Origin of the sequence: Brevundimonas sp. (genome assembly GCF_004210735.1) — a bacterium.
Taxonomy (GTDB): Bacteria; Pseudomonadota; Alphaproteobacteria; order Caulobacterales; family Caulobacteraceae; genus Brevundimonas.
Genome location: NZ_SDZL01000015.1, coordinates 1 through 52,460 on the forward strand (window position 1 = coordinate 1; position 52,460 = coordinate 52,460).

Annotated in this window: 55 protein-coding genes and 1 tRNA gene; 41 read left to right on the top strand and 15 right to left on the bottom strand. The window is 65.1% G+C overall.

The window, feature by feature from the left end:
• Positions 1–17: 17 nt before the first annotated feature.
• Complete coding sequence (gene rpsF / locus EON91_RS04755; protein ID WP_292091979.1) at positions 18–404, bottom strand: 30S ribosomal protein S6; 387 nt, start codon at positions 402–404, stop codon at positions 18–20.
• A 215-nt stretch (positions 405–619) separates the two neighbouring features.
• Between rpsF and EON91_RS04760 the strand changes: the two genes are divergently transcribed.
• From EON91_RS04760 to EON91_RS04805, 10 genes are all read left to right on the top strand, one after another.
• On the top strand, positions 620–1,891 hold the full coding sequence (locus EON91_RS04760; protein ID WP_292091981.1) for an Nramp family divalent metal transporter: 1,272 nt from the start codon (positions 620–622) through the stop codon (positions 1,889–1,891).
• 95 nt (positions 1,892–1,986) lie between these two features.
• Positions 1,987–3,420, top strand: coding sequence for a metallophosphoesterase family protein (locus tag EON91_RS04765; RefSeq protein WP_292091985.1), 1,434 nt, complete (start codon positions 1,987–1,989; stop codon positions 3,418–3,420).
• A gap of 86 nt (positions 3,421–3,506) precedes the next feature.
• The gene (gene fabD / locus EON91_RS04770; RefSeq protein ID WP_292091986.1) at positions 3,507–4,451 is read left to right on the top strand and encodes an ACP S-malonyltransferase; all 945 of its coding nucleotides are present in this window, start codon (positions 3,507–3,509) and stop codon (positions 4,449–4,451) included.
• Positions 4,452–4,469: 18 nt separating this feature from the next.
• Entirely contained in the window at positions 4,470–5,210 is a 741-nt protein-coding gene (gene fabG / locus EON91_RS04775; RefSeq protein WP_292091988.1) for a 3-oxoacyl-[acyl-carrier-protein] reductase, read from the top strand.
• A 185-nt stretch (positions 5,211–5,395) separates the two neighbouring features.
• Complete coding sequence (locus EON91_RS04780; protein WP_092312098.1) at positions 5,396–5,635, top strand: acyl carrier protein; 240 nt, start codon at positions 5,396–5,398, stop codon at positions 5,633–5,635.
• Between the two features lie 122 nt (positions 5,636–5,757).
• A complete protein-coding gene (gene fabF, locus EON91_RS04785; RefSeq protein WP_292091990.1) occupies positions 5,758–7,038 on the top strand; it encodes a beta-ketoacyl-ACP synthase II in 1,281 nt (426 codons plus the stop codon).
• 1 nt (position 7,039) lies between these two features.
• Entirely contained in the window at positions 7,040–8,164 is a 1,125-nt protein-coding gene (gene mltG, locus EON91_RS04790; protein ID WP_292091993.1) for an endolytic transglycosylase MltG, read from the top strand.
• Positions 8,161–9,045 carry a YicC/YloC family endoribonuclease gene (locus EON91_RS04795; RefSeq protein ID WP_292091996.1) on the top strand — a complete coding sequence of 295 codons (885 nt, stop codon included), beginning with the start codon at positions 8,161–8,163 and terminating at the stop codon, positions 9,043–9,045. Before mltG ends, EON91_RS04795 begins: the two co-directional genes overlap by 4 nt.
• Positions 9,035–9,676, top strand: a complete 642-nt coding sequence (gmk, locus tag EON91_RS04800) for a guanylate kinase (RefSeq protein WP_292091998.1) — start codon at positions 9,035–9,037, stop codon at positions 9,674–9,676. The genes EON91_RS04795 and gmk overlap by 11 nt, the downstream gene beginning before the upstream one ends.
• 58 nt (positions 9,677–9,734) lie before the next feature.
• The gene (locus EON91_RS04805) at positions 9,735–11,480 is read left to right on the top strand and encodes an ATP-binding protein (protein WP_292092000.1); all 1,746 of its coding nucleotides are present in this window, start codon (positions 9,735–9,737) and stop codon (positions 11,478–11,480) included.
• Between the two features lies 1 nt (position 11,481).
• Here the strand turns inward: EON91_RS04805 and rsmA are convergent, their stop codons facing one another.
• The 6 genes from rsmA to EON91_RS04835 form a co-directional block, all read right to left on the bottom strand.
• Positions 11,482–12,291 carry a 16S rRNA (adenine(1518)-N(6)/adenine(1519)-N(6))-dimethyltransferase RsmA gene (gene rsmA, locus EON91_RS04810; protein WP_292092001.1) on the bottom strand — a complete coding sequence of 270 codons (810 nt, stop codon included), beginning with the start codon at positions 12,289–12,291 and terminating at the stop codon, positions 11,482–11,484.
• Positions 12,292–12,300: 9 nt separating this feature from the next.
• Complete coding sequence (gene pdxA, locus EON91_RS04815) at positions 12,301–13,314, bottom strand: 4-hydroxythreonine-4-phosphate dehydrogenase PdxA (RefSeq protein WP_292092002.1); 1,014 nt, start codon at positions 13,312–13,314, stop codon at positions 12,301–12,303.
• Positions 13,311–14,630 (bottom strand): peptidylprolyl isomerase, encoded by a 1,320-nt coding sequence (locus EON91_RS04820; protein WP_292092003.1) that lies wholly within the window; start codon positions 14,628–14,630, stop codon positions 13,311–13,313. The genes pdxA and EON91_RS04820 overlap by 4 nt, the downstream gene beginning before the upstream one ends.
• 97 nt (positions 14,631–14,727) lie before the next feature.
• Positions 14,728–17,193 (bottom strand): LPS assembly protein LptD, encoded by a 2,466-nt coding sequence (gene lptD / locus EON91_RS04825; protein ID WP_292092005.1) that lies wholly within the window; start codon positions 17,191–17,193, stop codon positions 14,728–14,730.
• Positions 17,194–17,226: 33 nt separating this feature from the next.
• On the bottom strand, positions 17,227–18,348 hold the full coding sequence (gene lptG, locus EON91_RS04830; protein ID WP_292092006.1) for an LPS export ABC transporter permease LptG: 1,122 nt from the start codon (positions 18,346–18,348) through the stop codon (positions 17,227–17,229).
• Positions 18,345–19,469 (bottom strand): LptF/LptG family permease, encoded by a 1,125-nt coding sequence (locus EON91_RS04835; RefSeq protein ID WP_292092008.1) that lies wholly within the window; start codon positions 19,467–19,469, stop codon positions 18,345–18,347. The genes lptG and EON91_RS04835 overlap by 4 nt, the downstream gene beginning before the upstream one ends.
• A 129-nt stretch (positions 19,470–19,598) precedes the next feature.
• Between EON91_RS04835 and EON91_RS04840 the strand changes: the two genes are divergently transcribed.
• The 4 genes from EON91_RS04840 to EON91_RS04855 are packed head-to-tail and all read left to right on the top strand — an operon-like array spanning position 19,599 to position 22,208.
• Positions 19,599–21,089 carry a leucyl aminopeptidase gene (locus tag EON91_RS04840; RefSeq protein ID WP_292092010.1) on the top strand — a complete coding sequence of 497 codons (1,491 nt, stop codon included), beginning with the start codon at positions 19,599–19,601 and terminating at the stop codon, positions 21,087–21,089.
• A 24-nt stretch (positions 21,090–21,113) separates the two neighbouring features.
• Positions 21,114–21,575 (top strand): DNA polymerase III subunit chi, encoded by a 462-nt coding sequence (locus EON91_RS04845; RefSeq protein WP_292092012.1) that lies wholly within the window; start codon positions 21,114–21,116, stop codon positions 21,573–21,575.
• A 5-nt stretch (positions 21,576–21,580) separates the two neighbouring features.
• Positions 21,581–21,889 (top strand): hypothetical protein, encoded by a 309-nt coding sequence (locus tag EON91_RS04850; protein ID WP_292092014.1) that lies wholly within the window; start codon positions 21,581–21,583, stop codon positions 21,887–21,889.
• A gap of 19 nt (positions 21,890–21,908) precedes the next feature.
• Positions 21,909–22,208 (top strand): hemolysin, encoded by a 300-nt coding sequence (locus EON91_RS04855; protein WP_292092015.1) that lies wholly within the window; start codon positions 21,909–21,911, stop codon positions 22,206–22,208.
• Between the two features lie 4 nt (positions 22,209–22,212).
• Here EON91_RS04855 and EON91_RS04860 read toward each other — a convergent pair whose 3' ends face one another.
• Positions 22,213–22,470 (bottom strand): DUF2164 domain-containing protein, encoded by a 258-nt coding sequence (locus EON91_RS04860; RefSeq protein ID WP_292092017.1) that lies wholly within the window; start codon positions 22,468–22,470, stop codon positions 22,213–22,215.
• Positions 22,470–24,353 (bottom strand): ABC-F family ATP-binding cassette domain-containing protein, encoded by a 1,884-nt coding sequence (locus tag EON91_RS04865; RefSeq protein WP_292092019.1) that lies wholly within the window; start codon positions 24,351–24,353, stop codon positions 22,470–22,472. Before EON91_RS04865 ends, EON91_RS04860 begins: the two co-directional genes overlap by 1 nt.
• 93 nt (positions 24,354–24,446) lie before the next feature.
• Here EON91_RS04865 and ndk point away from each other — a divergent pair, with 93 nt between their 5' ends.
• Together ndk and EON91_RS04875 are read left to right on the top strand one after the other, a co-directional pair.
• A complete protein-coding gene (gene ndk, locus EON91_RS04870) occupies positions 24,447–24,866 on the top strand; it encodes a nucleoside-diphosphate kinase (RefSeq protein WP_292092020.1) in 420 nt (139 codons plus the stop codon).
• A 120-nt stretch (positions 24,867–24,986) separates the two neighbouring features.
• Positions 24,987–25,187: a glycine zipper 2TM domain-containing protein gene (locus tag EON91_RS04875; RefSeq protein WP_292092021.1), complete on the top strand. Its 201-nt coding sequence runs from the start codon at positions 24,987–24,989 to the stop codon at positions 25,185–25,187.
• Between the two features lie 53 nt (positions 25,188–25,240).
• Here EON91_RS04875 and purN read toward each other — a convergent pair whose 3' ends face one another.
• Entirely contained in the window at positions 25,241–25,843 is a 603-nt protein-coding gene (gene purN, locus EON91_RS04880; protein WP_292092022.1) for a phosphoribosylglycinamide formyltransferase, read from the bottom strand.
• Positions 25,819–26,856 carry a phosphoribosylformylglycinamidine cyclo-ligase gene (gene purM, locus EON91_RS04885; RefSeq protein WP_292092024.1) on the bottom strand — a complete coding sequence of 346 codons (1,038 nt, stop codon included), beginning with the start codon at positions 26,854–26,856 and terminating at the stop codon, positions 25,819–25,821. Before purM ends, purN begins: the two co-directional genes overlap by 25 nt.
• Before the next feature lie 81 nt (positions 26,857–26,937).
• Between purM and rnd the strand changes: the two genes are divergently transcribed.
• The gene (gene rnd, locus EON91_RS04890; RefSeq protein WP_292092026.1) at positions 26,938–28,089 is read left to right on the top strand and encodes a ribonuclease D; all 1,152 of its coding nucleotides are present in this window, start codon (positions 26,938–26,940) and stop codon (positions 28,087–28,089) included.
• 164 nt (positions 28,090–28,253) lie between these two features.
• On the opposite strand, the gene EON91_RS04895 is transcribed toward rnd, so the two are convergent.
• A tRNA-Asp gene (locus tag EON91_RS04895) sits at positions 28,254–28,330 on the bottom strand.
• An 89-nt stretch (positions 28,331–28,419) separates the two neighbouring features.
• Positions 28,420–30,000 (bottom strand): AbgT family transporter, encoded by a 1,581-nt coding sequence (locus EON91_RS04900; protein WP_292092027.1) that lies wholly within the window; start codon positions 29,998–30,000, stop codon positions 28,420–28,422.
• 209 nt (positions 30,001–30,209) lie between these two features.
• Here EON91_RS04900 and EON91_RS04905 point away from each other — a divergent pair, with 209 nt between their 5' ends.
• From EON91_RS04905 to EON91_RS05010, 22 genes are all read left to right on the top strand, one after another.
• Positions 30,210–30,587: an NADH-quinone oxidoreductase subunit A gene (locus EON91_RS04905; protein ID WP_292092028.1), complete on the top strand. Its 378-nt coding sequence runs from the start codon at positions 30,210–30,212 to the stop codon at positions 30,585–30,587.
• Positions 30,557–31,159, top strand: a complete 603-nt coding sequence (locus tag EON91_RS04910; protein ID WP_292092030.1) for an NADH-quinone oxidoreductase subunit B — start codon at positions 30,557–30,559, stop codon at positions 31,157–31,159. The genes EON91_RS04905 and EON91_RS04910 overlap by 31 nt, the downstream gene beginning before the upstream one ends.
• On the top strand, positions 31,156–31,800 hold the full coding sequence (locus tag EON91_RS04915) for an NADH-quinone oxidoreductase subunit C (RefSeq protein ID WP_292092032.1): 645 nt from the start codon (positions 31,156–31,158) through the stop codon (positions 31,798–31,800). The genes EON91_RS04910 and EON91_RS04915 overlap by 4 nt, the downstream gene beginning before the upstream one ends.
• A 71-nt stretch (positions 31,801–31,871) precedes the next feature.
• Positions 31,872–33,071, top strand: coding sequence for an NADH-quinone oxidoreductase subunit D (locus EON91_RS04920; protein ID WP_292092071.1), 1,200 nt, complete (start codon positions 31,872–31,874; stop codon positions 33,069–33,071).
• Entirely contained in the window at positions 33,068–33,736 is a 669-nt protein-coding gene (gene nuoE, locus EON91_RS04925) for an NADH-quinone oxidoreductase subunit NuoE (RefSeq protein ID WP_292092034.1), read from the top strand. Before EON91_RS04920 ends, nuoE begins: the two co-directional genes overlap by 4 nt.
• Entirely contained in the window at positions 33,736–34,005 is a 270-nt protein-coding gene (locus tag EON91_RS04930) for a hypothetical protein (protein ID WP_292092035.1), read from the top strand. The genes nuoE and EON91_RS04930 overlap by 1 nt, the downstream gene beginning before the upstream one ends.
• Positions 34,006–34,010: 5 nt before the next feature.
• Positions 34,011–35,324: an NADH-quinone oxidoreductase subunit NuoF gene (gene nuoF, locus EON91_RS04935; protein WP_292092038.1), complete on the top strand. Its 1,314-nt coding sequence runs from the start codon at positions 34,011–34,013 to the stop codon at positions 35,322–35,324.
• On the top strand, positions 35,321–35,824 hold the full coding sequence (locus EON91_RS04940) for a hypothetical protein (protein WP_292092040.1): 504 nt from the start codon (positions 35,321–35,323) through the stop codon (positions 35,822–35,824). Before nuoF ends, EON91_RS04940 begins: the two co-directional genes overlap by 4 nt.
• The gene (gene nuoG / locus EON91_RS04945; protein WP_292092041.1) at positions 35,824–37,869 is read left to right on the top strand and encodes an NADH-quinone oxidoreductase subunit NuoG; all 2,046 of its coding nucleotides are present in this window, start codon (positions 35,824–35,826) and stop codon (positions 37,867–37,869) included. The genes EON91_RS04940 and nuoG overlap by 1 nt, the downstream gene beginning before the upstream one ends.
• Before the next feature lie 12 nt (positions 37,870–37,881).
• A complete protein-coding gene (gene nuoH / locus EON91_RS04950; protein ID WP_292092072.1) occupies positions 37,882–38,952 on the top strand; it encodes an NADH-quinone oxidoreductase subunit NuoH in 1,071 nt (356 codons plus the stop codon).
• 14 nt (positions 38,953–38,966) lie between these two features.
• Positions 38,967–39,176, top strand: a complete 210-nt coding sequence (locus EON91_RS04955) for a hypothetical protein (protein ID WP_292092044.1) — start codon at positions 38,967–38,969, stop codon at positions 39,174–39,176.
• Positions 39,176–39,667 (top strand): NADH-quinone oxidoreductase subunit NuoI, encoded by a 492-nt coding sequence (nuoI, locus tag EON91_RS04960; protein ID WP_292092045.1) that lies wholly within the window; start codon positions 39,176–39,178, stop codon positions 39,665–39,667. Before EON91_RS04955 ends, nuoI begins: the two co-directional genes overlap by 1 nt.
• A 109-nt stretch (positions 39,668–39,776) precedes the next feature.
• Positions 39,777–40,403: an NADH-quinone oxidoreductase subunit J gene (locus tag EON91_RS04965; RefSeq protein ID WP_292092046.1), complete on the top strand. Its 627-nt coding sequence runs from the start codon at positions 39,777–39,779 to the stop codon at positions 40,401–40,403.
• Positions 40,403–40,711, top strand: coding sequence for an NADH-quinone oxidoreductase subunit NuoK (gene nuoK, locus EON91_RS04970; RefSeq protein WP_292092048.1), 309 nt, complete (start codon positions 40,403–40,405; stop codon positions 40,709–40,711). The genes EON91_RS04965 and nuoK overlap by 1 nt, the downstream gene beginning before the upstream one ends.
• 8 nt (positions 40,712–40,719) lie before the next feature.
• Positions 40,720–42,792, top strand: coding sequence for an NADH-quinone oxidoreductase subunit L (nuoL, locus tag EON91_RS04975; protein WP_292092073.1), 2,073 nt, complete (start codon positions 40,720–40,722; stop codon positions 42,790–42,792).
• A gap of 5 nt (positions 42,793–42,797) precedes the next feature.
• Positions 42,798–44,285 (top strand): NADH-quinone oxidoreductase subunit M, encoded by a 1,488-nt coding sequence (locus EON91_RS04980; protein ID WP_292092051.1) that lies wholly within the window; start codon positions 42,798–42,800, stop codon positions 44,283–44,285.
• Positions 44,286–44,292: 7 nt separating this feature from the next.
• A complete protein-coding gene (gene nuoN, locus EON91_RS04985; RefSeq protein ID WP_292092055.1) occupies positions 44,293–45,735 on the top strand; it encodes an NADH-quinone oxidoreductase subunit NuoN in 1,443 nt (480 codons plus the stop codon).
• 6 nt (positions 45,736–45,741) lie between these two features.
• Positions 45,742–46,491 (top strand): biotin--[acetyl-CoA-carboxylase] ligase, encoded by a 750-nt coding sequence (locus tag EON91_RS04990; protein ID WP_292092057.1) that lies wholly within the window; start codon positions 45,742–45,744, stop codon positions 46,489–46,491.
• Positions 46,488–47,261, top strand: coding sequence for a type III pantothenate kinase (locus EON91_RS04995; protein ID WP_292092076.1), 774 nt, complete (start codon positions 46,488–46,490; stop codon positions 47,259–47,261). The genes EON91_RS04990 and EON91_RS04995 overlap by 4 nt, the downstream gene beginning before the upstream one ends.
• A gap of 6 nt (positions 47,262–47,267) precedes the next feature.
• Positions 47,268–48,941, top strand: a complete 1,674-nt coding sequence (locus tag EON91_RS05000; RefSeq protein WP_292092058.1) for a ribonuclease J — start codon at positions 47,268–47,270, stop codon at positions 48,939–48,941.
• Positions 48,941–49,279: a DUF3088 family protein gene (locus EON91_RS05005; RefSeq protein WP_292092059.1), complete on the top strand. Its 339-nt coding sequence runs from the start codon at positions 48,941–48,943 to the stop codon at positions 49,277–49,279. The genes EON91_RS05000 and EON91_RS05005 overlap by 1 nt, the downstream gene beginning before the upstream one ends.
• A gap of 76 nt (positions 49,280–49,355) precedes the next feature.
• The gene (locus EON91_RS05010; protein ID WP_292092061.1) at positions 49,356–50,972 is read left to right on the top strand and encodes a M20/M25/M40 family metallo-hydrolase; all 1,617 of its coding nucleotides are present in this window, start codon (positions 49,356–49,358) and stop codon (positions 50,970–50,972) included.
• 12 nt (positions 50,973–50,984) lie between these two features.
• Here the strand turns inward: EON91_RS05010 and EON91_RS05015 are convergent, their stop codons facing one another.
• Together EON91_RS05015 and EON91_RS05020 are read right to left on the bottom strand one after the other, a co-directional pair.
• A complete protein-coding gene (locus EON91_RS05015) occupies positions 50,985–51,404 on the bottom strand; it encodes a GFA family protein (RefSeq protein ID WP_292092063.1) in 420 nt (139 codons plus the stop codon).
• Positions 51,401–51,754, bottom strand: coding sequence for an isomerase (locus tag EON91_RS05020; RefSeq protein ID WP_292092065.1), 354 nt, complete (start codon positions 51,752–51,754; stop codon positions 51,401–51,403). The genes EON91_RS05015 and EON91_RS05020 overlap by 4 nt, the downstream gene beginning before the upstream one ends.
• A 60-nt stretch (positions 51,755–51,814) precedes the next feature.
• Between EON91_RS05020 and mce the strand changes: the two genes are divergently transcribed.
• Positions 51,815–52,240: a methylmalonyl-CoA epimerase gene (gene mce / locus EON91_RS05025; protein ID WP_292092067.1), complete on the top strand. Its 426-nt coding sequence runs from the start codon at positions 51,815–51,817 to the stop codon at positions 52,238–52,240.
• The coding region (locus EON91_RS05030; RefSeq protein ID WP_292092069.1) for a DUF1467 family protein at positions 52,240–52,460 on the top strand (221 nt) is incomplete at its 3' end. The genes mce and EON91_RS05030, both read left to right, overlap by 1 nt.

Here is a 52,460-nt window from a genome sequence, read left to right on the forward strand (position 1 = left end):
GTCATGTTCCGGTCTCCTTAGGCTGCGGCTTCGTCGAAGCCGGGGCGCGGACCGCGTTCGCGTTCGCGCTCGCGTTCACGCTCGCGACGGGCCAGCAGCGGCGACAGCTCCAGGTCGAGCTCCTCGACGCGGACGGTCAGCCAGCGCAGCACGTCTTCGTTGATCGACAGCTGACGCTCGACCTCGGCCATGGCGGCCGGGGGCGTGTCGACGGCGAGCAGCGAATAGTGAGCCTTGCGGTTCTTCTTGACCCGATAGGTCAGGTTGCGCAGACCCCAGTACTCAATCTTGGCGACGGTGCCGCCGCCTTCTTCGATCAGAGCCTTGATGGCGTCGTTCAGCGCTTCGGCCTGTTGCGCCGAGATATCCTGGCGCGTCATGACCGTGTGCTCGTAAAGAGCCATGCGGTAATCTCCCTTGTGGGCATCGGCGCGGGACGGACCGGGTAGTCCATGCCACGATGGCTCCTGAAGCGGCGGCCGGGACGATTTCCCAAACCCTTTGGCGTTCCGCATCAGGACCGAAACCCTGGAAAGGCGGGGCCTATAGGCGAAAAGGGCCGCAGGAGCAAGCGCCGTGGGCGTTTGGCGTCATCGGCGAACCGGGGCAGGGTGGCGTCATGACCGATGAAGCCGCCCCCATCAAGAAGAACCGCTGGTCTCTGGTCGGGCCCGGCATCGTCGTGGCGGCCACCGGGGTGGGGGCGGGCGATCTGGTGGCGACGCTGATCGCCGGATCGCGCTTCGGCTACGCCCTGCTGTGGGCGGCCATCTTCGGGACCCTGCTGAAGATCGCCCTGGCCGAGGCGGTGGGCCGATGGACGCTGGCCAGCGAGCGGACGATGTTTGACGGGTGGTCCAGTCTGGGCGGCGCCGGCCTGTTCGGCGGGCGGTTAAACTGGGCGGGCGCCTACTTCGGCGTCTATGTCGTGATCTGGGGCTTTGTCTACGGCGCGGCGGCGATGACGGCGACCGCCCTGCCGCTGGCGACCCTCTTTCCGGCGCTGGATTTGAAGGTCTGGGGCATGCTGAGCGGGATCGCCGGCCTGCTGTTCGTCTGGTTCGGCGGCTACGGCTTGTTCGAAAAGGTGATGACGGCCTGCGTCGGCGTCATGTTCGTCACTGTGGTCGGCCTGGCGGTGATCGTCGCGCCGGATATCCCGGCCTTGCTGACCGGCCTGTGGCCGACACTGCCGGAAGGATCGGTCTTCTATACCCTGGGTCTGATCGGCGGGGTCGGTGGCACCATCACCATGGCCGCTTACGGCTACTGGATGAACGCCAAGGGCTGGCGTGGGCCGGGCTGGATGGCCGTGATGCGGCTGGACAACCGGGTCGCCTATATCGTCACCGGCGTCTTTGTCGTGGCCATGCTGATCGTGGGTGCGGAACTGCTGCATGCGGCGGGCATCGCGCTCCAAGGCGGCGACCGGGGCCTGCTGGATCTGGATCAGGTCCTGCGCGAACGGTTCGGGCGGCCGATTTCGATCCTGTTCCTGATCGGCTTCTGGGCGACCAGCTTCTCCAGCCTGCTGGGCGTCTGGCAGGGCGTCAGCCTGATGTTCGCGGACTTCGTCGCCCATGTGCGTGCCCGTGCCGCCGACAGCGCCGCGCGCGGAGACAAGAGCCGAGCCTTTAGGGGCTATGCCCTGTGGCTGACCTTTCCGCCGATGGCCCTGCTGTTCATGGATCGGCCGTTCGGGCTGATTGTCGCATACGGGGTGCTGGGCAGCCTGTTCATGCCCTTCCTGGCCGGGACATTGCTGTGGCTGCTGAACTCGTCGCGGGTTCCACCGGAGTGGCGCAGCGGCTGGCTTTCGAACCTGACGCTGGCCGCCGCTGCGGCCCTGTTCGCGGCGCTGGCGGGGCGCGAGCTGCTTAATCTGATGTGACCGCGTTCCGCGGTCTTCTCGCAGGACTTTCATAAAAGCCCACAGGAACCGTCGCATTGGCCAACTAGCCATCCCTCAGCTTCACGGGGGATGACATGAAGGTCTCGATCGCCGCTCTTGCCGGTGTCTGCGCTCTGGCACTGGCCGCGCCGTCCATGGCCCAGATCGTGGCGCCGCCCGATCCCGATCCGGTTCCGCCGCCCGCCCACGCGCCCAGCGGACGGTGGGCCGCCAAGGGCTGGGCCGACCGCATCGTCCTGACGCCCGGCGCGGACGCCGCGCGCGGCGCAGCCGTCGCCTGGCGCACCGATGTCCGTCAGACCGTCGCCGAGGCCCAGATCGCGGTCGAGATCGACGGCCCGTTGCTGGGTCAAGCGGCCCGCACCGTCGCCGGGACCACCGCGCCGATCGAGAACGAGAACGGCCGCGCCCACTATCATCAGGCCCGCTTCGACGGGCTGGAGCCAGGCACGCGCTATGTTTACCGGGTCCGCGCCGCCGACGGCTGGAGCGAGTGGCTGCCGTTCACCACGGCCCAGTCCGGGTTCGCGCCCTTCCGCTTCATCTATCTGGGCGACACCCAGAACGACATTCTGGAGATCGGCTCGCGGGTGATCCGTTCGGCCTTCAAGGAGGCCGGACCGGCCGCGCTGGTCGTTCACGCCGGTGATCTGGTCGCCCAGCGCGAGACCAAGGTCCACGACGACGAATGGGGCGAATGGACCGAGGCCGGCGGCCGCGCCTTCGCCATGGCGCCGCAGATCCCGGCGGCGGGCAATCACGAGTACGTCGATCACATCCTGCCGAACGGCGAGGAGGCCCGCCTGCTGGGCCCGCACTGGCCGCTGCAGTTCGCCCTGCCGGACAACGGCGCCGAGGGAGCCAGGGCGACCAGCTATTTCGTCGACTATCAGGGCGTGCGCTTCATCGTGCTGGACGGCACGGCCGCTCTGGACCTGGGGGCGTCGGAAAGCCAGACGCGGTGGCTGGACCAGACACTGGCCAGCAGCCCGGCCCGCTGGAACGTCGCCCTGTTCCACCAGCCGCTCTATACCTGCGCCCGGCCCAAGGACACGGAGGCGCTGAAGGCCGCTTGGAAGCCGATCTTCGATGCGCGTCGCATCGACCTGGTGCTGCAAGGACATGACCACTGCTACGGCCGTGTCTCGAACCCCGCCGGGGCCGAGGCGTCGCGTGCCGACAGCGACGCGGGCCGTCCGCAAGGGCCGGTCTATGTGGTCTCGGTCACGGGTTCCAAGATGTACGGCCTCAATCACCGGGCCGACAGCCAGCCGGTTCGCGCCGCCGAAAACACCGAGCTTTACCAGCTGATCGACGTCGAGGCTGACCACCTGAGCTTCCGCGCTTTCACCGCGACGGGCCGGCTGTACGACGCCTTCACCCTGACCCGGGGCGCGGATGGGTTGAACCGGCTGACGGAGACCGATGACACCCTGCTGGCCTTGCGCCGCTGCGACGGCGCGGCGGGGCCGGACGACCGTCCCTGCACGGCCGAGATCAAGGACTGACGAGGCGCGATCGGTCCTTCGGCTTGCCGTAGGGTAGGGTTTCGCCTACCCCTCCCGGTCCTGAATCAACGGATCACGGATCGATCATGACCCTCGCGCTTCTGTTCCCCGGCCAGGGTAGCCAGGCTGTCGGCATGGGCGCGGCGTTGGCCGACGCCTTCGCCAGCGCCCGCGACGTCTTCGCCGAAGTGGACGAAGCGCTGGGCCAGAAGTTGTCTGTCCTGATGCGGGAAGGTCCCGAAGACCAGCTGACGCTGACCGAGAACGCCCAGCCGGCCCTGATGGCCGTCTCGGTCGCCGCGATCCGGGCGCTGAAGGTCGAGTTCGGTTTCGACGTATCGCAAGCCGCCTTCGTCGCCGGTCACTCGCTGGGCGAGTATTCGGCCCTGGCGGGCGCGGGTTCGATCTCGCTGGCCGACACCGCGCGCCTGCTGAAGCTGCGCGGCCAGGCGATGCAGCGCGCCGTGCCGGTGGGCAAGGGCGCCATGGCGTCGCTGATCGGACCCAAGACGGACCTGGCCTTGGCCGAAGAAGCGGCCAGGGCCGGTTCGGAAGTCGGTGTCTGCGTGGTCGCCAACGACAACAACAACGGCAACGTCGTCATCTCGGGCGACAAGTCCGCTGTGGACCGCGCCATCGAAAAAGCCAAGGAGCTGGGCGCGCGGGCGATCCCGCTGAACGTCTCGGCGCCGTTCCACTGCCCGCTGATGCAGCCGGCCGCCGACGAAATGGCGACCGCACTGGCGTCGGCGAGCATCCTGGCGCCGGCCACGAAGCTGGTCGCCAATGTCACCGCCCGGCCTGAGGTCGATCCGGAGGTCATCCGACGCCTGCTGGTCGAACAGGTCACCGGCCGCGTCCGCTGGCGCGAGAGCATGGAGTGGATGGCCACCGAGGGCGGCGTGACCCGCTTCGCCGAGATCGGCTCGGGCAAGGTGCTGACCGGCATGGCCAAGCGCATCGCGCCGGACGCGGAGAGCCTGGCGCTGAATACGCCGGAAGAGCTGGAAGCGTTCGCCAAGTCGCTCTGAGATCATAGGGAAGAAACGATGTTCAATCTTTCAGGCAAGACCGCGCTGGTCACCGGCGCGACGGGCGGTATCGGCGGGGCGGTGGCGCGGGCGCTGCACGCCCAGGGTGCGACCGTGGTGCTTTCGGGTACGCGCGAGGCGGTGCTGGCCGATCTGGCCAAGGAACTGGGCGAGCGCTCCCATTTCGCCACCGCCAACCTGTCGGACCCGGAATCGGTCGACAATCTGGTCGCCGCCGCTGAAGAGGCCGCCGGCGCCCCGCTGGACATCCTGGTCGCCAACGCCGGCATCACCAAGGACGGCCTGCTGATGCGGATGAAGGATGAGGACTTCCAGTCCGTCATCCAGATCAACCTCGAGAGCTATTTCCGCCTGACCCGCGCCGCGGTGAAGGGGATGATGAAGCGCCGGGCGGGCCGCATCATCGGCGTGACCTCGGTCGTCGGCGTCACCGGCAACCCGGGCCAGACCAACTATTCGGCGTCCAAGGCCGGAATGATCGGCTTCTCCAAGTCGCTGGCCCAGGAAGTTGGTTCGCGCGGGATCACGGTCAACTGCATCGCGCCGGGCTTCATCGCCAGCCCGATGACGGACGTTCTGAACGACCAGCAACGCGAGACCATCCTGACGAAAATTCCGGCCGGTCGCCTGGGCTCGGGCGACGAAATCGCCGCCGCTGCTGTCTATCTGTCATCGGATGAAGCGGCCTATGTCACGGGCCAAACCCTGCACGTTAATGGTGGCATGGCGATGATCTGAGGCGTTGCGCGATGGATCACGTCGCGCAACAGACTATTTCCCGCCCTGACGGCTGTGCTAAAGGGCGGGAACGCAACCGATGGCGTTGAGTCTCGTTAGAGGCCTTGCGTCGCGGGGGCTGCCGTGAGACGGCGACTACTGAACACAGCCGCTTCGGCGACATCAAACTAGGCAGAGAGACACTCATGTCCGACACCCTCGAGCGCGTCCGCAAGATCGTTATCGACCATCTGGACGCCGATCCGGACAAGGTCACCGAAAAGGCCAGCTTCATCGACGACCTGGGCGCCGACTCGCTCGACAACGTCGAACTGGTCATGGCCTTCGAAGAAGAATTCGACATCGAGATCCCGGATGACGCCGCAGAGCACATCCAGACGGTTGGCGATGCCGTGAAATTCATCGACGAGAAGCTGGCGGGCTGATTTCCGCCTGTCCCTTCGGACGGCTTTGATGGCCGCCGTGGCGTGTCCCTAGCGGGGCCGTCCGGCGGCCATTATGGTTTCTGGCCGCAAGATTCTGATTTGGTAAGCAAGGAGCGCGAACCATGCGCCGTGTCGTCGTTACAGGCCTTGGCCTTCTGACTCCCCTGGGCTGGGGAGTGGATCACAACTGGAAGGGCATCGTCGAAGGGCGTTCGGGCATCGGTCCGATCACCTCGTTCGACACCGAGGGCTATGGCTGCACCATCGCGGGCGAGATTCCCTCCGTGAACGGACGCGGCGGCGGCGTGGCCGGTCAACCCGGCGTCTTTGACCCGGACCTGATCATGTCCGCCAAGGACCGCAAGCGGGTCGACGATTTCATTCTGTACGCTGTGGCCGCCGCCGACGAGGCCTTGGCCGACGCGAACTGGAAGCCCGAGACCGAAGAAGACAAGGAACGCACCGGTGTCATGGTGGGGTCGGGGATCGGGGGCCTGGGCCCCATCGCCGACACCGCCATCATCCTGAAAGAGCAGGGCCCCCGCCGGGTCAGCCCCTTCTTCATTCCCTCGGCCCTGATCAATCTGGCCTCGGGTCAGATCTCGATCCGCCACGGGCTGAAAGGGCCGAACCATTCGGTCGTCACGGCCTGCGCCACCGGCGCCCACGCCATCGGTGACGCAGCCCGGATGATATCCTTCGGCGACGCCGACGTGATGGTTGCGGGCGGCGCCGAAAGCTCGGTCGTCCCTATCGGTATCGCCGGCTTCCTGGCCTGCCGCGCCCTGTGCACCAGCTTCAACGACACGCCTGAAAAGGCCAGCCGCCCCTACGACAAGGACCATGACGGATTCATCATGGGTGAGGGCGCGGGCATCATGGTGCTGGAGGAGTACGAGCACGCCAGGGCGCGTGGCGCGAAAATCTATGCAGAAGTCGTCGGTTACGGGATGAGCGGCGACGCCTACCACATCACCGCACCCAGCGAGGACGGCGACGGGGGCTTCCGCGCCATGAAGGCCGCGCTCAAGCGGGCCGGAATGGAGCCGACCGACATCGACTACGTCAACGCCCACGGCACCTCGACCATGGCCGACTGGATCGAGGCCAAGGCCGTCGAGCGGCTGATGGGGGATCACGCGCCGAACGTGGCCCTGTCCTCGACCAAGTCGATGATCGGGCATCTGCTGGGCGCCGCCGGGGCGGTGGAATCGGTCTTCTGCGTTCTGGCCATCCGTGATCAGATCGCGCCGCCGACCATCAACCTCGACAATCCGGAGCAGGAGACGGCCCTGAAGATGATCAAGGACAAGGGTGAACCGATGAAGATCGACGTGGCGATGTCCAACAGCTTCGGTTTCGGAGGCACCAACGCCTCGGTTATCTTCCGGAAAGTCGACTGAGATGCTGCGCCGGGGGGCGGCGGCGCCCAAGCCGAGAAAATCCAGCCTGACGGTCGCCCTTCTGGCGGCCTCGGCGACGATCAGCCTGTTCGTCATCGCCGCGCTGGCGATTGTGTGGAGCGTCTATCTGGGACCGGGCCCGGCGGCGCGACAGGGTGAGACGACCGTTGTCTCCCTGCCAAGCGGATCGGGCGTCTCGACCATTGCAGCCACGCTGAAGCAGGCGGGCGTTATCCGCTCGACTGACATGTTCAAGGCGGCCGCCAGTCTGACCGGGGCTGATCGCAAGCTGCGGGCCGGCGAATACGAGGTGCCGACCCGCGCCTCGCTGCGCAAGGTCCTGAGCCTGCTGGTCAGCGGCAAGGTGGTTCGTCACTACGTCACCCTGCCCGAAGGTTGGTCCTCGGCGCAGGCGGTCGACATTCTGATGAGACAGCCGATCCTGACCGGCACGGTCGAAGTCCCGGCCGAGGGCGCCCTGTGGCCTGAAACCTATGAGGTCATGCGCGGCGAAACCCGCGCCTCGGTCGTCGCCCGGATGAAGCGCGCGCGCGACGAGCAACTGGCCCGGCTGTGGGCCGAACGCTCGCCCGCCACCATCGTCCGTACGCCGGAGGAGGCCATGATCCTGGCTTCCATCGTCGAGAAGGAAACCGGTATCGCGGCGGAACGGCCCCGCGTCGCCGCCGTCTTCACCAACCGCCTGCGCATCGGCATGCGGCTGGAGAGCGATCCGACCATCGTCTATGGCGTGACCAAGGGGCGGCCCTTGGGACGCGGCATCCGGCGCTCGGAACTGCAGCGCGAGACCCCGTGGAACACCTATCTGATTGACGGCCTGCCGCCGACACCGATCGCCAACCCGGGCAAGGATGCCGTGGCCGCAGTGCTTAATCCTCCGCGCACGGACGACCTGTTCTTTGTGGCGGACGGTACGGGCGGTCATGTGTTCGCCCGGACCTATGACGAACACCTTCAGAACGTCGCCCGGTGGCGCGAGATTGAGCGACGCAAGGCGGGATTGCCGCCCGCACCGGTGACTCAGGCGGCCCCGCTCGAGGGCGAAGCCGCGCCCGGGGCTGCAGCAGCGGCGGTCATCACCATGAACCCGGGGGCGGCTCAATGAGCACTCTGTCGGGCATGACCGGCTTCGGGCGCGCCGACGGCGCGCTGGACGGCTGGACCTGGACGGTCGAGGCGCGCTCGGTCAACGGTCGCGCGCTGGAGGTCCGCTATCGCGGCCCGGGCGGATTCGACACTCTGGAGCGGCTGGCCAAGACAGCGGCCCAAGCGCGGTTGAACCGGGGACAGGTGACGCTGGGCGTTCAGGCCAAGCGCGCCGAGGGAAGCGAAACCGCACCCCGGGTCAATCAGGGGGTTCTGGCGACATACCTGAAGCTGGCTAACGCACTGGCGGAAGAGGGCGCGACCCCGCCGTCCGCCGATGGCCTGCTGTCCCTGCGTGGTGTGCTGGAAGCGCCCGAGGAAGATGACGATCCCGAGACTCACTCTGCCGTCGAGGCCGCCATGGCCGCCTCCATAGAACAGGCGCTGGATGCGTTGAAACTTTCGCGAGAGCGGGAAGGGGCGCAGCTCCTGCCCGTCATCACCGACTTCATCGGTGGGATCGAGGCGCTGGTGGACCGTGCCGAGGCCGAGGCGCAGACCCAGGTCGAGGTCATTCGCGACCGCTTCACGCGTCGCATCACTGAACTGGCGCCCGACGCCCCGGGGCTCGAGGATCGCGTATTCCTTGAAGCCGCCGCCCTGGCGACCAAGGCCGACGTGCGGGAAGAACTGGATCGACTGACCGCCCACGTCGCCTCGGCTCGCACCCTGTTGCAGCAGCCCCCCGCCGGTCGAAAACTCGACTTCCTGATGCAGGAATTCATGAGGGAGGCGAACACCCTCTGCTCGAAATCGGCTACGACCGCGCTCACCGGAATCGGTCTCGAGCTCAAGGCCGTGATCGAGCAGTTGCGTGAACAGGTTCAGAATGTCGAATAACCGCACCCCCCGTCGTGGCGTCCTGCTGATCGTCGCCAGCCCTTCGGGCGCTGGCAAGACCAGCCTGTGCCGTCGCCTGATGGCCGATCACGGCGGGCTGGAGCTGTCGGTGTCCATGACGACGCGCGATATCCGACCCGGCGAGGTGGACGGCCGCGACTATCATTTCGTCAGCCACGAGGAATTCCAGCGCTTCATCGACGCCGACGCCTTCCTGGAATGGGCCGATGTGCACGGCAATCGCTACGGCAGCCCGCGCGCGCCCGTCGACCGCGCCCTGGCCGAAGGGCGTGACGTCCTGTTCGATATCGACTGGCAGGGCGCCCGCGACGTGGCCGAGAAATGCCCAGGCGACGCGGTGCGTGTCTTCGTCCTGCCGCCCAGCCTTGAGGAACTGCGCCGCCGTCTGGTGACGCGCTCGCAGGACGCCGAGGACGTAATCGAACGCCGCGTCGCCAACGCCAAGGGTGAGATCGAACACTGCGACGAGTTCGACTACATCCTGGTCAACGAGGATTTCGACCGCTCGTATGCGGAACTGGCGCACATCTATCACGCCGAGCGCAGCTGCCGGGCCCGCAATCTCTGGGTCGAGGCGTACAAGGACGCCCTGCTGCACGAGGTCGTATAGCGGCGTTCATAAGCTGTTCGCCATCTTGCCGTAACGGAATCTCGGAAACGGGGATTTCATGGGCAATCTGGACGTCATCGCACCGATCCTGACAGCCAGCGGCGACGAGCGCCTGAAGCAAGCGCCGGTTCGTTTGCTGCTTGCCGCGGTCATGGCCTGGGCCCTGCACACGACTGGCCTAGGGGACTGGATCACTCCGTGGCTGATCACAGCGGTCGCGGTCCAGACATTCGAGTTCGCGGCCATGACGCCGTTCCGCCGCGGGCTGTCGGCGGGGCGGACAGCGGTCATCATGGCCATGGCCTCGACCACGGTGATGGCGACCACCTATTCCGGTATCGCCCTGGTCATCTGGGCAACCGGAGACGCCGTGCTGGCCACGGTGGCGGCCCTGACGATCGCCGGCGGACTTCTGACCAATGTGGCGTCCGGCATCGGTTCGCGACTGATCTTTTTCGTCGGCGCCACGCCCTATCTGGTCGCGCTGGCGCTGATGCCGCTTATCAAGATCGCCGGCGGCGATGTGAACAGCCTGATCCTGATGATGCTGGCCAGTGGCCTGTTTGCGGGCGCGATCCTCAATGTGTACGGGCGTGTCCATGCGGCGCGCCGCGCCGAGATCGAGGCGTTGGCCGAGGCCGAGCGTCGGCTGGAGCAGGCCCAGGCGGCCATGGCGGATCGCGCCGCCATGGCCGCGATCGTCAGCCACGAACTGCGCACGCCGGTCAGCGCCATCCTAGCCGGCGCGCACGTCATCCGAACCTCGCCAGAACGCACTGACGAGACCGCCGACCTGATCATCGATGCGGGGCGCTTGATGACAGGCATGCTGGATGACCTGCTGGATCACTCCAAGATGGAAGCCGGCGCCATGGTGCTGGAGGCGCGCGATTTCGAACTGGGCGCCTTCGTCCGCGACGCCGCGCGTTTCTGGCATGCTCCCGCGGCCCAAAAGGGCCTGGCGCTGCAGGCTGTCGGGCCAGATCGGGACGCCGTCTGGCTCAAGGGGGATCATTTCCGGCTACGGCAGATCGTCAACAACCTGGTCTCGAACGCGGTGAAATTCACCAGCCGTGGCGCGATCCGGATTGAGGTCGATGTGTCGGCGCCCGACAATGGCATGCGATCGCTGACCCTGACCGTTATCGATCAGGGACGCGGGATTTCGCCGGATGCGATGGCGCGGCTGTTTTCGCCCTTCGCCCAGGGTTCGGCCGAGGTGGCGCGGACCTATGGGGGGACGGGGCTGGGCCTGACGGTCAGCCGGGACCTGGCCCGGTTGATTGGCGGCGATCTGGCGGCGACCAGTATCGAAGGGCAGGGCGCGGCCTTCACCTTGACCCTGACCTTGCCCGTTGGCGAACCGACCCAGGACATCGAGGGGACAGTGGCTGCGCCGCCCGTGCTGGGTCGACGCCTGCGGGTGCTGGCGGTTGACGATCACGAGATTAACCGCCGCACCATCGCCTTGGTTCTGCAACCGCTGGACGTGGACCTGTCGACGGCCTCCGACGGGCAGTTGGCGCTGGATGTCCTGGCACAGCGGCCGTTCGACGTCGTGCTGATGGATGTGAACATGCCCGGCATTGACGGTAATGAGGCGACGCGCCGCCTGCGCGCTTCGGGCGGCATCAATGCGACCACTCCGGTGATCGGATTCAGCGCCGGGACCGAGCCGGCCCAGGTCGCAGCCTGCCGCGAGGCGGGAATGACCGATTGGCTGGCAAAGCCGCTCGAGCCTCGCAAGCTTTACGACGCCCTGCAGCGGGCGGTGCAGCCGAACGGCGCCGAGCAGGCGGCCTAGATCAGGCCAAGGCGTCGACCAAGCGCAGGAATCCGGCGACATCGATGGTCTCTGCGCGCGCATCGGGTTCGATCCCGGCCGCCTCGCACAATGCGACGCCGCCCAGTTGCTTCAGACTGGATCGCAACATCTTGCGACGTTGACCAAACGCCGCCGCCGTCACGCGCTCCAGTTTTTTCAGACGTTCAGGCGACGGCCGCACATCCAACGGCGTGAGGTGCACCACGGCGGAGGCCACCTTGGGTGGTGGCGTAAAGGCCGCAGCCGGCAGATGCATGACGATGCGTGCGGCGCATACGGCCTGGCTAATCACCGCCAGTCGGCCATAAGCGTCCTCGCCCGGCTGGGCGACGACCCGTTCCGCGACTTCCTTCTGGAACATCAGGGTCAGGCTATGGGGCAGCCACGGCCCTGTCAGCCATTTGATCAGCAGCGCCGTGCCGACGTTATAGGGAAGGTTCGACACCAGATGGGCGGGGCCATCGACCAGGTCCGCCTCTCGCACCTTCAGCGCATCGGCCTCGATGATCGCCAGTCGTCCTGATCCGTCGTCCAGTTCATTCAGCAGGGGAACGAAGCGGGGATCCTTCTCGACCAGGACGACCCTTGCGGCGTCGCTTTCCAGCAGGGCGCGGGTCAGACCGCCGGGGCCGGGACCGACCTCGATCACGGCTCGACCCTCAAATGGCCCGGCGAAGCGGACGATCTTTCGCGTGACGTTCAGGTCCAGCAGGAAATGCTGGCCGAAGCTTTTTTTGGCGGACAGGCCGTGGGCGTCCAGCGTTTCGCGCAGGGAGGGCAGATCGTTCATCCGCACCGCTTAGCGCGCGGCGCGCGCCGCCGCCATCTCTGACGCCAGACGGAGGGCGGCGATCAGGCTGTAGGGCCGCGCCACACCCTTGCCGGCGATGTCGAACCCCGTGCCGTGGTCGGGCGAGGTGCGGATAATGGGCAAGCCCAGGGTGGCGTTGACCCCGCCCCAGAAGTCCAGTGTCTTGACCGGGATCAAGGCCTGGTCGTGATACAGGCATATGGCGGCGTCATAGGTTCGCCGCGCCTCGTCGTGGAACAGGGTGTCGGCGGGCAGGGGCTCGGTGATCGTGATTCCTTCGGCGCGCAGTATCTCGACGGCCGGGCGCAGCACCTCGATCTCTTGCAGACCCAGCGCCCCGCCTTCGCCCGCATGGGGGTTCAAGGCCGCGAGGGCCAGACGGGGGGAGGCGATGCCGAAATCTCGCTTCATCGCCTCATGCACCACGCGGACAGTGCGGCAGACCCGGTCTGTGGTGACCAGTTCGGGCACCTGATCCAACGCCACATGGATGGTCACCAGACAGGCGCGCAGATCACGCGCCGTCAGCATCATCACCGGACCTCGCGTTCCGACAAAGGGGGCGTCGGCGGTCAGTTCGGCGATGAATTCCGTATGGCCGGGAAAACGGAACCCCGCCGCATACAGGGGAGCTTTGGCGATCGGGGCGGTGACGACGGCGCCGACTTCGCCTGACAGCGCCAGCCCGACCGCCTGCTCGATCCAGTCGGCGACCATCCCAGCGTTGCGAGGATCAGGTCGACCCGGTTCGACAGAGGCGGGGAGCGGGTGGTTCAGAATGGGGATTGCGCGCTTGAAGACGGACGGGGCGTCCGCCGGTACGCCCACTTCGACGACCGGCGCACCCGAAGCGCGGAACAGGGCGGCGTCCCCGACGACCACGAAAGATGATGGAGCGGCGTCCTGCGACAACGCCATCCAGGCGGCGACGATGATCTCCGGCCCCACGCCCGCAGGCTCGCCCATTGTCAGGGCCAGGGGAGGGGAGATCGCCGACGTCATTTCATTTCGATGAGAGCGTCGGAGCGTAGGTCGCGGATATAGCGACGCGCCAGCATGGACAGGTTCTGCATCCGCAAGCGGTTCTCCACCTCGGCGTACGACGGCGCTTCCGGACCGCCTGCGCGCCGGCCACAGACCGCCAGTAGATGAACGCCAAGCGGCGTTCGTACGGCGCTGCTGACAGTGCCGATTTCGGCGGACCGGGCGACTTGCTGGAACTGGGGCGCCAGGCTTTGCACGTCACTCTCGCCCAGATCAGAGCCCAGAAGGCCCTGCTCGGATGTGGCGCGTTGCAGGATGTTGTCACAGGTGAGGGTGGAACGAATACCTTCCAGACGCGAGGTGGCTGCTGCGACCTGCGCCTCGGTGGCTGTCTCGGGCAGTTCAATCATGATCTGCTTCATCTGAACGAGACTGGTCGAAGCGCCTGACCGCTTGTCCCGCATGTAGATGATGTAGACCCCGCCTTCGACCGGAATGGCGTTTGATAATTGGCCGACCTCAAGGGTGTCCAGAGCTTGTTGCAGCGCCGGTTGAACCGCACCCTGAACAACCCATCCTGCGTCACCCCCGCGAACAGCCGACGGCGCGGCCGAGAACTGACGGGCCACCGCCTGGAATGGCGCACCCTGGACCATCTGCTGGACCAGTTGGGTGGCGCCGTTCATCGCCTCCTGCATGCCGCCGACGCGCGACGCCTCGATGTAGATTTCGCCGATCAAATACTGCGGCTTGGCCGCTGCTTCCGTTAGCTGGCGCATCGCCTGTTCAACCTGGTTACGGCTGACACGTGCACGGCTGCTGAACCGTCCACCGACGAGTTGCTGCCAGCCTATCTCGGTGCGCAGTTGGTCTCGGAGCGTCTGGGGGCGAATGCCGCCTTGCTCCAGGAAGCCCAGATAGGTTTCGGGCGTGGTTCCCGCCTCTCGCGCCATGGCGGCGATGTCGGCATCAACGTCGGCGTCTGTCACGGGAACTTCGAACCGCACCAGTTCCTGGGTCTGCAACCGTTCATCGATCAGGCGGTTCAGAGCCTCCTGCTGGATGGACGGCAGGTTCTCCTGCGTCGGTTGGACCTGAGTCTGGGCGATCAGCAGCAACATGCGCTGCCGCAGATCGAAACCCGTGATGATCTGATCGTTGACGGTCGCCACGATGCCATCGGCCAACTGGAAGCTTGCCTCTGGCGGGGTGATTTGAGGCGCGTCCTCAGCTGCGGGGTTCAGGACGCCGGCGGCCTGGCCAACCGGCGCCGTCTGGGCCAGAGCCGAGCCGGCGATAAGCGCGGCCATCGCGACGCCCGTCGTGTAACGCATCAAACGCATCGTCAGTCCTGATTCCTCAAAGCGGCGTCGATCCGCTTGTCGCCCGTGCCATTTAAAGCCAGCGAAATCGCCTGCTTAGGCGTCCCGATCAACGCCATTCGCCTTGACCATAGCTTGACCCGCCAAACGTGGCGAGGTTTAGGCGCACGAAAACGCCCTCGGAAGGGCCGCTAGGTCGAACGCGGGTGTTGTCTCGCCGGAATCCGATCTCGAACCGGAAGCAATCGTCGTCGAACAACAGGCCGACTTCGGAGCGAGTGACGATGTCCTGTCGGAGATCCGCAATGCCAGAGACGGTCACGCCCCAGTTGCCGTAAATGAACTGCTGGCCGGCCAGTTGCAGGAACTCGTAGTTCCGGTTCAGGAGGCCGTTGATGGGGTTGGAGCGATCGATGATGTAGCTGGCGGTCGCCAGATTGCGTCGTCCCCAGCGACCATCGATGGCTGCTTCCGCTCGTCGCACCTCGCCTGCGCTGTCGATGGTGGCATGCGCCCAGCCCCGCATACGGTCACTGGGCGAGAAGGTCGCCTGCACCACCCAGTCCGAGGTGCGCGCCGCCAACCCGGAAGGGTCATAGAGCCGCGTGGGTTCGTCAGGGATAGGCGTGCGGAAGGCCACCTCGCGGTCTTGGCGATAGCTGCGGCCGATGAACAGGCTGGCGCTGCGAATGGCGTCCCAGCTGAGCGTGGCGCGCGCCCCCGCGGTGAAGCGCGCGCCGCCTTCATAGAGGTCGAATCCCGGAAACCGGTCCGTGCGGAACAGGGAGCTGGCGTCCAGCTCGATCTGCTGACTGTCCTCGTTGGGAATGCGCGGATCCAGATCCGACACTGTGGACACTGAAAGCTGAGCATAGGGCTCGAGCACCAGATCAGACGTGGCGCTGAGCCGGCGATACAGCGGATAGCTGATGTCCATCCCGGCCGTCGCTCGGCCGCGATTGATCGTATCGTCGGATACGCCCATCATCGGTGGCAGGTCGTTGATGGAGTAGACGTCCAGGCGCCCATCAACAAAGGGCTCCCACCGCATACCGTTGGCGCTGATCAGGGTCCGGCGCCATTCGCCCTGGCCGGTGATACGGCGGCTGTCGACCCCAGGCAGGTCGGTCGTTATCGCAGGGATGATCTCGGGTCGCAGGATCGGGCCGCCGACGTAGGCATCGCGATCCAGGACGACGGCCGAGCCCTTAAGTCTGAGACGCCCGCCAAAGACGGGGCCTTCCGGTTCCCACCGAGCGTCGATGATCGGCGCGACCAGCGGCAAGGTGTGGTCATCCTCGAAGACCTTGTAGCCATCGAGATCACGGAAATCGGTGGACGCATATCTAGGGTCGAGACGCAGGCTCTGGATGTCGAAGGCGGCGATCGACAGATAGGATCGGTCAGTCTGGCGTTCGGCATACAGCTGAGTGATCAGGCGCCGCCGGTCTCCATAGTAGAGGCCGTTGTCCTGATACGGGTCGCGAACGTCATAACGGTCGAACAAAGTCTTGTCCGACGTGCGTTCGGCTGTGAAGCCCCAGCGCCAGGCGCCGATCGGATCGAACTTTCCGTGAGCCAAAAGATAGCTGCGGTTCGTGCGGTCGCCAAAGCGGACGTTGCTTTCGGCATCCCCGTCGCCATCCAGGTCAAAGTCGCCGAAATTGCGCTCATAGGTGTAACCGCCGCGGGCCTCGACCACGCCAGCGTTGAAGCGCCGACGCCACTGGACGTTCAGCAACGGGGCGACATCCATGTTGATCTGGGGGCTGATCAGCCAGTCCTCGGATGGCGAGACGACGATCAGATAGGGCTGCTCCCAGCTGACGCCGCGCCCCTCGTCGTAGTTGATCATCGGGATCAGGAAACCCGACGCACGTTCGACCGAGGGATCCGGATGAGCGAAGGCCGGCAGATAGAGCACAGGCACGCCACCCACGCGGAACACCGCGTTGCGATACAGGATGGCCCGCAGCCCTTCATCCTGAACCACCTTTTCAGCCTGGATAGAGATGCTGGGCGTCCTGGGCCCGTTCTCGTCGCAGATCGGGCAGGGTGTGAAGATGACGTGGTTCAGTTCGCTGACATTCGCCGATCTACGCACCGCCGTCGCGGCCATCAGGCTGGCGCCGTTCGACAGGCGGGTGGCGAAATCAACCGCAACCCCGGCCTTCAGGTCGCGATCAAGCTCCAGCTGGCTGGCGAACACAACTGTACCGTCCGGATCGGTCAGTTCCGCCTGGCCCGATGCGGTCGCCACGCCGGTCGTCAGATCGTAGGTGACATTACGCGCCAACAGCGTCCGGTCGCGGAAGCGCGCCAGTACGCGATCCTCGATGCCTTCGGCCGATATCACATCACCCAGCCGTGTCGTGGCGTCAGCCTCGATATAGGCGGCGTCCTGCGTCAAGCCGTCGGCGCTGACGGGCGCGCTAACTTGCGGAGCCGTCTCTTGAGCCATGGCCAGTGAGGGCGTGCAGGCCATGACCGCGGCGCCCATCAACAGGCGCGCACGCCGACCTGACCCGCGGAACAGGCGGCTATGGCGGTCGCGCGACAGGCGGTTCGGGGTCATAGAGGACGGCGTCTCGTAAGGCGAAGGGGGCGCTTAGCCGTCTTCGGTATAGAACAGCAAGGTGAAGGCGGCGAGCGCCGTCAACACGGGTGGCAACCAGGCCGCCAGAAACGGCGGAACCACCTCGGCCGATCCCATCGCCGACGAAAACTGGTTCAGGAAGAAGAAGGCGAAGCCGAGCACGACCGCCGCCACCGTCATGCGCGCCATGTCCCCCAGACGCATCAGGCGCAGGGAGAAGGCGGCCGCCAGGATGGACATGGCCGCGAACACCAGGGGGGTCGCCAGCAACTGCTGTAAACGCAGGCGATAGGCAGTGGACGAGAAACCTGCGTCCTCAACCCGCCTGATTTGCGCAGGCAACGACCAGAAGGGCGTGGCCTGGGGCCGGGCGAAACGTTCGAACGCTTCGTCATCAGCGAGGCTGGAGGGCAGGTCGAGCGCGGCATAGCGGACGGCGCGTTGCCCCGTTTCGGCCCCGACCACGTTCGTCAGGCGCCAACTCCCGGCGGAGAGGGCTGCCGCCTGCGCATCCAGACGCTCGCTGAATGTCCTGCGCCCCTCCTGGTCGATCGTGTAGATGAAGAAGGTCACGTCCTGCAGGCTGGCGTCGGCCCGGTTCTGGCGCGTGGCGCGGATGACCATCTGGCGACTGGCGTTGCCTTCACGCAGCCAGACTGCGTCCTGTGTCGCGCCCGATGCGCCGCCGGACAGGCGGGTACGTTCGCGCTGGAACAGTCCGTCAGCGGACGACGCCATGGGGCCCAGGACCGTCACGGTCAGAACGCCGGCAACAAGCGCCGCGCCGGCAGCGGGCAGCACGAATCGCCAGGCGGACACGCCCGCCGCGCGCATGGCGATCAACTCGCTGCGCCGGTTCAGTCCGATGTAGGCCGCCAGTGTTCCGAACAGGAAGACGAACGGCATCAGTTGCAGGATCACCGATGGTGACTTCAGCAGCATCAAGCCCAAGATGCGGGCCCCGGACAGATCGACATCCGAGCCCACGCCGCGCGAAATTTCGACAAAGTCGATCAGCATCACCAGCGCCGAAATCACCGTCAGGGCGATGGCTAACGATCGGGCCTGCTGGATCAGCACATAGCGTTCGATGCGGCCCAGCTGGAAGCGAGGAACAGACAGCCGCCGGTTCATGCGAACCTCGCCCTGAGGCGCTCGATAGCCGACGAGCCCCGGCGTCGCCGAGGCTTCAGCGCGCGGAACAACAAGCGCAAGGACAGCGCCGTTGCGGCGATCGGCAGGGCGTACTGGAACAGGTTCAGCCACACATTCCATGCACTGGCGGCGACGAGGCCGTAACCGATGATGCGTACCGTCAGAAAAGCTCCGGCCGCCCTGGCGATGCGACCTGCATAGCCTGTCCGACTGAACGCGCCCCCCAGGATTGCAGCCAGCGCCATGGCCATGGCGGCGAGAGCGTACAGGGGCGAGGCGATCCGTGAATGCAGTTCGGCCATCAGTTCGCCGCGCGACTCCCGCTGCGCCTGCGGTGGATTCAACAACTGGCTGACGTACAGGTCGGCTGGCTTGTAGCGGACGTTGTCGCTGACTTGCGTGTAGGGGGCCAGGTCGAAAGCATAATGGTCGAAGGAGAGGTAGTTCAGCACGCCGTTGGAGCCGTAACGCTGCATGGAGCCATTCTCCATCGTCAGCACCGGCGCCCCCGCGATCCGGCCGAACCGCGCCTCGGACGCGTCCCAGGTCGTCACGCTCTTGCCGTTGTCCAGATAGATGAACAGGTTTTGCATCAGCCCGTTCTGCTGAACCTCCTGCACATAGACGGTCAGCCCGCCCGGCCCCTGAACAAACTGTCCCTCCTGGACCAGCAAGGCCGCCAGATCGGTGCGAATGGCGAAGGCCTGTCGCCGCGCCTCCTGCTGGGACCACGGCTGGACGAACAGGTTGATGAACAGTCCGGCCAACGTCACGATCATAGCCAGACGCGCGGCCGGCGAGATGACCTGCCACCGGGTCATTCCGCCGGCAAAGGCGGCGGTCAGTTCGTGTTCACGCTGAAGACGGGTCAGGACGATCAACGCGCCGACAAACAGGCCGATCGGCAAGATGACGCTGACCAGTTGCGGTGTCGCCAGCAGCGTCAGTTTGGCCATGACCCAGATGCTCTGGCCGCGTTCGACCACGACCTCCAGCTGATCCAGGCTCTGGCTCAGAATGCCGATTCCCGCCAGCGCCGCGCACGCCGCCAGTACTGGGCGAGCAATCTGGCGGAAAAGATAGCCTTGTATCAGCGTCATGCAGGGAAAATTTGCGCCCGGTTGCAGGCGAGGGCGAGGGAGAGCATCTAATACACCATCCGGACGTGACCGCGACACCCGTGGGCGCGCGCCTAACTATTTCCCTGATACGCCGGAGCGACGCTTCGGTTGGAGTTAAGTCGCATGAAAGTCGAGTTTGTCGCCGAAGCCGGCGCCGCCGAGGTCCTGGCCCTGCTCGTGCATGAAGGCCGCCAGTTTGCGGGCCAGAACGCGGAACACGACGAAAAGGCGGGGGGCAGTCTGGCTCGCGCCATGAAGAACAGCCGCTTCAACGGCGCCCCCAACAGCACCCTGATCGTCGCGGCGCCTCAAGGCGTGTCGGCGGATACGATCGTCCTGACGGGCGCCGGAGCGAGCGGCGCCTTGAGCGACCTGACGGTCGAGGCGGCGGCTGCGGCCGCCTATCACGCTGTGAAGCTGTCGGGCGCGACGACGCTGACCCTGGACGTGGGCAGCCTGTCGGCCGAGCAGGCCGCGCGCGCCGCCTTCGCCGTGCGACTGGCCGCCTATCGCTTCGACAAATATCTGACCAGGCAGAAGCCCGAGAAGATCCCGTCGGTGACGACGGTTCGCGTGGTGACGTCGGACGTAAAGGCGGCCGAGAGCGCCTTCGCCCCGCTGTCGGCGGTCGCGGACGCCGTGCTGTTCTCGCGCGATCTGGTCGCTGAACCGGCCAACGTCCTCTATCCCGCCGAGTTCGCGCGCCGTGTGAAGGAACTCGAGAGCCTGGGTCTGGAAGTCGAGATCCTGGGCGAGGCCGAGATGGAGAAGCTGGGCATGCGCACCCTGCTGGCCGTCGGCCAGGGCTCGGTGCGTGAAAGCCAGTTGGCGGTCATCAAGTGGAATGGCGGCAAGGCGGGCGACGCCCCCATCGCCTTCGTCGGCAAGGGGGTCTGCTTCGACACCGGCGGCATCTCGATCAAGCCCGCGGACGGCATGGAAGAGATGAAGTGGGACATGGGCGGCGCCGCGGCTGTGACCGGCCTGATGCACGCGTTGGCGGGGCGCAAGGCCAAGGTTAACGCCGTGGGCGTCCTGGGTCTGGTTGAAAACATGCCCGACGGCGACGCGCAACGTCCGGGCGATGTGGTCATCTCAATGTCCGGCCAGTCGGTGGAGGTGCTGAACACCGACGCCGAGGGTCGCCTCGTTCTGGCGGACTGCCTCTGGTACACGCAGGAGCGTTTCAAGCCGCAATTCATGATCGATCTGGCCACCCTGACGGGCGCCATGATCATCTCGCTGGGCATGGAATATGCGGGCGTCTTCTCGAACGACGACGGCGTCGCCGGCGGCGTTCTGGAAGCCGGCCCCAAGGTCGGCGAGAAGGTCTGGCGCATGCCGTTGCCAGCCGAGTACGAGCGTCACATCGACAGCCCGATCGCCGATGTGAAGAACATGGGCAACGGCCGGGCCGGGGGTTCGATCACCGCCGCCCTGTTCCTGCAGCGCTTCACCAACGGCACGCCGTGGGCGCACATCGACATCGCCCCGACCGCCTGGGTCAAGGACAGCCGCAATCCGACCGTGCCGGACGGCGCCGTGGGCTGGGGCGTGCGTCTGCTGGACCGCATGGTCGCGGACAAGTACGAGGCCTGAGTCTTTCTAAAGAGGTGGAGCCGGGTGTCTGACGCCAAGCCGGAAATCTGGTTCTACCATCTGGAGCGGTCCACGCTCGATCAGGTGCTGCCGACCCTGCTGGACAAGACGGTTCAGCGGGGATGGCGTGCGCTGGTGCGCGCCCGTGATGGCGGGCGGCTGGCAGATATCGACGCTCAACTCTGGACATATCGCGACGACAGCTTCCTGGCGCATGGGCTGGCTGACGAGCCGCATGCGGATCGTCAACCGGTCCTGTTGTCAGAATCAGCGGGCAACCTGAACAATGCTCAGGCGCTGTTCATCGTCGACGACGCAGAAACGGGCGCGACAGAGGCTTTTGAACGATGCTTCATCATTTTCGACGGACGGGACGAAGCGGCGTTGCAGCACGCGCGAGAGCGCTGGCGGACGCTGAAGTCGATCGAGGCCAATCTGGCCTACTGGCGTCAGGACGAGGACGGGCGCTGGGAAAAGGCGGCCTGATCGGCTTGCTGGCGCTTGCCGGCTGTTCGACCCCTCCGGACACCACACCTGCTGCCCCTCGCATCGTCGAGCAGGCTGAACAGAGCCAGCCGGTGGGCACGCGAATGCCCCAGACCGACGCCGATCTGTGCAAGGCGGGCGAAAACCAGTGGCTGGTCGGGAAACTTCGCACCGAAATCCCCGTTCCGGTGGATGTGATAAACCGCAGGGTCGCCTGCACGACCTGTCCTATCACAGAAGACTATTCGCCTTACCGGTTGAATATCTTTTACAATCAACAAACGAGCTTGGTCGAAACCGTGCGCTGCGGCTAGGCCCATCCCGGAGACGCTGATGAAGATCGCCCTGACATTGATAGCCGTCGGCGCCCTGTCGCTTGCGGCTTGCGCTCCGACCCAGGACGCCTCAACCCCGCCCGCCGATGGCGCACAGCCGAATCCGATCGCCTGCCAGCCTGGTGACTATCAGGAGTATGTCGGGCGGAACCGGTCCACGATACCGGCGGCGCCCGCAGGTCGTTCGTTCCGTGTTCTGTGCAGTAGTTGCGCCGCCACGATGGATTACCGCTTTGACCGCGTGACCTTCACCTACGACGACACCAGCAATCTGGTGACCCGCGTCGCCTGCGGCTGACGCATTAGCGTTTGAAATCGGCCGTGCGCTCCAGGGCGTAGATCGCCTCTACCGTTTCTTCAGCCCGGGCCGTGACCACGGCCTGGGCGTCGTAGAGCCCGCGATTGTAAAACCAGCCCCCGATCTCGGCGCCAAAGAAATCCAGCGTCATTTCGGCCTGCAGTTGGCTGATGTCCTGATCCAGCTCTTTGCTGAAGAAGTCGCGGATACGGCCGCCGATGGCGGTGCGTTCTTCCCGGGTGAACTGAATCGGTTTGGTCATCAGGACACGGCCGCCAGGGCTTCTTCGGCCTCGACCCATGCAGCTTCGGCGGATTCAAGGTCGCCCTGTGTTTTGGCGCGGGCGCGGGTCAGGCCTTCCAGCGCCTTGGGGTTCGATATGGCGGCATTGGCCAGGTCGTCGTCGATGCGGGCCAACTCGGCGGTCAGGGCGGCCATTCGCTCTTCGGCCTTCTTGACGGCGTGACGCAGGGTTGAGGGCGACGGCCCTGATTTCTTGTCGTTCTTTTTCTTGCCCGGCGACGGCGCAGCGACGTTTGCGGCCTCTTCCTTGATCTGGGTCGGCTTGACGGCGGCGGCCTTGGCGCGGTCGAGGACGAATTTCTGATAGTCGTCCATATCGCCCTCATAGGGCTTTACCGTTCCATCAGCAGCCAGCCACAGACGGTCGGCCACCAGTTCCATCAGCGAACGGTCGTGGGTGATCAGAATGACGGCGCCGTTGTAGTCGTTCAGGGCGTCCAGCAGGGCGCGGCGGCTGTCGATGTCCAGGTGGTTGGTCGGTTCGTCCAGGATCAGGACGTGGGGCGCGTCCATGGCCACCATGTTCAGCAGAAGGCGCGCGCGCTCGCCGCCCGACAGGCTCTCGACCGTGGTTTCCTGTTTCTCATAGCCCAGACCGAACTGGGCCAGTTTTGAGCGGCGGCTGCTTTCGGTCGCGTCCGGCATGGCGCGGCGGATGATCTCCAGCGGCGTGTCGGTCGGGTCCATCGCCTCAATCTGGTGCTGGTGGAACCAGCCCACGCGCATCTTGCGGTCGCGATGGAGCTCGCCCTCGGTGACGTTCAGAGCACCGGCGATCATCTTGGCGAAGGTCGATTTGCCGGCGCCGTTGACCCCCAGCAGGCCGATGCGGTCGTCCAGATCCATCCGCAGGTTCAGATTGCGCAGGATCGGCTTGCCGGTCTCATAGCCTACGTTGGCGCGTTCCAGACGGATCAGCGGCGGCGCCAGCGGGCGCGGCGGCGATGGCAGGGTGAAGGGGGCGACGCGTTCCTCGATCGTGGTCGATACCGGCTCCATCTTGGCCAGGCGCTTCATCCGCGACTGGGCCTGGGCGGCCTTGGACGCCTTGGCCTTGAAGCGATCTACGAAGGCTTGCAGGTGGGCGCGCTCGGCGTCCTGTTTGGCCTTGGCTGACAGTTGCAGGCGGGCCTTTTCGGCGCGTGCCTTCTCGAACATGTCGTAGCCGCCGGTGTAAATCTCCAGCTTGCGGTTCGCCAGATGCAGGATGTGGGTGCAACTGTTGTTCAGCAGTTCGCGGTCGTGGCTGATGATCAGGGCGGTGTGCGGATATTTCTGCAGCCGGCTTTCCAGCCACAGCGCCCCTTCCAGATCCAGATAGTTGGTCGGTTCGTCCAGGAGCAGCATATCCGGCTCGGAGAACAGCGCCGCCGCCAGGGCCACACGCATCCGCCAGCCGCCCGAGAATTCGGACATGGGACGCTGCTGGTCCGCCTGGCTGAAGCCCAGACCCGCCAGGATTTCACCGGCGCGGGCGGGGGCGGAATCGGCGTCGATGTCGATCAGGCGGGCCCAAATCTCACCCATCTCTTCCGGCTCGGCCGTTTCAAGCCGGGTCAGCAGGCTGTGACGTTCCTCATCGGCCTCCAGAATCGTATCCAGAACACTATCCGGCGTTGCCGGGTGCTCCTGGTCCACTGAGCCGATACGGGCGTTCCGGGGCATGCTGACCTCGTCGCCATTGGCGGCCAGTTCACCGAGGATCAGCTTGAACAGGGTGGATTTACCGATCCCGTTGCGGCCGACCAGGCCGACCTTGGAGCCCGGCGGCAGGCTGACGGAGGCGTCGTCCAGGAACTGGCGGCCCCAGGCGTTGAACGTCAGGTTGGTGATCTGGAGCATGGTGACGACAACGATTCAGCAGGCAGTTGGAAAGCGGGGAGGGCGCCGCTATAAGCCCGCGACCTTCAAACTCCCAAACAAGAAGTCACTCTCATGACCGAACGCACCTTCTCGATCATCAAGCCGGACGCGACCCGTCGCAACCTGACCGGCAAGATCAACGCCGTTATCGAAGACGCCGGCCTGCGCATCGTCGCCCAGCGTCGCGTCCAACTGACCGAGGCCCAGGCCAAGAAGTTCTACGAAGTTCACGCCGAGCGCCCGTTCTACGGCGAGCTGGTCGGCCAGATGACTGCCGAGCCCGTCGTCGTGCAGGTGCTGGAAGGCGACAACGCTGTCGCCAAGTACCGCGAAGTCATGGGCGCGACCAACCCGAACGACGCCGCTGACGGCACGATCCGCAAGCTGTTCGCCCTGTCGATCGGCGAGAACTCGGTCCACGGCTCGGACAGCCTGGACAACGCCAAGATCGAGATCGCCCAGTTCTTCACGGACGATCAGATCGTCGGCTAAGCTACGGCGAAGCGTCTGTGCTCTGAACACAGCGTCACAATAAAGACGGCCCGCGCCCGGAACCGGACGCGGGCCGTTTCGTTTTCAGCTCGACCTTATCCCCCACCAAGGAGACCGGACATGAAGACGATCATCAAGCTTGCCCCCGTCATCGGCGCTGTCGCCATGCTGGCGGCCTGTGGCCAGACGATGGAACAACGGGCCGCCACCGGCGCCATCGGCGGCGCAGTCGCCGGCCAGGCCATTGGCGGCAACACAGGTGCGACCGTCGCCGGAGCCGCTATCGGCGCCGTGGCAGGTGCGGCGACCACGCCCCGCTAAGCCCTGACGAGGTGAATGAAGAGCGGCCCCGGAGCGATCCGGAGCCGTTTTTTTTATGTGCGATCGCGACAAAAGGCGGTGAGCGCAGAAGGGTAGAGCGCGTGCTCCGCCTCCAGCACCCGACTGGCCAGCGTTTGCGGCGTGTCGGCCGTAAGGATGGGCACGCGCGTCTGGGCCAGAACGGGGCCTTCGTCGACGCCCTCTGTAACCAGATGGACCGTGCAGCCCGCTTCGGCGTCGCCCGCTTGTATAGCGCGGGCGTGGGTGTCCAGGCCGGGGTAAAGGGGCAACAGGCTGGGGTGGATGTTCAGCATCCGACCTTCCCAGCGCTGCACCAGCCAGGGGGTAAGCAGGCGCATATAGCCGGCCAGGGCGATGACTTCGACCTCGTGAGCGGTCAGGACGGCGTCGAGCGCCCGCTCATGTCCCTCGCGATCCTTGCCAAAAGGGCGATGGTCGATCGCCAACGTCGGCACGCCACGCGCGGCGGCATGAGCCAGACCGGAGGCGTCAGGGCGATTGGACAGCACCAGCGCGATCTCAAACGCGGCGTCAGGCGCCTCGGCCGCCGCGATCAGGGCGGCCATGTTCGAGCCGGTCCCTGAAATCAGGACGGCGACCCGCGTCCGTGTCACGCGGCGACCAGTTGTCCGCATACGAAGGCCGTCTCGCCCGCGTTCAACAGGGCGGCCAGCACCGGTTCGGCGTTCTCGGGCGCAACAATCAGGATGAAGCCGACGCCGCAGTTGAAGGTGCGGCGCAGCTCGTGATCCGAGATACCGCCGACCTGGCCCAGCCATTCGAAGACGTGGGGCAGCGGCCATGCGTTCCAGTCGAATTCGGCCTTCAGGCCGTCGACGATGCAGCGCGGTGGATTTTCGATCAAACCGCCGCCGGTGATGTGCGCCGCGCCCTTGATCAGACCGGCCTTCATCAGCGGCAGGACAGGCTTCACATAGATGCGGGTCGGCTCCATCAGCGCCTGGGCCAGGGTGCGATCCTTGGCGAACGGGGCGTCGTCACCCCACGACAGGCCGGATTTTTCGACCACCTTGCGGATCAGCGAATAGCCATTGGAGTGCGGGCCGGACGACGCCAGGCCGATGATGATGTCGCCGGTGTTCTGCAGATCCAGCCGCGGCAGGACATGCCCCCGCTCGACCGCGCCGACCGAGAAGCCGGCCAGATCATAATCGGCGCCGTCGTACATGCCCGGCATTTCGGCGGTCTCGCCACCGACCAGTGCGGCGCCCGCCTGACGGCAGCCCTCAGCGATGCCGGCGACGACGCGGCGCGCGGCGTCCACATCCAGCTTGCCCGTGGCGTAGTAGTCCAGGAACATCAGCGGCTCGGCGCCCTGTGCCAGCAGGTCGTTGACGCACATGGCGACCAGATCAACGCCGACGCCATCATGACGGCCGGTTTCGATGGCGATTTTCAGTTTCGTACCCACGCCGTCCGTCGTCGTGACGATCAGGGGATCTTCAAATCCCGCCGCCTTGAGGTCGAACAGGGCGCCAAAACCGCCCAGCGACGCCTCTGCGCCGGGGCGACGCGTGGATTTGGCCAAGGGCTTGATGGCGTCGACCAGCATCTCGCCCGCGTCGATATCGACCCCCGCATCGGCGTAGGTCAGCCCATTCTTGAGGTGTTCGGGGCTGTCGCTCATGGGTCACGGGCCTGAATCAGTGGCGGGAATGTGTCGCGGCGCTCTTGCCACAACCGGCTTGCGCGGGGCTATAGCATCCGAATGACGCCAATCACCACCAATGACGCGCTGATCGAATTCTGCGCACGCCTGTCAAAGGCCCCCTTCATCACGGTCGATACCGAGTTCATGCGGGAAACGACCTACTGGCCGAAGCTGTGCCTGATCCAGGCCGCCTCGCCGACGGACGCCGCCATCATCGATCCGATGGCCGAGGATCTGGATCTGGAGCCGTTTCTGGCGCTGTTGCGCGACGAATCGATCCTGAAGGTCTTCCACGCCGCCCGGCAGGATGTCGAAATCTTCAATCGGCTGGGCGCCATGCCTCGCCCGATGTTCGACACCCAGGTCGCGGCCATGGCCGCCGGCTTCGGCGATCAGGTCAGCTATGAGGCCCTGGTGCGCCAGATGCTGCGGCAGGAGCTGGACAAGGGCAGTCGTTTCACCGACTGGGCCCGCAGGCCCCTGTCGGATGCGCAACTGGTCTATGCGCTGGGCGACGTGACCCATCTGGCGGCCCTGTATCCCAAGCTCAGGGATCGCCTGCAAAAGGATGGGCGTCTGGACTGGGTCCTGTCCGAGATGGAGGATCTGATCGATCCGGCTCTCTATGACACCACGCCTGAGAACGCCTGGAAGCGGCTGAAGCCCAAGAAATACGCGGCCAAATATCTGGCCGCCTTCGTCGCCACTGCGGTCTGGCGCGAGCGCGCCGCCCAGGAACGCGATCAGCCGCGCGGCCGGATCCTGAAGGACGACGCCATCGACGAGATCGCGACCCAGGGGCCGACCGATCCGGACGCCTTCAACCGGCTGCGGTCGGTGCCCAAGGGATTCGGCGGCTCGCGCCTGGGGCTGGAACTGGCGGCCGAGCTGAAGCGCGTGCTGGCCGATCCAGAGGCTCATGCGCCCAAGATCGAGCGACCGGCCCACAACCAGCCGGCGGCCCCGTCGGTGGTCGAGCTTTTGAAGGTGCTGCTCAAGGCCAAGAGCGACAATGCGGGCGTGGCGTCCAAGCTGATCGCCAACGTTGCTGATCTGGAGAAGATCGCCCAGAGCGATGACGCGAATGTCGAGGCGATGAAGGGCTGGCGCCGCGAACTGTTCGGGGAGGACGCGCTGAAGCTGAAGCGCGGCGAGATCGCCCTGGTGCTGAACGGTTCACGGGTCGAGGTGGTCGAGATCGAGCCCTGAGGTCGGCAAGCGCTGAAACGCAAAAGCCCCCGGAGCGATTCCGGGGGCTTTTTGCTGGCTGGACGAACCACGCAACGGCGATGCGCCAAGGTGGCTGCGGTTCGGATCGATTGTCGAAGAGGAGAGGGCGGTGTGCGCCACTTCTTTCCCGGATCGGAAAGAAGTGGCGCGAGTGACGGGGCTCGAACCCGCGACCTCCGGCGTGACAGGCCGGCACTCTAACCAACTGAGCTACACCCGCGTTTCCCGCTGCGGCGGCAGTGCGCCGCGGCGAGGGGCGTCGTTTAGGCGGGCTCGCGGCGGGCGTCAAGCGCCCTTCCTGTGGAAAACTCAGCTTCCTTGCATCGGGGCGCTCGCAGGGGCCGAAATGGCCGCTGGCAGCTCGTAATGCACGCCCACGCCGGGCCCCAGCGGCAGGTCCAGCGCGACCCAGGCCGCGATCATGCAGAGACCCGCCACCAGGAACGCCCCGGCATAAGGCAACATCGTCGCCATCAGGGAGCCGAGGCCGAAATCCTTGTCCCAGCGCTGGGCGAAGGTGAGGATCAGCGGGAAATAGCTCATCAGCGGCGTGGCGATGTTGGTGACCGAATCGCCCATGCGGTAGGCGGCGGTCGTCATCTCGGGCGAAATGCCCAGCAGCATGAACATCGGCACCACAATGGGCGCCAGCGCAGACCATTTGGCCGAGGCCGAGCCGATGAACAGGTCGAAGAAGCAGGACACCAACACCACGGCGATCAGCAGCAGGGGAGCGGGCAGGGCGATGGCCTTGAGCTGGGCCGCCGCATTGACCGCCAGGATCGGGCCCAGACCCGACCAGTTGAACATGGCCACGAAGTGGGCGGCGAAGAAGACCAGCACGATGTAGGGCGCCAGCGTGACGATCCCGTCCCGCATCATCCGCACCAGGTCATGGTGACTGGAGACAGAGCCCGAACCGAATCCATAGGCGGCGCCGGACAGGAAGAAGGTCACGGCGAAGAAGGCGGCCAGCGACTTGAACAGCGGATTGAACCGCTGTGCCGCCTCGGCGTCCGGGTCCACGAAGGGTGAGCCGGGCAGCCAGGTGATCAGGGCCCACAGGGCCAGCATGCCCAGAACGGTCAGGCCGGCGAACATCAGGCCGCGCTTCTCGGCGCCGTTGAGGCCCTGTTCCTGCGCGTCCTGAGGCTGGATCGGCGCCTCTTGCAGCTTGCGCGGGTTCAGAGCGTTCAGGCGCGGCTCGATGATCCTGTCGGTCATGAACCAGACGATGGGCGTGAAGACCAGGACGACGCCGACGATGAAGAACCAGTTGCCCGCGATGTTCACCGAATAGGTGGGATCGATCAGACGCGCCGCAGGCTCCGTAATCCCCAGAATCAGGGCGTCCGAGGCACCGGGGAACAGGTTACCCGCATAGCCGCCCGAAACGGCTGCGAAGCCGGCCGCCAGCCCGGCCAGCGGATGGCGTCCCGCCGCCGCGAAGATCACAGCCGCCAACGGAATGACCACGACATAGGATGCGTCGGAGGCATGGTGTGAGACCATGCCGGTGATCACCACGATCGGCGTCAGGATCGCCTTGGGCGCATTCAGCAGCGCGCCGCGGATGGCGGTGGCGAACAGCCCCGTCCGCTCGGCCACGGACGCGCCGTAGATGATGGTGATGACCAGGCCCAACGGCGGGAAGTTGGCCAGCGTGTTGGGCATGCCGATGATCAGCTTTTCGAGGTTTTCGCCCGACAGCAGGCTTTTGGCCTGAAGCACGTCGCCGGTGACCGGATTGACGGCGGACCAGCCGGCTGCGGCGCCGACAAGGCTGAGCACGACAAGGCCTGCGATCAGCCAGAGGAACAGGAATACGGGATCCGGAAGCCGATTGCCGACACGTTCGACAGCGTTCAGGAGGCGGGCGCCGAGGGTCATTCGTCGTCGTCTCGTAGCAAGGAAAGGGAAGGCGATGATTAGGCGGGGTGCGGCCGGACGCCGCAATCCGTTTCCCCTGCGGCAAAACGCGCGCAATCCTGCGAACCGTTCGCAAGAAAATCCTTTTACGTCTTGGGTTTGAACCCCGGCGAGCTTGGGTCTAAGAAGCCCCGATTCCGCCCCCTCCCTGGCGGGCGAGGCAGCTCGAAATGAACGAATTTCTTCTCGAATATCTGCCGATCGTCATTTTCCTGGCGATCGCGGCTGTCCTGGGCCTGGGCTTCATGGTCGCGGCGTGGGTGCTGGCGCCTAAAAATCCCGACTCGGAGAAGCTCTCGGCCTATGAGTGCGGGTTCAACGCCTTCGACGACGCGCGGATGAAGTTCGACGTGCGGTTCTATCTGGTGTCGATCCTCTTCATCATCTTTGACCTGGAAGTCGCCTTCCTGTTCCCGTGGGCGGTGTCGATCTTCGACCTGTCGCGCGGTGGGATGATCTTCGCCTTCTGGTCGATGATGGCTTTCCTGGGGGTGCTGACCGTCGGCTTCATCTACGAATGGAAGAAGGGAGCCCTGGAATGGGAGTGATCGCCCCCTCCAGCCCGCTGCCGGCCGCATACGGCCAGGGCGCGCGCTCGACCGTCGAGGGGTACGACCCCAAGATTCACGACAAATTCTTTGAGGCGGTGAACACCGAACTGGGTGAGCGCGGTTTCCTGACGACCTCGCTGGACGACGTCATCACCTGGGCCCGCACGGGTTCGCTGATGTGGATGTCGTTTGGCCTGGCGTGCTGCGCCGTTGAGATGATCCACCTGTCGATGCCGCGCTTTGATCTGGAGCGTTTCGGCATGGCGCCGCGGGGTTCGCCCCGTCAGTCGGATCTGATGATCGTGGCAGGCACCCTGACCAACAAGATGGCCCCGGCCCTGCGCAAGGTTTACGACCAGATGCCGGACCCGCGCTATGTCGTGTCCATGGGCAGCTGCGCCAACGGCGGCGGCTATTATCACTACAGCTACAGCGTCGTTCGCGGCTGTGATCGCGTGGTGCCGGTGGACGTTTATGTCCCGGGTTGCCCGCCGACCGCCGAAGCCCTGCTGTACGGTCTGCTGCAACTGCAGAAGAAGATTCGTCGCACGGGGACTATCGAGCGATGAGCGTTCCCGTTTCCGCGACGGCCGCGGATATCGCCGTGTCCGAATCCGCCCTGACGCCGCTGGGCGTCGAGATGGTCGCCCGTCTGGGCGTAGAGGCCCAGGTCGCCTATGGCGAACTGACCCTGATCGCCCCGCGCGAGCAGGTCGTCGAGGTGATGTCTGGCCTGCGTGACGATTTCGGCTTCCAGCAGTTGATGGATGTCTGCGGCGCCGACTATCCGGACCGGGCAGAGCGTTTTGAGGTCGTCTATCATCTGCTGTCACTGAGCCGGAACGCGCGCGTTCGGGTCAAGGTGGCGACGGACGAGGTGAAGCCTGTTCCCAGCGTGGTGTCGGTCTATCCGTCAGCCGGCTGGTTCGAGCGCGAGGCGTTCGACATGTACGGCATGATCTTCTCGGGTCACCCCGATATGCGCCGCATCCTGACCGACTACGGGTTCCAGGGGCATCCGCTGCGCAAGGACTTCCCGATGACGGGCTATGTCGAGGTCCGCTATGACGAGGAGCTGAAACGGGTGGTCTATGAGCCCGTCAAACTGACCCAGGAATTCCGCCAGTTCGATTTCCTGTCGCCGTGGGAAGGGGCCGAGTATCCGGCCCCGATCCTGCCGGGCGACGAAAAGGCCGGGGGCAAGGCGTGATGGCCGACGGAAACAACATCCCGGCCCCGCTGGGCGCGCAGGTCGACCCGTTCGAGGATTACGAAGAGGGCATGACCGCGCACGCGCGCGCCATGGACGATCGCAAATTCACGATCAATTTCGGTCCCCAACACCCGGCCGCGCACGGCGTGCTGCGACTGGTGCTGGAACTGGACGGCGAAGTCGTCACGCGTGTCGATCCGCACATCGGCCTGCTGCATCGCGGCACCGAGAAGCTGATGGAGGCCCGCACCTACCTGCAGAACATCCCCTACCTGGACCGGCTGGATTACGTCTCGCCGATGAACCAGGAGCATGCTTTCTGCCTGGCCATCGAGCGACTGCTGGGTCTTGAGGTGCCGTACCGGGCACAGTTGATCCGTGTGCTCTATTCGGAAATCGGCCGCATCCTGAACCACCTTCTGAACGCGACCATGCAGGCCATGGACGTGGGCGCCCTGACCCCGCCTTTGTGGGGCCACGAAGAGCGCGAGAAGCTGATGGTGTTCTATGAGCGGGCATGCGGCGCCCGTTTGCACGCCAACTATTTCCGCCCCGGCGGCGTCCATCAGGACCTGCCGATGGACCTGATCGATGACATCGGCCGCTGGTGCCAGACCTTCCCGGTCGCGCTGGCCGATATCGAGAAGCTGGTCACCGAGAACCGCATCTTCAAACAGCGCAATGTCGATATTGGCGTGGTATCCAAGGAGCAGGCTCTGGCCTGGGGCTTCTCGGGCGTGATGCTGCGCGGTTCGGACATCGCCTGGGACCTGCGCAAGTCGCAGCCCTATGAGTGCTATGCCGAGCTGGAGTTCGACGTCTGTGTTGGCAAGAACGGCGACTGCTGGGATCGCTATCTGGTTCGCGTCGAAGAGATGAAGCAGTCGGTGCGCATCATGGAGCAGTGCATCCACAAGCTGCGCAACTGCCCCGGCGAGCCGGTCCTGACCCAGGACAACAAGGTCACCCCGCCCCGGCGCGGTGAGATGAAGCGGTCGATGGAATCGCTGATCCACCACTTCAAGCTCTATACCGAGGGCTTCCGGACGCCTGAGGGCGAGGTCTATGCGGCCGTCGAGGCGCCCAAAGGCGAGTTCGGCGTCTATCTGGTTTCGGACGGCACCAACAAGCCGTACCGCGTAAAGCTGTCGGCCCCCGGCTTCCGCCACCTGCAGGCGATGGACTGGATGAACCAGGGCCACATGCTGTCGGACGTGTCCGCCATCCTGGGCTCGCTCGATATGGTGTTCGGAGAAGTGGATCGATGAGCGTTCGTCGCCTCGCCAAGGAACAGCCCCCATCGTTCGCCTTTTCCAAGGCGACGAAGCAGAAGGCCGACTGGTGGATCGCCAAATATCCCGAGAACCGTCGCCAGTCGGCGGTGATCCCGATCCTGTGGCTGGTCCAGAAGCAGGAAGGCTGGGTCTCGGAACCTTCCATCCGCGCCATCGGCGAGCTGCTGGGCATGCCCTTCATCCGGGTGCTGGAGGTCGCGACCTTCTACACCATGTTCCAGCTGGAGCCGGTCGGTAAGGCCGCGCTGATCCAGGTTTGTGGCACGACGCCCTGCATGCTGCGCGGCGCTGGCGATCTGATGCGCGTCTGCAAGGAGAAGATCGGGCCCAAGGACGAGTTGTCGGCCGATGGCCGGTTCACCTGGCAGGAAGTCGAATGCCTGGGCGCCTGCGCCAACGCGCCCATGGCCCAGATCAACGACTACTATTACGAAGACCTGACACCCGAGACGATGGCCCAGATCATCGACGATTTCGCCGCCGGCAAGTCGCCGAAGGCTGGCTCGCGGGTCGGCCGCAACAGCTCCGAGCCGGAAGGCGGCGCTCAGGTCTTGTCCGACCCGACCTTGTACGACGGATCCCGCGCGAAGCCGATCAACAAGCTGCCCAACAGCGAACCGGCGAAGGAACCGGCCTGATGACGCGGCCTGACCTCGAAACCGAAGCGGGCAGGGCGGCCTATCGGGCCGAGCTGAAGCGCGTGGCCTGGCCGCTGCGCTGGGGCGGACTGGCGATGATTGTTGTCGCCGCAGGCCTGGTGCTGTTCGCGCGTGAAGGTCGTTTTGGCCTGACCGAGGGTGCGGTTGTGATTGCTTACGGCATGCTCGCAGCAGGCTGGGCGATGATGATGGCCGCTATCTTCCTGCGCACCCGCCACCACAAGCGCCGTCTGGCGGAAGGACTCTGAGGGACATGGTCGGAATCCTGCAAGACAAGGACCGGATCTTCACCAACCTCTACGGCTTCCACGACTGGAACCTTGAGGGCGCAAAGACGCGAGGCGCGTGGAACGCCACCAAGGACATGCTGGACCTTGGCCGTGACTGGATCATCACCAACGTCAAGAACTCGGGCCTGCGCGGGCGTGGCGGCGCGGGCTTCTCGACCGGCCTGAAGTGGTCGTTCATGCCCAAGGAAGTGAAGGATCGTCCTCACTATCTGGTCGTCAACGCCGACGAATCCGAACCCGGGACCGCCAAGGACCGGGAGATAATGCGCCACGATCCGCAACTGCTGATCGAAGGCTGCCTGATCGCCAGCTTCGCGATGCAGGCGCACGCCTGCTACATCTACCTGCGTGGCGAGTACGTGCTGGAACGCGAGCGGATGGAGGCGGCGGTCAAGCAGGCCTATGAGGCCAGGCTGATCGGCAAGAACAACGTCCATGGCTGGGACTTCGACGTCTATATCCATCACGGCGCCGGGGCCTACATCTGCGGCGAAGAGACGGCGCTGCTGGAAAGCCTTGAGGGCAAAAAGGGCCAGCCGCGCCTGAAGCCGCCGTTCCCGGCCGGCGCGGGCCTCTACGGTTGCCCGACTACGGTGAACAACGTCGAGTCGATCGCCGTCGTGGGCACCATCCTGCGCCGCGGCGCGGAGTGGTTCGCCGGCTTCGGCCGTCCGAACAACACCGGCACCAAGCTGATGACCATCAGCGGCCACGTGAACCGGCCGTGCAATGTTGAAGAGGCGATGTCGATCCCGCTGAAGCAACTGCTGGAAGAGCATTGCGGCGGCGTGCGCGGGGGCTGGGACAATCTGAAGGCCGTGATCCCGGGCGGTTCGTCCGTGCCGTTGATCACGCGCGAGATGTCTGAGACTGCGTTGATGGACTTCGACTCCTTGCGCGAAATGCGCTCGGGCCTGGGCACCGCAGCGGTCATCGTCATGGACCAGTCGACTGATCTGGTGAAGGCGATCGCCCGCATCAGTTATTTCTACAAGCACGAGAGCTGTGGCCAGTGCACGCCGTGCCGCGAGGGCACGGGCTGGATGTGGCGCGTGCTGGAGCGGATGGCGACGGGCGAGGCGGATCCGTCCGAGATCGACCTGCTGCTGGACGTCGCTGGCCAAGTCGAGGGCCACACCATCTGCGCTCTCGGTGACGCCGCCGCCTGGCCGGTTCAGGGCCTGATCCGGCACTTCCGTCACGAGATCGAGGAGCGGATCGCCAACTACCGCAGCCGCCGCGCGAACTTCGCCGGCCACACGATCGCGGCGGAGTGACGATGCGCGCCCTGACTGTCATCGCAGTGACGGCTCTTGCTCTCGGCGCCTGTGGCGAACGGGGAGAGAAGGCTGCGCCGACGCCGGTGGAAACGGTTTCGGCCGAGGCACCTGCCTCCGACGCCGTCGCCTCGGCGCCTGCTGTGCTGACTGACGCCCAATTGCGTCGCGTGTGCCAGGCCGGACTCGGCGCTGTGCATGGTCAAAGCGCCGATGACATCCAGATCGAGGGTGTGGCGAACGGCGTGGTGACCGCCAACTGGCGCGCGCCGGTCGATGGCGGCCGCATGCGCGCCGAATGCCGGGTCGAGAAGGATCTGGTTGGCTGGAAGCCGCTGGATCTGCCCGATGCGGCGCAGGTTCGCTGGATGAACCAGGCCGGTGATCCGGTCGTGCGGTTCACGCTGGACGCCGACAAGATTTCGATTACCCAGACGCTCCCTGACGGGACGAGTGAACAGTCGCAAGCGACTGTTTCTGTTGCACAAGAGGCCCGCTGATGCCTGTCGCCAAGGTCAACGGCGTAGAAACCGAGTTCGAGCCCGGCATGACCGTGCTGCAGGTCGCCGAGCGCGCCGGGCATGAGATTCCGCGCTTCTGCTATCACGAGCGCCTGTCCATCGCCGGCAACTGCCGCATGTGCCTGGTCGAGGTGAAGCCCGGACCGCCGAAGCCGCAGGCCTCGTGCGCCCTGCCGGCCGCCGAGGGCCAGGAAATCTTCACCGATACGCCGATGGTGAAGAAGGCTCGCGAAGGGGTGATGGAGTTCCTGCTCATCAACCACCCGCTGGACTGCCCGATCTGCGACCAGGGCGGCGAATGCGACCTGCAGGACCAGGCCGTGGGCTATGGCCGCGACGGTTCCCGCTATGCGGAGAACAAGCGCGCGGTCGAAGAAAAGCACATGGGTCCGACCATCAAGACCTTCATGACGCGCTGCATCCAGTGCACGCGTTGCGTTCGCTTTATCACCGAGGTGGCGGGCGTGCCCGACATCGGCATGATCTCGCGCGGCGAGAGCGCTGAAATCACGACCTATCTGGAGAAGTCGGTCGACAGCGAGCTGTCGGGCAACGTCAACGACCTGTGCCCGGTGGGCGCCCTGACGCACCGCCCGTGGCAGTACCACTACCGTCCGTGGGAACTGAAGAAGACCGAGACCATCGACGTCATGGACGCCCTGGGCTCCAACATCCGCGCCGATTATCGCGGGGCCGAGGTCATGCGCGTGCTGCCGCGCGTGAATGAGGGGATCAACGAGGAATGGCTGTCGGACAAGAGCCGCTATGCCGTCGATGGCCTGACCGCGCGCCGCCTGGACCGTCCGTGGCTGCGTGAGAACGGCAAACTGCGTCCCGCCACTTGGGACGAGGCGCTTGGCGCCGTCGCAGCCAAGCTGAACGCCGCCAAGCCCGAACGCATCGGCGTCATCGGCGGTGACCTGCAGGACGCCGAGTCGATGAAGGCGACGCTGGACCTGTTCCGCGCTCTGGGTTCGGCCAACACAGACTGCCGCCAGGACGGCGCGGCGATCGGCTATGGCCCGCGCGAAAGCTGGCTGTTCAATAGCGGTCTTCAAGGCATTGAAAGCGCGGACGCCATCCTGATCGTGGGCGCCAATCCGCGCGTCGAGGCGCCGTTGCTGAACGCGCGCATCCGCAAGAGCTGGATCAAGGGTGGGGTCGAAATCGGCGTCATCGGTCAGCAGGCCGACCTGACCTATGAGTACGCCTGGCTGGGCGCCGGATCTAAGACGGTCGGCAAGCTGCCCAAGTCGGCCATGGATTTCCTTACGCGGGCTGAACGTCCGGCCATCATCGTCGGCGCGAGCGCCCTGACCAGTGAGACCGGCCCGGCCGTCTTGCAGGCGCTGGGCAAGCTGGCCGCCAAGGTCGGTGTGTTGAAGGACGGCTGGAACGGCTTCAACGTGCTGCACACCGCCGCCGCGCGCGTCGGGGGCTTGGACATGGGCTTCGTGCCCGGCCCGAACGGTCTGTCAGTCGCCGAAATGCTGAAGCCGGGCGCGCTGGATGTGCTGTTCCTGCTGGGCGCGGATGAGGTCAACACCTCGGCGACCAAGGCCTTCCGCGTCTATCTGGGCAGCCACGGCGATCGCGGCGCGCATGGCGCCGACGTCATCCTGCCGGGCGCGGCCTATACCGAAAAGCCGGGTCTTTACGTCAACACCGAGGGCCGGGTGCAGATGGCGGAACGCGCCGTCTTCCCCAAGGGGCAGGCCAAGGAAGACTGGGCCGTCATCCGCGCCCTGTCGGAGCGGGTCGGCCAGACGCTGCCCTATGATACGCTGGAGCAACTGCGCAGCAAGTTGATGGCGGACCACCCGACCTTCGGCCGCATCGACTATCTGGCGCCGTCCGGAGCGTTCGATGTCGCGTCGCTGGGCGCGAAGGGCGATCTGGGCGATGTCGCCTTCGCCTCGACCGTCGTCGATCCCTACCTGACCAACCCGATCGCGCGCGCCAGCGCGACCATGGCCGAGTTGTCCGCCCAGCGGATCGCCCCGGTCGCGATGGCGGCGGAGTAAGCCATGGACGCTGTGACTTCCTTCTGGGCCACGCCGGTCGGCTGGACGCTAATCACCGTCGGCCAGATCCTGCTGGTCGTGGTCGGCGTGCTGATCTCGCTGGCCTTCCTGTTGCTGGCCGACCGCAAAATCTGGGCGGGCGTGCAGATGCGCAAGGGGCCGAACGTGGTCGGCCCCTTCGGCCTGCTTCAGTCGTTCGCTGACTTCTTTAAATTCGTGCTCAAGGAAATCGTCGTCCCGTCCGGGTCGGACAAGATCGTCTTCCTGGCGGCGCCGCTGATCACCTTCATCCTGGCGTTTATCGCCTGGGCTGCGATCCCGTTCGCGCCGGGCTGGGTCGTGTCCGACCTGAACGTCGGCATCCTGTACATTCTCGCGGTCAGTTCGCTGGGCGTGTACGGCATCATCATGGGCGGTTGGGCTTCGAACTCGAAGTATCCGTTCCTGGGTTCGCTGCGTTCGGCGGCGCAGATGGTGTCCTATGAGGTCTCCATCGGTCTGGTGATCGTCAACGTCATCCTGCTGGCGGGGACGATGAACCTGACCCAGATCGTGACGGCCCAGCAGGGTTATTTCTGGAACTGGTTCTTCTTCGGCGGCGGGCAGGGGACATGGCCGCTGATCGTGGTCATGTTCCCGATGATGGTGGTCTTCTTCATCTCCGCCCTGGCCGAGACGAACCGTCCGCCGTTCGATTTGCCGGAAGCCGAATCCGAACTCGTGGCCGGCTATCAGGTCGAATACAGCTCGACCCCGTATCTGCTGTTCATGATCGGCGAGTACGCCAACATCGTCTTCATGTGCGCCATGATCAGTCTGCTGTTCTTCGGCGGGTGGAACCCCGGTTTTCTGCCACAGGACGTGCTGGACGACATGCCGGCCTGGGCCGAGTACACGATCTATCTGCTGACCTTCTTCATCAAGATCGTCATCTGGTTCTTCATGTTCGCCCTGGTGAAGGCCTTCGTGCCCCGCTACCGCTATGACCAGTTGATGCGCTTGGGTTGGAAGATCTTCCTGCCCACCTCGCTGATCGCCGTGGTCGTGGTTTCGGCCTGGCGTGTGTTCGCGGTGGGCGCATGAGAACCGCGCTTTCCATGGTCACACTCGCCGTCGCGGCGACGGGTCTGTCCGGCTGTTTCCAGCCGGATACGCGCCTACCCGAGAGCAGCTATCAGTGGCAGCGACGTCAGGATGAGATCGAGCGGCGCGAGGCGGAACGCCAGCGCCTGTGCCAGATGATGGATAAGGTACGGGACGCAAAGCGCTATGAGCGCGATTGCACCCGCCCGGGAGACCCCGACTGATGTTCACGCGCATAGCCCAGGCGGCCAAGGGCGCCCTGTTGATCGACGCATTCAGCGCCATCGGCCTGACCATGAAATACATGTTCCGGCCCAAGGCCACGGTGAACTATCCGTTCGAGCGCAATCCGCAGTCGCCGCGTTTCCGCGGCGAGCATGCGCTGCGTCGCTACCCCAGTGGGGAAGAGCGGTGCATCGCCTGCAAGCTGTGCGAGGCCATCTGCCCGGCGCAGGCCATCACTATCGAGTCCGAACCGCGCGCCGACGGCAGCCGCCGCACGACCCGCTACGACATCGACATGGTGAAATGCATCTACTGTGGCCTGTGCCAGGAGGCCTGCCCGGTGGACGCCATCGTCGAGGGACCAAACAGCGAGTTCGCGACCGAGACGCGCGAAGAGCTGCTGTTCGACAAGGCGCGCCTGCTGGACAACGGCGACCGCTGGGAACGGCTGATCGCGAAGAATCTGGAACTCGACGCCCCGTATCGCTAAACGAGGCGCGTTTCCGCTTAGCTGCTCCGGTTCGTCCGGGGCGCGGTTTTTGGAAGGGTCCGGGGGCGTTGCTCCGGCTCACTGGTTTGAAGGGGGCGTCGTCCCGCACATGCTGCAAGGACTGACCTTCTATTTGATGGCCACGGTCGCCGTGCTGTCCGGCCTGCTGGTCGTGACGGCCCGCAACCCCGTGCACTCGGTGCTGTGGCTGATCCTGACCTTCTTCTCGGCGGCGGGGCTGTTCGTCCTGCTGGGGGCCGAGTTTCTGGCCATGCTGCTGGTCGTCGTCTACGTCGGCGCCGTCGCGGTGCTGTTCCTGTTTGTGGTGATGATGCTGGACGTCGATTTCGTCCGGTTGCGCGAAGGTTTTGCGCGCTATCTGCCGCTGGCGGCCATTGTGGCGGCGATTCTGCTGGCCGAGATGATCATGATCTCGATCTCCGTGGTTCAGGGCGGCGCTGCACGCGACGCAGTCGCCCCTGCGGTGGCCGGTCCCGAAGCCAGCAACATCGAGGCTATCGGCCGGGTGCTCTATACGGATTACGTCTACTTCTTCCAGGCGGCCGGGATCGTGCTGCTGATCGCGATGATCGGCGCCATCATACTGACGCTTCGCCACAAGCCGCATATCCGCCGCCAGGATCTGGCCGCCCAGGCCAACCGCGCACGTGACAAGGCCGTCGAGGTCAAGTCGGTGACCAGCGGTCAGGGCGTCAATGCCGAGGATCTGATCTGATGGACATCTCGCTCCAGCATTATCTGGCGGTCGCCGCCATGCTGTTCACGATCGGTGTCTTCGGCATCTTTGTGAACCGCAAGAACATCATCATCATCCTGATGTCGATCGAGATGATCCTGCTCGCGGTGAACATCAATTTCGTCGCCTTCTCGGCCTACCTCAACGAGGTGTCGGGCCAGATCATGGCGATGTTCGTCCTGACCGTTGCTGCGGCCGAAGCCGCTGTCGGTCTGGCGATCCTGGTGACCTTCTTCCGTAACCGCGGCGACATCGCGGTCGACGACGCCTCAGTGATGAAGGGCTAAGCGTGACTATCCAGACCCTCGTCACCCTCGGCGTTTTCGCCCCGCTTCTGGGCGCGATGATCGCCGGCTTCTTTGGTCGGCGGATCGGCAACGTCGCCTCTCAGGCCGTCACGACCGGCTTGCTGTTCTTCTCGTGCATCGTCGCCTGGACGGTGTTCAGCGCCTGGACCTGGGGCGGGCTGGAAGCCTTCACCCTGACCCTGTCGCCGTTCATCCATGTCGGTGACTTCCAGTCCAACTGGTCGATCCGCATAGATGCCATGTCGGCGACCATGCTGATCGTGGTGACCTCGGTCTCGTCGCTCGTGCACCTGTATTCCTGGGGCTATATGGCCGAGGACGACAGCAAGCCGCGCTTCTTCGCCTATCTGTCACTGTTCACCTTCATGATGTTGGCGCTGGTGACGGCGGCCGACTTCATGCAACTGTTCTTCGGCTGGGAAGGCGTGGGCCTGGCGTCCTATCTGCTGATCGGATTCTGGTACAAAAAATCGACCGCCAGCGCCGCCGCCATCAAGGCGTTCGTGGTCAACCGTGTCGGCGACTTCGGCTTCCTGCTGGGCCTGATGACGATCTTCTGGATGTTCGGCACGATCCAGTTCGCCGAGCTGTTCCCTTTGATCGCGGACAAGGCGGGCACGGGTTGGACGTTCCTGGGCCACACCTGGTCGGCGCTGGATCTGGCCGGCTTCCTGCTGTTCATCGGCGCCATGGGCAAGTCGGCGCAGTTCTTCCTGCACACCTGGCTGCCGGATGCGATGGAAGGCCCGACCCCGGTGTCGGCCCTGATCCACGCCGCGACCATGGTCACGGCCGGCGTCTATATGGTCTGTCTGCTGTCGCCGATCTATGAGTATGCGCCGGTCGCCAGCCAGATCATCGCCGTCATCGGCGGGATCACGGCCCTGTTCGCCGCGACGGTCGGCCTGACCCAGAACGACATCAAGCGGGTCATCGCCTATTCGACCTGTTCGCAACTGGGTTACATGTTCTTCGCTGCTGGTGTCGGCGCCTACCAAGGCGCGATGTTCCACCTGTTCACGCACGCCTTTTTCAAGGCGCTGCTGTTCCTGGGCGCCGGATCGGTGATCCACGGCATGCACCACGAGCAGGACATGCGGAAGATGGGCGGCCTGTGGAAGCTGTTGCCCGTGACCTATGCGGTCATGATGGTCGGCACGATCGCCATCACCGGCCTGGGTCTGCCCGGCGTGGGTGGCTTCGCCGGCTTCTATTCGAAGGACTCGATCATCGAGAGCGCCTTCGCCGCGGCCACGACCGGCCACTCGCCGGTCGGCATGTTCGCCTTCGTCATCGGCATCATGGCTGCGGGTCTGACGGCCTACTATTCGTGGCGCCTGGTCTTCATGACCTTCCACAACAAGCCGGTGTGGAAGGAAGAGGGCAACGCCCACCACGCCGATGATCACGCGTCACATGCCCAGTTGGAGACGCACTCCGAGCCGCTGGCGGATGATCATCACGCCGACGATCACCATCACCACGGCCCGCTGCATCCGCACGAGAGCCCGTGGGTGATGCTGGTTCCGCTGCTGGCGCTGTCGGTCGGCGCCGTCGCGGCAGGCTTCATCTTCGCGCCCGAGTTCATCGGTCATCACGAGAGCGAGTTCTGGCGCGGCGCGATCTTCACCAGCGCGGCCAATCACGTCCTGCACGAAAGCCACAACGTCCCGACCTGGGTGAAGTGGGCGCCGCTGGTCGTCACACTAACCGGCACGGCCGTCGCCTTCTGGCTGTATGTGCTGAAGGAAGGGCTGGCCAAACAGTGGGCCGACCGTCGCGGGCCGCTGTGGACCTTCCTCTACAACAAGTGGTTCTTTGATGAGTTGTACGACTTCATCTTCGTGAAGGGCGCCAAGGCGATCGGCGATCTGTTCTGGAAGATCGGTGACGTGAAGATCATCGACGGGCTGGGGCCGAACGGCGCCGCCTGGGCTTCGCTGAAATCGGCCGCACGTCTGGGCAAACTCCAGTCTGGCTATGTCTATCACTATGCGTTCGTGATGCTGCTGGGCGTGGCCGGTCTGCTCGCCTTCGCCATCCTCGCGTGGGGAGCCTGAGTCCTGTGCCTCACATCCTGAGCATCGTCACTTTCCTGCCGCTGATCGGCGCCTTGGCGGTCCTGATCGCGCGGCTGCTGAACAAAGGCGGCCCGGACGCCACCGCGCCCGCCGCGCGCTGGATCGCTTTAACCACCACGCTCGTCACCCTGGCGGTGTCGGTTCTGCTGGTCGCCCGGTTCGATCCGTCGAACCCGGCCTATCAGTTCGTCGAGAACTACGTCTGGTTCGCGGGCGCGGCCTATCATCTGGGCGTGGACGGGATTTCGATCCTGTTCGTCCTGCTGACGGCCTTCCTGATGCCGATCTGTATCCTGGCCAGCTGGAAATCGATCGAGACGCGCGTCGTCGAATATATGATCGCCTTCCTGGTGCTGGAGACGCTGGTCATTGGCGTCTTTACGTCGCTGGACCTGTTCCTGTTCTATATCTTCTTCGAAGGCACGCTGGTGCCGATGTTCCTGATCATCGGCATCTGGGGCGGGGCGAACCGGATCTACGCCTCGTACAAATTCTTCCTCTATACACTGCTGGGGTCGGTGCTGATGCTGCTGGCCATGCTGTGGATGGCCCATGAGACGGGCACCACCAGCATTCCGGCGCTCAAGGAGTACGCCTTCGATCCGGCTGTTCAGCCAATCCTGTGGCTGGCTTTCTTCGCTTCGTTCGCGGTGAAGATGCCGATGTGGCCGGTGCACACCTGGTTGCCGGACGCCCACGTGCAGGCGCCGACGGCCGGTTCGGTCATCCTGGCCGGGATCTTGCTGAAGCTGGGCGGATACGGCTTCATCCTGTTCAACCTGCCGATGTTCCCGCAGGCCTCGCTGACGTTCCAACCGCTGGTCTTCACCCTGTCGGTGATCGCCGTGGTCTATACGTCGCTGGTCGCCTTCCGGCAGACGGACATCAAGAAGCTGATCGCCTATTCGTCGGTCGCCCACATGGGCTTCGTGACGATGGGTATCTTCGCCGGAAACGACACGGGCGTTCAGGGCGCGGTCTTCCAGATGCTGAGCCACGGCCTGATCTCGGGCGCGCTCTTCCTCTGTGTGGGCGTGGTCTATGACCGGATGCACACGCGTGAGATCGCCTTCTACGGCGGTCTCACCAGCCGAATGCCGTGGTATGCGGCCATCTTCCTGATGTTCACCATGGCCAACGTCGGCCTGCCGGGTACTTCGGGCTTCATTGGCGAAGTGCTGACGATGACGGGCGCCTATCAGGCCTCGACCTGGACGGCGTTGATCGCCGCCTCGGGCGTCATCTTCTCGGCGGTCTATGCGCTGACGCTGTATCGAAACGTCATGTTCGGCGAGATCACGAACCCCGCCCTCAAGACCATCAGCGACATCGACAAGCGCGAGCTGCTGATCTTTGTGCCGCTGATCGTCGGCACAATCTGGCTGGGTGTGTATCCGGCTGCCGTTCTTGATATCACCGGGCCCTCCGTCGAGGCCCTGACCAGCGCCTATCGCGCCGCGATTGGCGGGTGAGACCGTAATGCCTGATCTGTCCTCCGCCCTTCCTCTCGCCGCTTCGGAACTGACCCTTGCGGTCGGGGCCCTGGTCCTGCTGGTCCTCGGCGCCTTCATCGGCGAGAAGTCGGCCAAGCTGATTTCCGGCCTGTCCGTGCTGCTGCTGATCGCCGCTGCGGTCATCGTGGCGACCGCGCCGCTGGGCGTGGCCTTCAACGGCGCCTTCGTGGCCGACCCTCTGGCCGCCTACGCCAAGGTGGTGATCTATCTGGCCGCCGCGGTTGGGGTCATTCTGGGCAACGGCTGGATGCATCGCGCAGGTATTGCGCGGTTCGAGTATCCGATCCTGATCGTTCTGGCTTCGATCGGTATGGCGATGATGGCGTCTTCGGGCGACCTGATCTCGCTCTATGTCGGGGTCGAGCTGCAATCGCTGGCGCTCTATGTCCTGGCGGCCTTCCACCGCGACAACCTGCGCGCCTCGGAAGCAGGCCTGAAGTATTTCGTGCTGGGCGCCCTGTCGTCCGGCCTGCTGCTGTACGGCGCCAGCCTGATCTACGGCTTCACCGGCTCGATGCGGTTCGAGGATATCGCCGCCGTCGCTTCGGGTGAACCGGGCGCTGGCCTGATCTTTGGCCTGGTGTTCCTGATCTGCGGTCTGGCGTTCAAGGTTTCGGCCGCGCCGTTCCACATGTGGACGCCCGATGTCTATGAAGGCGCGCCGACGCCGGTCGTGGCGCTGTTCGCCTCGGCTCCCAAGATGGCGGCCATGGTGCTGTTCGCGCGCGTCCTGTCGGAAGGGTTCGCTGGCGCTCATGACCAATGGGCCCAGGTGATCATCCTGATCTCGCTGTTCAGCTTTGCGGTCGGCGCCTTCGGCGGTCTGGTGCAGAAGGATCTGCAGCGGCTGCTGGCCTATTCGTCGATCATCAACATCGGCTACGCCCTGCTGGGCATCGCGGCGGGAACCCAGATCGGCCTGCAAGCGACGCTGATGTTCATGACGTTGTATGTCATCGACCAGTTGGGCTTCTTCGCCGTGCTGCTGTCGCTGTCGCGCAACGGTCGTCCGATCCGCCGCATCGCCGATTTCGCCGGTCTGAAGAAGGATCGTCCTGTTACGGCGATCGCCCTGACCATCCTGTCGCTGTCGGCCGTCGGTATTCCGCCGATGTCGGGCTTCTGGGGCAAATTCTATGTCTTCGGCGCTGCCGCCGACGCCGGATACTGGATGGCCGGCGCTGCGGGTCTGGTGGCTTCGGTCGTGGCGGCCTTCTACTATCTGCAGATCATCAAGGTGATGTGGTTCGACGCGCCGATCGATGAGACGCCTCTGGATGCTGCGCCTGTCGAGGCAAAGTGGGCGGGTTGGGTCTTTGCGGCCTTCTCCTTCCCGCTGGTCATCGTCGGTTTGACCTGGCTGGAGCCCCTGACGCGCATCGCCGCATCCGGCTTCGGGGCCGGGTAGGGCGCCTTGGTCGCCGCGCCCGTTCTGATCCTCGACGATATCGACTCCACCAACGCCGAGGCGCGCCGCCGGGCCGAGGCGGGCGAGACCGGCCCTCTGTGGATCGCCGCCCGCCGTCAGACGGCGGGGCGGGGCCGTCGTGGCCGTGAATGGTCCAGCGAGACGGGAAATCTGGCGGCCACCCTGCTGGTGATGACGCAGAAGTCCCCGGCCGAGGCGGCGCAGATCACCTTCGTGGCCGCGCTGGCGGTCGCCGACCTGCTGGACGCCTTCACGCCCCCAGGCCTGGTCACGATCAAATGGCCCAATGACGTGATGCTGGATGGCCGCAAGGCGTCGGGCATCCTGGTGGAGTCGGGGCAGTCGCCCGCCGGCGGCCTGTGGCTGGCGGTCGGGATCGGCGTGAATCTGGCGCATGCGCCGGACGACATCGAGCGCCCCGCGACTGCTCTGGTCGATCATCTGAGACATGATGTGGCCTATCCCCCGTCGCTGGACGCCGCCGTCGGCGTATTGGCCGAGGCGTTCGCCGTCTGGGTGCAGCGCTGGGAGACCCTAGGTTTTCAGCCCGTGCTGGATGCCTGGATCGCCCGCACGCCCGGCCTGCATGGTCCCTGCGTCGCCCGTCTGAGTCATGAGACGGTCACGGGCGTGGCCGATGGTGTCGAGGCGGACGGCGCGTTGCGGCTGCGGTTGGCCGACGGTTCGCTGCGGCTGATTTCGGCCGGGGATGTCTTCTTCGGGGAGAGCGTCTGATGCTGCTGGCGATCGAGCAAGGCAACACCAACACCCTGTTCGCCATTCACGATGGGGCGCAGTGGATCGCCCAATGGCGCACCTCGACCTACGCCAACCGGACGGCTGACGAATACGCCGTCTGGCTGCACCAGTTGCTGACCATGCGTGGTCTGGAGATCACCCAGCTGGACGGCTGCATCATCTCCAGCGTCGTGCCGCAGTCGATCTTCAACCTGCGCAATCTGTCGCGCCGCTATCTGAAGGTCGAACCTCTGGTGATCGGCGATAATGCCGAGTTGGGCATACCGGTGCGTATTTTGAAGCCGAGCGAGGCGGGCGCCGATCGGCTGGTCAACGCCATCGGCGCGCACATCGCCTACCCGGGCGATCTGATCGTCATCGACAGCGGCACGGCGACGACATTCGACGTGATCGCCGCCGACGGCGCCTTTGAGGGTGGGGTCATCGCGCCGGGCATCAACCTCAGCCTTCAGGCGCTGCACGAGGCGGCGGCCATGCTGCCGCGCATCGCCATTCAGAAACCCGATCATGTGATCGGCAAGGACACGGTGTCCAACATGCAGTCGGGCGTCTTCTGGGGCTATATCGCCCTGATCGAAGGCCTGGTGGCGCGCATGAAGGCGGAGTGGGGCAAGCCCATGACCGTCATCGGCACCGGCGGCGTCGCCTCACTGTTTGAGGGCGCCACATCATCAATCGACCGGTTCGATCCGGACCTTACCATCCGCGGCCTTCTCGAAATCTGGCGGCGGAACACCCATCTCTAGGCCCGCATGAAAAAATCTGACTCCAACGAACTCGTTTTCCTGCCGCTGGGCGGCTCGAACGAGGTCGGCATGAACCTGAACGCCTATGGCTTTGGTCCGGCGCATGACCGCCAGTGGATCATCGTCGATGTCGGCGTGACCTTTGGCGATCCGTCGACCCCCGGCGTGGATGTGATCGTGCCTGATCCTTCCTTCCTGGAAGGCGAGAACATCCTGGGCATCGTGCTGACGCACGCCCACGAGGACCACATCGGCGCTCTGGGCTGGCTGTGGCCCCGGATTCAGGCGCCGCTGTACGCCACGCCGTTCACCGCCTTCCTGATCCGCGAAAAGCTGCGCGACGCCGGCATCATGCAGGATGTCGAACTGCATGAGGCGCCGCTGGGCTCGACCGTGAACCTGGGTCCGTTCGAGGTGACCTATGTCACCATCACCCACTCGATCGCAGAGCCGAACGGCTTGGCCATCAAAACGCCCCTGGGCACCATCTTGCACACCGGTGACTGGAAGATCGACAACGATCCGGTGGTGGGCGAACGCACGGACGTGGAGTTCATCCAGAAGCTGGGTGATGAAGGCGTGCTGGCCATGGTCTGCGATTCCACCAACGTCTTCGTCGATGGCGTCGCCGGTTCTGAAGGCGATGTGAAGGTGGCGCTGGCGTCGCTGATCGCGGACCTGAAGGGCCGCGTGGCGGTCGGCTGTTTTGCCTCTAACGTCGCGCGCATGGACAGCGTGATCCGTGCCGCAGAGGCGGCTGGCCGCCGCGTGGCCCTGGCCGGGCGCTCGATGCATCGCATCACCGCCGCCGCCAAGTCGGTCGGCATGCTGAACGACGTGAAACCCTTCCTGAGTGAACAAGAAGCCCGCGTCTGGCCCGCCGACGAGATCCTGTATCTGTGCACCGGCAGTCAGGGTGAGGTGAGGGCGGCCTTGTCTCGCGTGGCCGAGGGCACCCATCCCTTCATCAAGCTGGGCCGGGGCGACCACTGCATCTTCTCGTCACGCGTCATCCCGGGCAACGAACTATCCATCGGCCGTCTGCAGGACAAGTTGGCCGAGCGCGGTGTGCGGATATACACCGAGAAGGACCACCCCGGAATTCACGTCTCGGGCCATCCATGCCGCGACGAATTGCGTCAGATGTATCAGTGGGCGCGTCCGCAGATCGCCGTGCCGACACACGGCATGCGCCGACATCTGATGGAACATGCCAATCTGGCGCGCGATATGCAGGTTCCGGAGACGGTCGCCCCGCGCAACGGCGACATGGTGCGATTGGCCCCCGGTCCTGCGGCCATCATCGACGAGGTGCCCTCAGGCCGTCTGTTCGTCGACGGCGGCATGCTGGTTCAGGAGGCAGGCGAGGCCCTGCGTGAGCGCAAGCACGCCGCCACTAATGGGGTGCTGGTGGTCAGCTTCGCGCTGGACAAGCGCGGCAAAATCGTCAGCGACATCGACGTGCGTGGCATTGGTCTGCCGGGCGATGACGAGCGGCCCCTGGGTGACGTGCTGGACGATCTGGCCGAGCGCGCCGAGAACGCCGTACGTGCGCTGAAAGGCGATGTCCTGGACGACGAACTGGTGGTCGAGCAGGCCGTCAGCCGCGCACTTAAGAAAGCCAGTCAACAGATATGGAATCGTCGTCCGATCGTCGAGACAGTCATCCTGAGACTGTAGTGGCGGATCGTCTTTATCTGCTGAATCCAGGCTGGTTCGATGGTCAGGGTGGGCCGTGGTTTTGCCCGGCGGGTGCGGTGATCGAGGGTGTCTTGGGATTTTATCCGCGCCTGCGGGAAGAGCTGCAGGTGACATATCTGGACCACCCCCGGCCACGGCCAGCCGTCGTCGCCGAGGTCGGCGAGGAGCATCAGGGATGTCCGATCCTGGTAATCGACGAGACCGTCGACTGGCCGGCCGCGCGGATCAGCGTCGAGACCGGTCGTCGTTTTCTTCAGGACGAGGCGATCATCCCCTATCTGACGGCGCGCTATGGGATCGGCAGGCCGCATCCCTAGGTCGACTTGACCATTGATCGGCGCGGCGTCCTGCCGTCATATCCTCCATCGTTTGAGTCTCTAGGGGGAAGTTTCCATGCGTCGTCTTGCTGTCGTTCTGTCCACCGTGGCCGTCATGGCCTTGGCTGTTCCCGCTGCCGCACAGGCGCCCGATCGCGTCGCCATCAACGGCATCTTGGATCAAGGGCTGAACCACAGCGAAGTGATGCAGACCGCCGCGTGGATGACCGATCGGATCGGCGGTCGCCTGACCAACTCGCCCCAGATGCGTCAGACCGAGTCCTGGAGCCAGCAGAAGTTCCGCGAGTGGGGCCTGTCCAATGTCCACGCCGAGCCGTTCGAGTTCGGTCGCGGCTGGTCCATCGTCCGATCCAGCGCCCGCATGATCGAGCCGCGCCCGCTGGATCTTCGCGCCATTCCGATCGCCTGGACGCCGGGCACCAATGGCGTGATTAGCGGCGACGTGATCGTAGCCCCGATCACTAGCGCCAGTCAGTTCGACGCCTGGCGCGGCAAGCTGAACGGCAAGATCGTCATGATCAGCCGCCCGGACACCGGTTCGGAGCCGACCGAGCCAGCCTTCCGCCGCTGGACGGACGAGGAGCTTGCCGAACGCAGCAGCTATGTCCAGCCGCGCAACGACCCGGCGGCGGCCGAGCGCGGCCTGCGCAGTGACCGGGCCGATTTCGCCCGCAAGCTGGACGCCTTCCTGGCGGAAGAGGGCGCCGTGGCCTGGGTGCGGATGTCCCAGCGTGACGCCGGCCTGCTGCATGGCACGGGCTATACATATCAGGTGGGCGCAACCCCGACCTTGCCCGGCATGGAACTGGCGGCCGAGGATTACCGACGGCTCGCCCGCCTGGCGCTGACCGACGCCAAGCCAAAGCTGGAGTTGATGAGCGAGGTTCAGTTCCACGACGAAGACGTCAACGCCTACAACGTCATCGCCGATATTCCGGGCTCGAGCCGCTCGGGCGAATACGTGATGGCCGGCGCGCACTTCGACAGTTGGGTCGCCTCAGACGGCGCCCAGGACAACGCCGCCGGCACCGCCGTGGTGATGGAAGCCGCCCGTATCCTGCGCGCCATGGGCGTCAAGCCCAAGCGGACGATCCGCTTCGCCCTCTGGAATGGGGAAGAGCAGGGGCTTCTGGGCTCACTGGCCTATGTCGACCGGCATCTGGCCACACGCGCGCCGTTGGCGGACGCCGAACTGGCCGCCTTGCCTAACAGCCGAACCTGGCGCGCCCGCTGGCCGATCCAACCCCGCGCCGGCCATTCGAACCTGGTCGCCTATTTCAACATCGACAATGGTTCGGGTCGCATCCGTGGCATCAACGCCGAAGGTAACGTCGCCGCTGCCGCCGTGTTCGAGGGATGGCTGAAACCATTCGAGAGCATGGGGGCCTCGACCGTGTCGCTGCGTCCGTCGGGCGGCACCGACCACGTCTACATGCAGTCCGTGGGCATTCCGGGGTATCAGTTCATCCAGGATCCGCTCGATTACAGCGCGCGAATTCACCACACCAGCATCGACAGCTATGACCACCTCAAGGCCGAGGATATGCGCCAGGCGGCGGTGATCCTGGCCAGCGTGCTGCTGAGCGCCGCCAACAGTGACGAACCACTGCCGCGCATGCCACTGCCGACCCGGCCGACGGCCAGCGATCCGTTCGCCTATCCGGGCGAGTAAGTGGCCGATTGGTCAGGTGTTCTGCGTGAACCGCAGGACGCCGGCTACGCGGCTTTTGCCGGTGTCCGACGGATGAGCAACCCCGTCGTTCACCGGCACTTCGGCGAAGTCGAACGGACTGACGCCATCCAGGCAGGCGACGTTGACGCCGTACTGGTTCGGGTTCGAACGCCGCTGGTGGTGAGTGTAGATGCCGCACCGCGAGCAGAACCAGTGCTTGGCCACGCCGGTGTTGAACCGATACTCGGTCAGCGTTTCGGCGCCTTGCAGCACGTCCACCCCACCGACTTCGGCGGACACGGCGACCGCGCCCCGCATGCGGCAATAGGAGCAGGTGCAACGCCGCGCCGTGTTCAGGTCGTCGGTCAGCCGGACGCGAAACTGAACCGCGCCGCAGTGGCACCCCCCGATGCGTTCAACAGGCTGGGTCATCGCGATACCTTGCGGTAGTTGTCCTTATCCAGATTGCCGATCTCGACCGAAATCTGGCTGGGCCCCTCGTAAGGCTGGATGCCAGCCAGAAGCGTCGCCAGAACCTGCTCGCCCAGTGCCGTCTTTTGCTCCTGGGTGCGACCGGTCAGGATACGCAGGTCGCAATGGACCATGGCCTGTTCCGATGCGCCATCGGCGATGATCAGATCCTCGCAGCGCACGATCCGCGTCTTGCAGGCAGGTAGGGTTGCGCTCACGACCTCTACGCAGAGGGCGTGGATGCGCAGCGACAGGGCGCGCCAATCGGTCCCATCGAAATGGGTGGAGTGTTCCAGGGTGATCTGTGGCATGGAAGCGTCCTTGATATCCTGCATCTTTAGAGCCGCTGCGGGACCCAAACGGAAGACGGAATGATCGGCAGACTGAACCACGTTGGCGTCGCCACACCCTCTATCGAGGCCAGCGTCGCCCTGTATCGCGACTTGCTGGGCGCGACCAGGGCGCATGACCCGTTCGATCTTCTAGCCCAGGGCGTGCGCGTCTGCTTCGTCGATCTGCCCAACAGCCAGATCGAACTGATCGAGCCGCTGGGCGAGGACAGCCCGATTCATGGCTTCCTGGCCAAGAATCCCAAGGGCGGCCAGCACCACGTCTGTTTCGAGGTCGAGGATATCATCGCCGCGCGCGACGCCTTGCGCGCCAAGGGCGCGACGATTCTGGGGACGGGCGAGCCGCGTATCGGCGCGCATGGCACGCCCATCATTTTCGTGCATCCCAGGGACATGGGCGGGGTGCTGGTTGAACTCATGGAAACACCGAAGGAGGGCGCGCACTGATGCCTATCGGGCCCTTGACCATGTTCGCCATCTATATCGTCTGCTGGTGGGTGGTGCTGTTCGCCGTGCTGCCGCTGGGCATGTCCAAGCAGACCGAGACGCCGCCGACCGACGGCTCTCAATGGGGCGCGCCGGCCGATCCGCAGCTGAAGAAGAAATTCATCACCACGACGTGGGTCTCGGTGATCGTCTGGGCGTTTGTGATCCTGCTGGTCTTCAC

Excerpts from the sequence above, each read along its gene's own strand:
- rpsF (WP_292091979.1), bottom strand. The coding sequence starts at position 404 with ATGGCTCTTTACGAGCACACGGTCATGACGCGCCAGGATATCTCGGCG.
- EON91_RS04760 (WP_292091981.1), top strand. The coding sequence starts at position 620 with ATGACCGATGAAGCCGCCCCCATCAAGAAGAACCGCTGGTCTCTGGTC.
- EON91_RS04765 (WP_292091985.1), top strand. The coding sequence starts at position 1,987 with ATGAAGGTCTCGATCGCCGCTCTTGCCGGTGTCTGCGCTCTGGCACTG.
- fabD (WP_292091986.1), top strand. The coding sequence starts at position 3,507 with ATGACCCTCGCGCTTCTGTTCCCCGGCCAGGGTAGCCAGGCTGTCGGC.
- fabG (WP_292091988.1), top strand. The coding sequence starts at position 4,470 with ATGTTCAATCTTTCAGGCAAGACCGCGCTGGTCACCGGCGCGACGGGC.
- EON91_RS04780 (WP_092312098.1), top strand. The coding sequence starts at position 5,396 with ATGTCCGACACCCTCGAGCGCGTCCGCAAGATCGTTATCGACCATCTG.
- fabF (WP_292091990.1), top strand. The coding sequence starts at position 5,758 with ATGCGCCGTGTCGTCGTTACAGGCCTTGGCCTTCTGACTCCCCTGGGC.
- mltG (WP_292091993.1), top strand. The coding sequence starts at position 7,040 with ATGCTGCGCCGGGGGGCGGCGGCGCCCAAGCCGAGAAAATCCAGCCTG.
- EON91_RS04795 (WP_292091996.1), top strand. The coding sequence starts at position 8,161 with ATGAGCACTCTGTCGGGCATGACCGGCTTCGGGCGCGCCGACGGCGCG.
- gmk (WP_292091998.1), top strand. The coding sequence starts at position 9,035 with ATGTCGAATAACCGCACCCCCCGTCGTGGCGTCCTGCTGATCGTCGCC.
- EON91_RS04805 (WP_292092000.1), top strand. The coding sequence starts at position 9,735 with ATGGGCAATCTGGACGTCATCGCACCGATCCTGACAGCCAGCGGCGAC.
- rsmA (WP_292092001.1), bottom strand. The coding sequence starts at position 12,291 with ATGAACGATCTGCCCTCCCTGCGCGAAACGCTGGACGCCCACGGCCTG.
- pdxA (WP_292092002.1), bottom strand. The coding sequence starts at position 13,314 with ATGACGTCGGCGATCTCCCCTCCCCTGGCCCTGACAATGGGCGAGCCT.
- EON91_RS04820 (WP_292092003.1), bottom strand. The coding sequence starts at position 14,630 with ATGCGTTACACGACGGGCGTCGCGATGGCCGCGCTTATCGCCGGCTCG.
- lptD (WP_292092005.1), bottom strand. The coding sequence starts at position 17,193 with ATGACCCCGAACCGCCTGTCGCGCGACCGCCATAGCCGCCTGTTCCGC.
- lptG (WP_292092006.1), bottom strand. The coding sequence starts at position 18,348 with ATGAACCGGCGGCTGTCTGTTCCTCGCTTCCAGCTGGGCCGCATCGAA.
- EON91_RS04835 (WP_292092008.1), bottom strand. The coding sequence starts at position 19,469 with ATGACGCTGATACAAGGCTATCTTTTCCGCCAGATTGCTCGCCCAGTA.
- EON91_RS04855 (WP_292092015.1), top strand. The coding sequence starts at position 21,909 with ATGAAGATCGCCCTGACATTGATAGCCGTCGGCGCCCTGTCGCTTGCG.
- EON91_RS04860 (WP_292092017.1), bottom strand. The coding sequence starts at position 22,470 with ATGACCAAACCGATTCAGTTCACCCGGGAAGAACGCACCGCCATCGGC.
- EON91_RS04865 (WP_292092019.1), bottom strand. The coding sequence starts at position 24,353 with ATGCTCCAGATCACCAACCTGACGTTCAACGCCTGGGGCCGCCAGTTC.
- ndk (WP_292092020.1), top strand. The coding sequence starts at position 24,447 with ATGACCGAACGCACCTTCTCGATCATCAAGCCGGACGCGACCCGTCGC.
- EON91_RS04875 (WP_292092021.1), top strand. The coding sequence starts at position 24,987 with ATGAAGACGATCATCAAGCTTGCCCCCGTCATCGGCGCTGTCGCCATG.
- purN (WP_292092022.1), bottom strand. The coding sequence starts at position 25,843 with ATGCGGACAACTGGTCGCCGCGTGACACGGACGCGGGTCGCCGTCCTG.
- purM (WP_292092024.1), bottom strand. The coding sequence starts at position 26,856 with ATGAGCGACAGCCCCGAACACCTCAAGAATGGGCTGACCTACGCCGAT.
- rnd (WP_292092026.1), top strand. The coding sequence starts at position 26,938 with ATGACGCCAATCACCACCAATGACGCGCTGATCGAATTCTGCGCACGC.
- EON91_RS04900 (WP_292092027.1), bottom strand. The coding sequence starts at position 30,000 with ATGACCCTCGGCGCCCGCCTCCTGAACGCTGTCGAACGTGTCGGCAAT.
- EON91_RS04905 (WP_292092028.1), top strand. The coding sequence starts at position 30,210 with ATGAACGAATTTCTTCTCGAATATCTGCCGATCGTCATTTTCCTGGCG.
- EON91_RS04910 (WP_292092030.1), top strand. The coding sequence starts at position 30,557 with ATGGAAGAAGGGAGCCCTGGAATGGGAGTGATCGCCCCCTCCAGCCCG.
- EON91_RS04915 (WP_292092032.1), top strand. The coding sequence starts at position 31,156 with ATGAGCGTTCCCGTTTCCGCGACGGCCGCGGATATCGCCGTGTCCGAA.
- EON91_RS04920 (WP_292092071.1), top strand. The coding sequence starts at position 31,872 with ATGACCGCGCACGCGCGCGCCATGGACGATCGCAAATTCACGATCAAT.
- nuoE (WP_292092034.1), top strand. The coding sequence starts at position 33,068 with ATGAGCGTTCGTCGCCTCGCCAAGGAACAGCCCCCATCGTTCGCCTTT.
- EON91_RS04930 (WP_292092035.1), top strand. The coding sequence starts at position 33,736 with ATGACGCGGCCTGACCTCGAAACCGAAGCGGGCAGGGCGGCCTATCGG.
- nuoF (WP_292092038.1), top strand. The coding sequence starts at position 34,011 with ATGGTCGGAATCCTGCAAGACAAGGACCGGATCTTCACCAACCTCTAC.
- nuoG (WP_292092041.1), top strand. The coding sequence starts at position 35,824 with ATGCCTGTCGCCAAGGTCAACGGCGTAGAAACCGAGTTCGAGCCCGGC.
- EON91_RS04955 (WP_292092044.1), top strand. The coding sequence starts at position 38,967 with ATGGTCACACTCGCCGTCGCGGCGACGGGTCTGTCCGGCTGTTTCCAG.
- nuoI (WP_292092045.1), top strand. The coding sequence starts at position 39,176 with ATGTTCACGCGCATAGCCCAGGCGGCCAAGGGCGCCCTGTTGATCGAC.
- EON91_RS04965 (WP_292092046.1), top strand. The coding sequence starts at position 39,777 with ATGCTGCAAGGACTGACCTTCTATTTGATGGCCACGGTCGCCGTGCTG.
- nuoK (WP_292092048.1), top strand. The coding sequence starts at position 40,403 with ATGGACATCTCGCTCCAGCATTATCTGGCGGTCGCCGCCATGCTGTTC.
- nuoN (WP_292092055.1), top strand. The coding sequence starts at position 44,293 with ATGCCTGATCTGTCCTCCGCCCTTCCTCTCGCCGCTTCGGAACTGACC.
- EON91_RS05000 (WP_292092058.1), top strand. The coding sequence starts at position 47,268 with ATGAAAAAATCTGACTCCAACGAACTCGTTTTCCTGCCGCTGGGCGGC.
- EON91_RS05010 (WP_292092061.1), top strand. The coding sequence starts at position 49,356 with ATGCGTCGTCTTGCTGTCGTTCTGTCCACCGTGGCCGTCATGGCCTTG.
- EON91_RS05015 (WP_292092063.1), bottom strand. The coding sequence starts at position 51,404 with ATGACCCAGCCTGTTGAACGCATCGGGGGGTGCCACTGCGGCGCGGTT.
- EON91_RS05020 (WP_292092065.1), bottom strand. The coding sequence starts at position 51,754 with ATGCCACAGATCACCCTGGAACACTCCACCCATTTCGATGGGACCGAT.
- mce (WP_292092067.1), top strand. The coding sequence starts at position 51,815 with ATGATCGGCAGACTGAACCACGTTGGCGTCGCCACACCCTCTATCGAG.